The following is a 55,957-nucleotide window of genomic DNA, read 5'->3' on the forward strand; positions in this document are numbered from 1 at the left end:
TGCCGATCCGCGCACCGCCCCGAAGGCCAGGCGCAGACGACACCAGAAAAGCCAGACACGCCCCAGACGACAGCCCCAGCCGGACAGGCGCCGGGGCCGAAGAACATTGTGGGCGGGGTCGAGGGCCCGTCTCGTCACACGGGCGACGAAGGGCTGGATCCCCTTCCCGAGCGGCTGCGCCGGTCGCCGGGGATGACGGCGGGATGCTGCCGGGGCGCGTCAGAGATGGTGACGGCGGGCTGTCCGGAAGGGCCGAGGGGCGGCTGGGAGAGCTGACCGCCGAGGAACCGCTCCCCCGGACCGGACTTGCGGGCATCCTCCCCGCCGTGATCCCCGGCCGGAGCGCCGGAGGCGGGCTGGGGAAGGGGATCGGGAACGGGCCGGGACAGGATGCACGGGAACGACGAGGCGCATCGACGTCCGCGGACAGCGGCCCGCCTCGCCACGAACCGCAGACGGCTCCTCCCCCGTCAGTTCGCCCGCTTCAGGTCCGGGTGCGACACGCGCTGGATGAGCGTCGGGTCGCGGCCGAGCACGAGGGCGGAGGCGCCGACGATCAGCGGGTCGGGGCCCTTCACGACGTGCGTGTCCTTGTCCGGATAGGGCAGCGTCGAGAGGAAATGCTGCATGGCGTTGAGACGGGCGCGTTTCTTGTCGTTGGACTTGATGATCGTCCACGGCGCGTCGGCGGTGTCGGTGTAGAAGAACATCGCCTCCTTGGCCTCGGTGTACGCGTCCCACTTGTCGAGCGACGCGCGGTCGATGGGCGACAGCTTCCACTGCTTCAGCGGGTCCGTCTCGCGCGACTTGAACCGGCGCAGCTGCTCGTCGCGGGTCACCGAGAACCAGAACTTGAAGAGCCGGATGCCGGAGCGCACCAGCATCCGCTCCAGCTCGGGCGTCTGGCGCATGAACTCGAGATACTCCTGCGGCGAGCAGAAGCCCATGACGCGCTCGACGCCGGCGCGGTTGTACCAGGAGCGATCGAAGAACACGATCTCGCCGCCGGCCGGCAGCTGCTCGATGTAGCGCTGGAAATACCACTGCGTGCGCTCGCGCTCGCTCGGCTTCTCCAGCGCCACGACGCGGGCGCCGCGCGGGTTGAGGTGCTCCATGAACCGCTTGATCGTGCCGCCCTTGCCGGCGGCGTCGCGGCCCTCGAAGAGCACGACGATCTTCTCGCCCGTCTCCTTCACCCAGTTCTGCAGCTTCAGGAGCTCCACCTGCAGCGGCAGGACGTGCTCCATGTAGGCCTTCTCGGTGAGGCGCGTCGCGTAGGGGAACTCGCCCGTCTCGAAGGCGCGACGGATGGCGTCCGGGTCGTGGCGCAACTGCGCGGGCGAGCGATCACGCTTGGCCGGCGCGCCGAGTGCCCCCGCGGCCTCGACGATGGTGCGCCCGCCGTCCGCAGGTGCCGGGGCGGCCGCGGCTTCGGCCTCGGCGGTGGCCGGAGCCGGAACCACCGGCGGAGGAACGGCGGGAGCCGCGGCAGCCACGCCGTTCGCGGCAGCGAGGGCATCGGCGCCGGCGGCGCCCACGTTGGTGGCGGTGGTGGCGGGACGGGTCCTCGTCTTCACGGTACGGCTCATCATGGCTCCCCTGCGGTTGCCCGCAGGAAAGCATGACAGTCGGGTGACACGCCTTGACGAAGCGCAAGCCCGGCCGCAGCCGGCGCCGTCAGCGCGTCGTGACGGTGCGGTTGCGGGCCACCATGCCCCAGATGGCCAGCACGATGATGGCGCCGACCACGGCACCGACGAGCCCCGCCCCCTCCCCGGCGCGGTACCAGCCCACCGCCTGGCCGAGCCACGTCGCGACGAAGGCGCCGACGATGCCGAGGATCGTGGTGAGGATGAAGCCGGAGGGCTCGTTGTCGCCCGGCATGAGGAACTTGGCGATGATGCCGGCGACGAAACCGATGATGATGGTCCAGAGAATGCCCATGGCCTGACCTCGCTTGCGGAGCCCCCTCCGTTCTCGGGACGGACAACGCCCGGCCGGGCGCGGACGTTGCGTGGGCGGCGGCAAGGCCCAATCCGTCAGGGCGGCGGCACCGTCGCGGCGAAGGCCTCGGCAACGGCGCCGGGCGTGGTGAGCCAGAGATCGTCGCGGCGCCCGGCGACGTGGGCGAGCGCGCGGCGCAGGTGCCGCAGGCGGTAGGGCTGGCCGACGATGTAGGCGTGCAGCGCGATCCCCATCACCAGCGGCGGGCCTCCCCTCGCCTGGTCGATCATCTCGTCGAGGTTGTCGACGATCATGTCGGCGAAGGCGTCGGCGCCGTCCTTGCGGGCGACGATGGCGGGGATGTCGTTGAGTTCCTGCGGATAGGGCACGGCCAGCAGCGGACCGGCGCGCGTCGCCATCCAGACGGGCTGGTCGTCGCTGCACCAGTTCAGCGTGTAGCCGTAGCCCTCCTCCTTCAGGAGGTCGGGCGTGGCGTGGCTCTCGGCGATCCACGGGCTCAGCCAGCCCGCCGGCGACCTCCCCTCCTCGCGCAGCATCCGCTGCGTGCACTCCGCGATGAGGCGGCGCTCCTCCTCCTCCGGCAGCACGCTCTGGCGCTCGGCGTTGGTGCGCCCGTGCCCGACCATCTCGTCGCCGCGCCGGCGCATGGCGGCGACAAGCTGGGGGGCGTGGTCGTACATCGCGCTGTTGACCAGCGCCGCCGCCGGAAGCTGGAGGTCACCGAACAGGTCGAGCAGGCGCCACGCGCCCACCCGGTTGCCGTACTCGCGCCAGGCGTAGTTGAGTACGTCGGGCTGCGGGCCGCCCGGGGCGAGCTCGGCGCCCAGCCCTTCGCCGAAGGCGAAGTGCTCCAGGTTCAGCGCCACGTAGACGGCGAGGCGCCGCCCGTTCGGCCATGCGAAGTCCGGCCGCTCGACGATCGGCGAATAGGGAAAGCGCCCGTGGCTCTTGAGCAGCATGCGTCGGTGCTCCGGCTGGCCCGGGACGACGGCCGGGCGCGATTCGTCCGGAGAGTGTCGCACGGTCTCCCGTCTCCCCGCAGGCGGGGCCGGGAGACCGCTGCGCTAGCCCCAGATGAAGTCCTTCGCCGCCAGCTGCTTGTTGGCCTGGCCCGCGAGGACGATGGCATCGAGGGAGCCGGCGATCGAGACCACGAGGTCGGTGCCGACCGTCGCCCAAGACACCTGCGCGCTCGTGGCGGCGCCGCGCAGGTCGAGGCGGTCGAAGCCGAACTCGAAGTCCGCGACCGTGTCGCGGCCGAAGCCGGCGAAGTCGAAGGCATAGACATCATTGCCCGCGCTGCCGCGCAGCACGTCGTTGCCGGCGCCGCCGAGCAGCGTGTCGTTGCCGGTGCCGCCGACGAGGCTGTCGACGCCGCCGGCGCCCAGCAGCCGGTCGTTGCCGGCGCCGCCGTCCAGCAGGTTGTTGCCGCCGTCGCCGGTGATCACGTCGGCGAAGCCCGAGCCGGTGACGTTCTCGATGGAGACGAGCACGTCGCCCTGCGCATCGCCGCCCGTGTTCACCTTCGTCGTCAGGTTGACGGTCACTGCGGCGGCGGAGGCCGCGTAGCTCGCGGTGTCCGTGCCGACGCCGCCGTCGAGCGTGTCGGCGCCGCCGAGGCCCTGCAGCACGTCGTCGCCGCGCATGCCGAGGATGCGGTTGGCCACGCCGTTGCCGGTGATCACGTCGTTGCCGTCGCCGGTGACGATGTTCTCGAAGGTCGAGCCGCTGGCGATGGTGAAGAAGCTGCGCCCGCCGACGGTCGTCGCGACGCCCGTGTTCAGGTTGGCGACGACCGTCTCGGTCTGGCTCGCCATGTTGATCCAGTCGGTGCCGCCGTCGAGGTCCTTCAGCACGCGGCGCGAGGCGTCGAGCGCGGCCATCTTCTCGAACTCGTCGGTGATGTGCATGACGTCGTTGACCGACGGCGCGTCGCCGTAGACGTCGAGCTTCCAGCCGGTGAGCGTGCCCTGCAGGCCGTTGGCGCGCGTGTCGGTGACGTTCAGCGTCCACGTGCCGTTCGACAGTTCGCCGCGCAGCGCCTCGGAGGTGAAGGTCCACGTCCAGCCGGATACGGACTGCGTGCCCGACATCGGCGCCAGCAGCACGCTGCGGGTGCCCTCGGCCGACACGAGCTCGACGCGCAGGTCGTTGACGTTGCCATGGGTCAGCGTGAGCGTCAGCGCGACGCTCTCGAGCTCGATGGCACGGGTGACGGTGAACCGCGTGCTCGCCGTGACGCCGTCGCGCAGGGCCATGCTGGTCGCCGCGGCGACGCTCGCCGTCTGCTCGTTGGCGGTCGTCTGCGCGACGCCGAAGTTGCTCCACACCTCGGCGAAGCGCACGGCCTCGTGCACGTCGAGGAGGCCGAAGCCGACGTCGTTGGAGTAGTGCTGGCCGCCGCCGTTGACGTTGTCCGCCTTGTTGATCGTCCAGCCGTACTGCATGTTCCCGGCGAGGCCGCCGGTGAGCGCGGCCGGCGTGGTGTGGTTGGCGCTGACCGACAGGATGTCCTGCACGTCGCGCCAGCCGAGGCCGGCATTGGCCGACAGCATGCGGGCCACTGCCGCCGTCACCATGGGGCCGGCGGCCGAGGTGCCGCCGAAGCCGGACGTGTAGTCGCCCGCCGCGTAGCCGGCGGCGCCGGTCTGGTCCGTCGTCGTGATGCCGTACCAGCCGCCGTTCGACGAGCCAGAGACGAACACCGAGGAGCCTCGGGTCGAGTAGAAGGCGACGTCGCCCGTGTCGGCGATGGCGCCGACGGTGATGGTGTAGCGGCTGGCGTTGAAGTTCGAGGCGTTGGAGTTGGTGGCGCTGTCGTTGCCGGCGGAGTTCACCTCGATGGTGCCGAGCCCGCCGCGGCCGTACGTGCCGGCCCAGGTCAGCGCCGCGCCGAACTGAGCGCCCCACGACGTCGCCACCGCGGTGCCGTCGACGTAGCGGCCGACCCAGCCCCAGGAGTGGTTGGTGACGTCGTACGTCGTCTGCATGCGCATGGCGGTGATCATGTTGGCGCCGCCGGCGTTGCCGAAGACGTTCACCGTCGCGAACTGCGCGCCGTAGGCGATGCCAGAGACACCGATGCCGTTGTCGGCGGTGGCGGCGATGATGCCGGCCACGGCGGTGCCATGCGTTCCGCCGGAGGTCGACGGGTCGAGCTTCACGCCGTTGATGGTGAGCTCGAGCGCGGAATTGTAGTTGCCGCGCAGGTCGAGGTGGTTCTTGTCGATGCCGTCGTCATAGATGCCGACCTTGACGCCGCGGCCGGTGAACTCGCTGCCGAGCCGCAGCACGTCCATGCTCGACTTGTGCCACTGCGAGGAGGCGAGCGGGTCGTTGGTCGCGCCGACGGCGCGCACCGCGACGGCCATGCTCTCGATCGCCGCCAGGGGTGCGGCATCGGCGACGGGCGCGTCGACGGAGGCGGCAGCGACAGCCGCGGCCGGCGCGTCGGTTCCCGGCAGCGTGGCCTCGGACGGGTCGACGACGGCCGCAGCCGGAGCGGCGCGCGCCTCGTCCGCCGGCATGCGCCCGACGAGCGGAACGCCGCCCGGCGTCAGGAAGGCGTCGAAGCGCAGCGCCTCCGTCGACAGCAGCGATGGCGTCCACGGCGCCGCGCCCGCGGGGGCGTCGGCGGGACGGGAAGCCTGCGGGGCGAAGGGATCGAGGTCCTCGGGGAGCGAGACAAGATCGAGCGGGAGGCGGGCCGGCGACTGCTTCACGGTCGTGTATCCTGGGAAGGCTGTGGCGATCGTCCTGCATCATCGCAGGCAGCTGTGGCGTGGCCGTTGAGCGATTGTCTCGAAATTAAAAGACTCCTCCGAAAACTTGAGCCGAAGGCGACGCATACGGCGATCGCGGGCGGCCCGGGCTCGCCGGAAACGGCCACCTCGCCCCGGTCGTCATCCCATCACCTCCCGCGTCTTTGGTGTGCCGACGCGGGTGGTCGTTCCCCGCCTCAGTTCTCCCGCATGCCCCGGCGCAGGGCGTCGCTGAGGGGCTGGACGAGGTAGTCGAGGACGGTGCGCTCGCCCGTGGCGATGACGACGTCGGCGGGCATGCCCGGCACGAGGCGGGAGCGCATCCCCTCGGGGAACGAGGCGGCGCGCACCGAGACCTGCATGGCGTAGTAGGGCTGTCGCGTCGCCTCGTCGACGAGGGCGTCGGCCGAGATGGAACGCACCTCCCCGACGGCGATCGGCGTGGTGCGCGACTTGAACGCGGGCAGCCGCACCTCGGCCGGCAGGCTGGGGTGGACGTGGGTGATGTCGATGGGGCTCAGCCGGGCCGAGACGACGAGAACGTCGTCCTCCGGCACGATCTCCATCATCACCTCGCCCGGCCGCACGACGGCGCCCACCGTGCTGATGCGGCGGTTGACGATGCGGCCCGAGCGCGGGGCGCGGACCTCGGCGCGGCGCAGCTGGTCCTCCGCCACGCGGCGGCGCTCGCGGGCATCGGAGAGGTCGCGCCGCACGGCGACGAGCCGGGCCGAGGCCTCCTCGACGAAGCGGCGGTCGATGCCCTCGACCTGCAGCCGCGCCTCGGCGATGACGCGGCCGAGCCGCGCCACCTCCGCCTCGAAGGCGCCGATGCGGCCCTCCATCTCGGTGCGCTGGCGCTCGACGCCCTGGATGCGCGGGCGCTGGATCAGCCCCTGCAGCTCGAGCGGGCGCAGGCGCGCCATCTCGTCGGTGAAGGACTTCACCTGCGACCGGGCGCTGGCGAGCTGGGCGTTGAGCCCCTCGATCTGCCGCTCCGCCTGGGCGATGCGCTCGTTGATGCCGGCCGCCTCGTTGGCGCGGGCAGACCGGCGGTCGTCGAAGGCGCGGGATTGGTCCGCCAGCGCGCGGGCCACTTCGGGCTCGCCGGCGCGCGCCGTGAGCAGGGCCGGCGGCACGAACGTCGGCGACCGCTCGATCTCCGCGATGAGCCGCGCCTCCTCGGCCTCGGCGGAGGCGGCCTGGTTGCGCGCCATCTCGGCGGCGGCGCGGGAGGCCATCGGATCGATGCGCACCAACACCTCGCCGGCCTCCACGCGGCGGTCCTCGGTGACGAGGATCTCCGCCACGATTCCGCCCTCGAGGTGCTGCACGAGCTGGCGGTCCGTCTCCAGCGTGATGCGCCCGGGTGCGACCACCGCCGCGTCGAGCCGCGCCACGGCCGACCAGCCGCCGAACACGCCGAAGGTGAGGACGATGACGACGGCGCCGGCCCGCACGGCCGGCCGCCAGTCACCGCGCGGCGTCCGCGTCTCACGCGCCATGGGCCGCTGCCTTCTGCGCGGGTGCGGGGGACGATCCGACGTCAGGGGCCGGCTCGCGCGCCGCGCCGCGGCCCATGTCGCGAACGACCGCGGCGACGTTGGGGCCCAGGATCAGCGGCAGCATCTCGTCGCGCATACCCACCTTGCGGGCTTCGCCCTCGTGCATCACCAGCACCTTGTCCACGACGCCGAGCAGATTCGGCTTGTGGGTGATGATGACGACGGTGGCGCCTCGCGCCTTCAGGCCGGCGATGGCGGCGACGAGCGCGGCGTCGCCCTCCCCGTCAAGGTTGGAGTTGGGCTCGTCGAGCACGACGAGGCATGGGCTGCCATAGAGCGCGCGGGCGAGGCCGAGGCGCTGCTTCTGGCCGCCGGAGAGGCCGACGCCGTCCTCCCCGACCACGGTGTCGTAGCCCTCCGGCAGGCGCTGGATGACGGCGTGCGCCTGCGCCGCCTCGGCGGCGGCCACAACCGCCGCGTCGTCGCGCGGGCCGAAGCGGGAAATGTTTTCGGCGATGGTGCCGGCGAAGAGCTCGATGTCCTGCGGCAGGTAGCCGATGGCGGCGCCGAACTGGTCGACGTCGTAGTGGGCAATGTCGTTGCCGTCGATGCGGACGCTGCCGCCGGCCGCCGGCCAGGCGTTGACGAGGGCACGGGCGAGCGAGGACTTGCCGGAGCCGGTGGGGCCGACCACGGCCATCACCTCGCCCGGCTGGAGCGCGAACGTCACCCGCCGCACGACGGCGGACTGGGTGCCCGGCGCCAGCACGGTCAGGCCCTCCACGTCGACACGCCCCCGCGGCGGCGGCAGCCGCAGGCGAGGCTGGACGGCCGGGTGCTCGGCGAACAGGCGCACGAGGCGCTGGCGGGCGGCGCGGGCCGTGACGAAGGAGCGCCACTGGCCGACCGCCTGCTCCACCGGCGACAGCGCGCGGCCCATGATGAGCGAGGCGGCGAACATGACGCCGGGGCTGATCTCCTGCCGGATGGCGAGCCACGCGCCGGCGCCGAGGATGGCGACCTGCAGCACGAGGCGCAGGACCTTGGAGGCGGCGAGCAGCAGGCCGCCGCGCTCGCCGGCCAGCACCTGCTTCTCCAGCGCCTCCTGGTGGTGCGCCTGCCAGCGGCCGCGCACGGCCCGCGCCATGCCGAGGCCGCGGATCGCCTCGGCGTTGCGCAGCGAGGCGGAGAGCCGCTCGTGGCTTGCGATGGCGAGCAGCGACGCCTCGACCAGCGGGCGGCGGGTGAGCAGTTCGTTGAGCAGCGCGATGAGGAACAGCGCGGCCGCGCCCACGAACGCCACCGCGCCGATGAGCGGGTGGAAGAGGAAGCAGACGACGAGGAAGATCGGCACCCACGGCGCATCGAGCAGCGTGACGATGCCGGCGCCGCCGATGAAGTCGCGAACCGCGTCGACGTCGCGCAGCACCTGCGCGTGGTGGCTGCCGCGCTGCCTCAGAGCGGCCTGCAGCGCGGCGTCGAAGGCGGGCCCCGACAGCACGTCGTCGAAGCGCAGGCCCGCCTGCACGAGGATCTTCGACCGCAGGTGCTCCAGCGCCGCGTAGGCGAAGAGCAGGGCGACGACGATGGCCGAGATCATCAGCAGCGTCGTCTCGTTCCGCGAGGTCATGACGCGGTCGTAGACCTGCAGCATGTAGACCGACGGGATGAAGACCATCAGGTTGATGAACAGCGAGAACACGAACACGGCGGCCACTGCGGGCCGGATGGCCCGCAGTGCCTTCGAGAGGGGATCGCGTGTCCCGTGCGAGGGCTTCATGCCCGTCCGCTCCGTCCCGTCGCCGGTCGCCCGGCCTTCGGGACGACCCTAGCGCGGACCGGTTAACGGAGCGGCAGCGCGACGCCCGATTTTCGACAAGTACCTGTTCATCAAGCGCAAATGCCGATGCCGGGGAAGGTCGCTCAGGCCCGCTCGATGCGGCCGGAATAGCACCCGCGCCTGGCATTGTGGGCGTGGACATAGGCGACCGCCGGCTGGGCCAGCAGGCGGTGGATGAGGCCCTCGATCTTCTCGCCGTCGACGAGGTCGGCGTCGACGATCATGCCCGCCGCGTCGTAGGCGCGCAGCGAGAGGATGCGGGGGCGCATGACCTCGGGGACCTCGTTCACCCGGTCGTAGGTCTGCGTCGCTCCCTCCCGCACGTAGATGGCGTGGCGCGCCCGGTAGGGCGAGGCCGCGGGCTGGCACTCGTGGTTGAGCAGCAGCATCGTCTCGCCCGGGCGCCCTTCGCGCATCTCGACGCGGTCGGGGAAGCCGACGCCCGCCTCCACGGGGACGCGGAGGATGCCGAGGCGGGACAGGTCCTCCCCGGGCAGGCCGTAGAGGGGCAGGAAGGGCTCGGGCGACAAGCCGGTGATGCGGAAGTCCATGGTGAGGTCTCCTCGAAGGGAGCCCGCAGGAAAGCCGCCCGGCGCCACCTCCGCATCCCGCCGCTTGCGGTGGAATCCGTGTCTCAGCGCGCTCCCGCCGCGGTCAGGATGGCGACGACCGAGGACTGTCCCATCCGGCGGGCGTGAGTCAGGGGCGTGACGCCGTCGCGGTCCGGGAAGTCCACCTTCGCGCCGCCGGCGACCAGCAGGCGCACGATCTCGGTGTGGCGGGGGCCGCCGTCGCCGAGGATCACGGCCTCCAGCAGCGCCGTCCAGCCGAGGCGGTTCACGTGGTTCACGTCGACGGCGGTGGCGAGCAGCGTGCGGACCACCTCGACATGTCCATGATGCGCGGCGGGGATGAGCCCCGTGCCGCCGTAGCGGTTGACGCTGCGCAGGTCGGCGCCCGCCGCCAGCGTCATCTTCAGGATCTCGAGGCGTCCCTCGGCGGCGGCGTAGAGGTAGGGGCTGTCGTGGATGTCGTCCTTCGCGTTGACGTCGGCCCCCGCGGCGATGAGCCGCCGCGCGACCTCGACATGGTTGGCGTGCGTGGCGGCGAGCAGCGCCGTGCGGCCGCGGCCGTCGCGTTCGGTGACGGGGGCCCCGGAGGCGAGGAGTTTCTCCACGCCGGCGAGGTCGCCGCGGGAGGCGGCATCGATCAGGGACTGGCCGGGCGAGGTCACGGCGGCAGGGCTCCGGTGCGGCATGAGGACCCACGCCGCGACGAAGGCCGGCAGGCCCGCGGCGACGGCGCGGCGGGTGGGAGTGGCCGGCGTGGCAGACGCCGGCGTGGCGGGGGCCGGCGTGGGACGGTACGGCTTCATCGTGCCCTCGGCGCGCCGGCGTCGGTGAGGGAGGCGCCGTAGACCATGCGCGCCACGCCGGCGCGGGCGGCGTTGGCCTCGCACATCGGGCAGGGCCGCGAGGTCGACACGAGCGTCGCGCCGGCGGCGCCGGCCGGGCCGGCGCGTCGGACCGCGTCGCGGATCGCCTCGGTCTCGGCGTGGGCGGTGGGATCGGCCCTGGTCACCACGGCGCTGGGCCCCTCCCCGACGATCCGCCCTTCGCGAACCAGCACGGCCCCGTAGGACTGGTCGCCCGCAGCGACGGCCTGGTCGCGCAGCGCGGCGGCACGCGCCATGAACGGGGCCAGCGATGCCGTCTCAGCCGCGGCCGCCGGCCTCGAGGCGCCCAGCAGCACCCAGCCGGCGCAGCCGACGAGCCAGCGGCGGCGCGTCGTCGGGGGCAGGCGGAGCGGGGGCGGCGACGTCATGGACGGAGCCTAAGCAGGGTGCGGCCCGCCGGCAATGCACCCCCCGCAGTGCAGCCGCGCCCGCCCTCCCCCCTGCTTGCCGGGGTCCGGCAGGGCGCCTACGCTCGCCGCCGGGAAAACGCTCGACACGGACGACGGCCATGACCGGGGAAGCCTACAACCTGCATCACGTCTCGCTCTACGTGCGGGACGTCGACCGCAGCGCCGCGTTCTACGCGCGCGTCCTCGGCCTCACCGAGATTCCCAACCGCGTCGGACGCACCAACATCCGCTGGTTCGACCTCGACGGCGTGCGCAGCATCCATCTGATCGGGGGCGACGACGTGGACGGGCGCCCCCGGCCCTTCTCGACGCACTTCGCGCTGGCCTCGACGGACCTCGACGCCACCATGGCCCGCCTGACGCGGGAGGGCGTGACCTATGTGAGCCTCGCGCTGGAGCCCAACACCGTCCACGTGCGGCCTGACGCCATCCGCCAGATCTACTTCCAGGACCCCGACGGCCACTGGGTCGAGATCAACGACGCGACCGAAGGGCCGTAGCGGGGACGCGACGCCCACGCCCACGTCATCGGAAGCCCGCTGCCGCGCCGTCGCCGCCGGCTTCGGCCGCGTTACTGGCTCGCTTCCTCGAACTCGGCGTGAATGGAGGAGGCGTGCCGGCGGTGGTCGAACCCGTAGATGTGGATCGACACCGCGTCCTCGCTCGTCTCGTTCACCATCTGGTGGATGTTGGGCCCATCGGGCAGCATCGCCGCGACAAAGCCCGGCGTCCGCCTGGCCGTGGCCGAAACGGCGGCGCGGCCGGGGCCGACGACCCGGAACCAGCGCTCGGTCAGCACGCCGCTCACGACGCCGAAGCAGCAGGAGCAGTGGTGGTCGTGGATCGAGGTCCGCGCGCCGGCGGGCCAGAGGAGCGCGAAGACGCTCACCTGGTCGTCCCCGAACAGGAGCGTGCGGGTGTAGCTTCCCTCCTGACGCTGCAGCGTGATCCCGTCCAGAAGACAAGGGCTTGCGAGGGCCTCGCGCAGGGTGGCCCGGGCCTTGTCGAGGTAGGCCGCGGCGTGATGCGGCCCGAACAGTCCCAGATCGGCGAACGGAGCGAGGATCGGCGAGGCTGGGGCGGAGGCAGGCGGCATGGGATCGACCTCGGGGGAAAAAACAACCTCATTTTACCGCAGCGGCCCGAAATGAGATTGCAATTATCGCTCGCTACGGGCCGTAATGCGCAAAATTCAACCCACCCAAATCCAATTGAAGGGATGAAATTTTCATGCCCGAGGCCCTGGACGACATCGATTGCCGGATCCTCGCCATCCTCCAGTCCGACGCGTCGCTCACCATGGCGGAACTGGCCGAACGCGTCGGCCTGTCGCCGACCCCGTGCTGGCGCCGCGTCCAGCGGCTCGAGGAGCAGGGCTTCATCTCCCGGCGCGTGGCGCTGCTGGACCGACACCGGCTGAACGCGGGGGTGACCGTCTTCATCGCGGTCCGCACCAGCCGGCACAGCCTCGACTGGTTCGAGCAGTTCCACCGGGCGCTCAACGCCATTCCCGAGGTGCTGGAGTTCTACCGGCTCGCCGGCGACATCGACTACCTCATCAAGGCCGTCGTCCCGGACATCGGATCGTATGACGCCCTCTACAAGCGCATCATCGCGAAGGTCGAACTGACCGAGGTCACGTCCATGTTCGCCATGGAAGAACTCAAGTGCACGACGGAGATCCCGCTCACCTATGCACCGCGCCGCTGATCCGTCGCGGATCGGCGAGGGACTGCATCCAGCGAGGTCTGGCTGGGGCGGGAGGATTCGAACCTCCGCATGGCGGAATCAAAATCCGCTGCCTTACCGCTTGGCGACGCCCCACCGGCCGCGGATTCGGGTCCGGCGGCGGGCGGACGATAGTGGGACGCCGGGGCCGGCGCAACCGGGGGCCGGGACCTGACGAGGGCCTGGCGGGCGGCGCCAGGCCCTGCCGTGACGGCCACCATCCCGGGTTGCGCCGGGGGCGGAGGACCCCCTCTCCGGACGCCGGGCCGGAACCGCTTCAGCGGACTTGCGGGACGCGGACGTGGTCGCTATAAGGCGGCACCCACGGGGACGGCGGAGCGTAGCGCAGCCTGGTAGCGCACTTCGTTCGGGACGAAGGGGTCGTAGGTTCAAATCCTATCGCTCCGACCACCGTTTCCGCGATCGAGGACAGGGCTCCCTTCGGGGAGCCCTTCTTCGTTGGCGCAACGAACCTTGGCTGACGGCCAGCGGTGGATGCGAGGGAAACCCGTAAAGGTCCCACTATCCGCGAAGGCCAAGACGGCTATATGACATCGGGGTTGCGGAATGTCCGCATTGCCCCTTCGCCAGACGACCCCGCCCCGATGATCCACCCGGTCTCGCCCCTTCGTTTCGCTGGCAGCCTGCTGCCGGGCCAGCTTCCCGTGCGCGGGGACCGTCCGGAACGCACCGTGGGCGGCGCCTGCTTCGAACTCGTGTCGGTGCCGCAGAACCCGCGGCCGGAGGGGCTTTCGGTAGGCCAGTTCCAGACCCGCGACGGCCTCGCCTTGCGCACGGCGCGCCATCGCGGCCGCGGCGCCACCCGTGGCACCGTGGTTCTGCTGCAGGGGCGGGCCGACGTCATCGAGAAGTACTACGAGGTGGTGGCGGACCTCGTGGCGCGCGGGTTCGACGTCCTCACCTTCGACTGGCGCGGCCAGGGCGGCTCCCAGCGCCTGCACCGCGACCCCTCCCTGAACCACCTCGAGCGCTTCGGCGACTGCGTGCAGGACCTCATCGACATCGTCGACGACGAGGTGCGCGCCGCCCGGCGGGGACCGGTCATCGCGCTGGCCCACTCCATGGGCGCCGCCATCCTGCTCCACGCCCTGCGCCGGCGACCGGATCTCGTCGACCGCTCCATCGTCACGGCCCCGATGATCGAGATCGCTCCGCGCCTGCGCCCGCCGGGCGCGGAATGGCTGGTGCGGCTGTGCCACGGCGCCGGCTTCGCCGGCCGGCCGGTTCCGGCCCGGCGTCGGCGTCTGGCCGCGGCGGCGGACCACCAGCCCGGCAACGTGCTCACGTCGGACCCCGAGCGCTACGGTCGCACCCACCACATCCTCGCCGCCGCGCCGCATCTCGCCGTGGGCCGCCCGACCTTCGGCTGGCTGCACGAGGCCTTCGGCGCCATGGCGACGCTGCGCCGGCCCGAGGTGGCGGAGGCGATCACGTCGCCCCTGCTCGTCGTCGCCGGCGACCAGGACCGCGTGACCTCCACCCCCGCTGCCATGGCCTTCGCGCGCCGCACCGGCCGGGGCGCCGCGCTTGCCCTCCCCCACTGCGCGCACGACGTGCTGATGGAGCGCGACGTGGTGCGCGACGCGTTCTGGCTCGCCTTCGACGCGTTCGTGAACGACTGACGGCAGCGGGCGGGCCCGTCCCGGGCTTGTTGCCGACCGCCCGGCGTGGAACTGTCCCGCCATGGCCAAGCCGTTCCGCCTCCTCTGCACCGCCCTCCTCCTCGCCCTCGCCGCCCCGGCGGCAGCCGATGCTCCGCGGGTCGAGCCGCTGCGGGCGGCGGCGGCCGGCGGGTTCAGGCTGGCGGACACGGCCGGCCGCGAGGTGTCGCCGGCGACGCTCGCCGGGCGGCCCTACCTGCTGTTCCTGGGCTTCACGCACTGCCCAGACATCTGCCCGGACACGCTGCAGCGCCTGACGATGGCGATGGCCGAGGCGGGCGACGCGGCGGACCGGGTGACGGTGCTGTTCGCCTCGGTCGATCCCGAGCGGGACAGCGCCCCGGCGATGAAGGCCTATCTGGAAGCCTTCGACCCCCGCATCCGCGGGGTCACGGGCCGCCCTGCGGCGGTAAGGGAACTGGTGAACAGCCTCGGCGTGACGGTGCGGAAGGTCCCCTCGGCCGGCGGCTACACCGTCGACCATCCCCTGCAGGTCTTCATGACGGACGCAGCCGGGAGGCCGGCCGGCATCATCCGCTATACGGACACCCCGAAACAGGCGGCGGACAAGATCAAGGCCCTCGCGAGCCGCTGACCCGGCCGCTCACCGGACCGCGGGCAGCGTCTCCTGCGCGATCAGCGGCTCGGGCGCGAACAACGCCCGCGTCAGCTTCAGCGCTCCGGCCCCCAGCAGGCTCCCGGTCAGGGCGCCGGCGAGCACGACGACGAGCGCCACGCCGGCGCAGGCGAGCCCGATGCGGCGCCAGCGGCCGGTCGGCCAGCCGGACACCGGCAGCCGCGCGACGCCCGCGGACCACGCCCTGCGCCACGTCGCCGGCCGGTGGGTCTCTTCCGGCGGTGCCGATGGCTCGCTCATCACTCCCGTCCTCCGCGGATCGACAGACACAACGACTGGCTCGGGTGAAGGTGCCGGGCCGGCGCTCGCGCCCGCCCGGCTCCCGTCATTCGGCGGCGATGCGCACCGGCGGCGGGGATCCGTGCGCCGGCAGCGCGGGCTGCGGGGGCGTCTCCGGCTCCGGCTCGTCGGCCTTGCCGACGAAGCGGCCGAACGCCCAGGTGAAGAAGCGGCTGACGTCGTCCATCACGAGGAACACCGCCGGGACGAAGACGAGCGACAGCAGCGTCGACACGATCAGGCCGCCGATCACGGCGATGGCCATGGGCGAGCGGAACTCGCCGCCGTCGCCCAGCGCCATCGCGCTCGGCACCATGCCGGCGGCCATGGCGATGGTGGTCATCACGATCGGCCGGGCGCGCTTGCGGCCGGCGTCGACGATGGCCGTGACCCGATCCACGCCGCGCGCCATCTCCTCGATGGCGAAGTCGACGAGCATGATCGCGTTCTTGGTCACGATGCCCATCAGCATCAGCATGCCGATGACGACGGGCATGCTGATCGGCTTGCCGGTGACGAGCAGCGCCAGGACCACGCCGCCGAAGGAGAGCGGCAGCGAGAACAGGATGGTGATGGGCTGCAGGAAGCCGCCGAAGAGCAGCACCAGCACGCCATAGACCATCAGCACGCCCGAGCCCATGGCCAGCGCGAAGCCGCGGAACACCTCCTCCATGATCTCGGCGTCGCCCGAGGTCTGGATCTTGACGCCCGGCGGCAGCGACTTCGCCGTCGGCAGCGCCATGACCTGCTCGATCACCTGCCCGAGCGCGTCGGTGCCGTAGAGGTCGGCCTCCAGCGCGACGCGGCGCACGCGGTCATAGCGGTCGATGCCCGAGGGACCCTGGCCGAAGCCGATGTCGGCGACGACGGCGAGCGGGACCGAGCCGCCGCGGGCGGTCGGCACCTTCAGCGCCTCGAGCACGGCGGTCTCGGAGCGCCAGCGCTCGTCGATCTGCACGCGGATCGGGATCTGGCGGTCGCCGACGTTGAACTTGGCGAGGTTGGCGCCGACGTCGCCGATGGTGGCCACGCGCACCGTCTCGGCGATCGTGTCGGTCGAGACGCCGAGATCGGCGGCGAGGTCGTTGCGCGGCGTGATGCGAATCTCCGGCCGCTCAAGCGCGGCGGTGGAGACCACGCCCTGCAGCGTCGGCAGCGTGCGCATCTCGCTCTGCAGCCGGGCCGCGATGTCGACGACCTGCTGGGGATCCTCGCCGGTGACGAGGAGCGACAGGCCGCGCTGGCCGTTCTCGTTCAGCACCCAGGAGCGGATGTCCGGGATGGCGGCGAGGTCGGTCAGGATCGCGCGCTCGAGCGCCTTCTGGTTGATCTTGCGGTCGTGCTTGTTGACGTAGTTGACGATGAGGGTCGCCTTGCGCACCTCGGCGCCGCCGCCGAGGATGCGGCCGCCGTCGACGAAGACGTTGCGCACCTCGGGCCGCTCCTTGAGCTGCCGCGCGACGCGGTCGGTGAGCTGGCGCGTGTCCTCCAGCCGCGAGCCCGGGGCGAGCTCCACCGCAAAGAGCGAGCGCGCCGTGTCCTCGCCAGGCAGGAAGCCGGAGGGCAGCAGCGAGGTCGACCAGATCGAGGTCGCGAAGAAGCCGAGGCCGATGAGCACGGTGAGGAACCGGTGCCGCGCCGCGAAGCCGACCATGCGGGTGTAGCCGCGCATCACGAAGCCCTCGCGCTCGTGGTGCCCGGGCTTCGCCCGCATCAGGTAGGCGGCCATCATCGGGGTGATGAGGCGCGCGACGAGCAGCGAGAACAGCACCGCCACGGCGACGGTGAGGCCGAACTGCTTGAAGTACTGGCCGGCGATGCCGCCCATGAAGCTCACCGGCGCGAACACGGCGACGATGGTCATCGTGATCGCGATGACGGCGAGGCCGATCTCGTCGGCCGCCTCCAGCGCCGCGCGGTAGGGCGACTTGCCCATGCGCATGTGCCGGACGATGTTCTCGATCTCGACGATGGCGTCGTCGACGAGGATGCCGGTGACGAGCGTGATCGCCAGCAGGCTGACGAGGTTCAGCGAGAACCCCATCGCGTCCATGGCGAAGAAGGTCGGGATCACCGACAGCGGCAGCGCCACGGCGGAGATGATCGTGGCGCGCAGGTCGCGCAGGAAGATGAAGACCACGATGATGGCGAGAACGGCGCCCTCGATGAGGGTCATCATCGCCGACTCGTAGTTGCCGACCGTGTAGGTGACGTAGCTGTCGATCAGCTGCAGCTTCACGTCGGGGCGCTTCTCCTGCAGCGCGGCGACGCGCTTGGTCACCGCCTCGGCGACCGTGGCGTCGCTGGCGCCCTTGGCGCGGGAAATCGCGAAGGCGACCACGGGCTCGCCGTCGAGGCGGGCGAAGGTGCGCGCCTCGGCCGGGCCGTCCGTCACGGTGCCGAGCTCGTCGAGGCGGACGTTGCGGCCGCCCGGCAGCGCGATGCGCGTGTCGGCGAGCTGCTGCAGCGTCTGCGTTCCGGCGAGCGTGCGGATGGACTGCTCGCGGGCGCCCACTTCGCCGCGGCCGCCGGCCAGGTCGACATGCGTCGCGCGCAACTGGCGGTTGACGTCGGCGGCGGTGATGCCGAAGGCGGCGAGCCGGTCGGGATCGAGCGAGACGCGGATCTCGCGGTCTACACCGCCGATGCGCTCCACCTTGGAGACGCCGCGGATCGACTGGAGGTCGCGCACGACGACGTCGTCGACGTACCAGGACAGGTCCTCTGCCGACAGGGCGGGCGCCGACGCGGCGTAGGTGACGATGGGCAGGCCGGCGATGTCGATGCGCTGGACGATGGGCTCGTCGATGGTGCGCGGCAGGTCGGCGCGGATGCGCGCGATGGCGTCCTTCACGTCGTTGAGCGCGCGGTCGCTGTTCACCTCGAGCCGGAACTCGATGGTGGTCACCGAGCTGCCGTCGGTGATGTTGGAGATGACGTGCTTGACCCCCGAGATGCCGGAGACGGCGTTCTCGACCTTCTTGGTGACCTGCGTCTCCAGCTCGGACGGCGCCGCGCCGGACTGGGTGACGCTGACGGACACCAGCGGCAGGTCGATGTTGGGGAAGCGCGTGATCGGCAGGCTGGAGAAGCTCACCCAGCCGAGCACGCACAGCACGAGGAACAGGACGATCGAGGGGATCGGCCGGCGGATGGACCAGGCGGAGACGTTGAGTTGCATCACTTCGCTCCCGTCTGGTCGGCGACCCGCACGGCGTCCCCGTCGCGCAGGAAGGCGCCGGCCTTGGCGATGACCTGTTCGCCGGCGGCGAGGCCGTCGAGGATCTCGGTGTAGCCGCCGGCGGTGATGCCGGCCTTCACCTTGCGCTCGGCGATGCGGCCGTCGCGCACCACCTGCACGCGCTCCCCGGCGGCGCCGAAGAGGACGGCAGGCGTCGGCACGGCGATGCCCTCGCGACGCTCGACGACGATGGCGGCGCGGGCGAAGCTGCCCACCCGGAGAGCGTCGGACTGCGGCAGCGACACGCGCACCTTGCCGAGGCGGGTCATGGGGTCGATCTCGGCCGGCAGCAGGCGGATGCGGCCCTCGACCGGCTGGCCGCCGGCGGGGGTGACCGTGACAGGCGCGCCGGTGCGCAGGCGGGCGACCTGCGTCTCCAGCACCTCGGCCTCGAACTCCACCTCGCCGTTGGCGATGATGCGGAACATGGGCTCGGTGGCGGCGACGGCGGCGATGGCGCCGAGCCGGACGTTGCGGCGGCTGACGACGCCGGAGACCGGCGAGCGGATCTCGGTGCGGGCCAGACGCAGCTTCAGCTCGGCGCGCTGCGCCTCGGCCGAGGCCTTCTCGGCCTTGGCGACCTGCAGGCCGCTGCGGGCGGCGGAGAGGCGCGCCTCGGTGGTGCGGGCGGCGGCTGTGCGCTGGTCGATGAGTTCCTGAGTCGTGTTGCCGCTCTCCTTGAGGGTCATCGTGCGGTTGAGAGCCGCGCGCGCCTCGGTGAAGGCGGCCTCCGCCTGCGGGATGGCCCACTCGGCCTGCGCCACGGCGGCATCGGCGCGCGCGATGGCGGCGTCGTTCTGGGCGAGCAGCGTGTCCAGCGTCTCCTTGTTGAGACGCGCCAGCACCTGGCCTGCCTGCACCCGGTCGCCCTCGTCGGCGAGGAGCTCGATGACCTTGAGGCCGTCGACCTCGGCATTCACCAGCGCCTCCTGACGGGCGATCAGGTTGCCGCTGACGAGGAGACTGTCGACCATCTCGCGGCGCTGGGCCACGGCGGCGGTGACCGCCGGGACGGCGATGGAGGCCGCGGGCGCGCCCACGGCCTCGGCGGCGCGCGGCGCGGCGGCCACGACCGCAATGCCGGCGGCGGCGAGAACGAGAACGGCTGCGGTGCGCAGAAGCATCGGACGGACGATCACGGACGGACCTCGGACACGGACACGGGGGATGATGCGGGCTTCGCGGCAGGCGCCGCGACGGCGCCGGCGAAGATCGAACGGAAGAGGGCAAGCGTGACGGCGAGCTCGCGCTCCCCGTCGAAATGCGGATCAAGGGCGCGCCGCTTGAACAGGCCGTCGGCCATCGTCATCGTCACGCGGATCGCCATGTCGATGTCGACGGACGGGGCGATGGCGCCCTGGGCCTGCGCCTTGGTGAACACGGCGAACATGTGCTGCATGGCGGCCGACTCGAAGCCACCGCACTGCAGCGCGATCTGCGGGTTGCGGGTGGCCTCCGACCAGATCTCCATGACCAGGATCGCCTTCTCGCGCGGCTCCTCGATGAGGTGTTTGCGACCCATGGCCTCGAAGGCGGCGAGGAAGTCGTCCGCCGTGGCGATGGTGGCGAAGTCACCGGCGAGTTCCTCGCGGTCCCGCTCGGAGAGGCCGGAGACGATGGCCTCCTTCGAGGGGAAGTAGCGGTAGAGGTTGCCCGCGCTCATCCCCGCCTCCGCCGCCACGTCCTGCATGGTCGTGCGGTGGAAGCCCGCGCGCACGAAGCAGCGCTCCGCGGCATCGAGAATGAGGTTGCGTCGCTCGGCGGCCGAGGCCGACTGGCGGGTGGTGACGAGGCTCATGGCTCGGGCAATCCCTGAATGAACGTTCATTCCCGAATGAACGTTCATTCTCATATGGGAGGGCCCTGAGGCCCGTCAAGTGATGTTTTCCAGTATTCGTCAGCCACGTGGCATCGGATCAGCGGCCCGCCCATCCGGTAGGGCCGGCGGCAGCCGAGGAGACGCGCTTCAGGGGCTCGTGGTTCCCGGCCCGGCGGTGCCGGCGACCGTGCGCAGCGCGGCGCGGGTCCTGTCCGAGAACTTCGGTTCGACGGGACCGGCGAGCGCCTTGCGCTGGCGCAGGAGCTCCTGGATCTCCTTGCGGAACTCCTGCGACCACGCGTCGCTGCCGTCCGAGACCTGCGCCAGCGAGGCAGCGTTGCCCTTCTCGATCGCGCCGATGACGAGGCGGGCGGCCTCCTTCGGGTTGCGCGCGACGCCGCGACCGCCGTCGTAGAGCCAGCCGAGGTTGTGCATGGCCTGCGTGTCGCCCTTCCCGGCCGCGGCCTTGTAGAGCTGCTCCGCCTGCTTCGGGTCGGCGGCGACGCCGTCGCCCTCGGCATAGGCGTAGGCCAGCGCGGACCCGGCGGCGGGATAGTCCTTGCTCCACGCGTCCTGGTAGAACCGGACGGCCTGATCGGGCTGCTTCAGGCGATGCAGGGAGCGGCCGAGCTGGAACATGAAGCGCGGCTCGTCCGGATCCTGGGCCAGTGCACGGGTGCAGGCGGCCATGGCGGCGGCGCCATCCATCTCGAGCATGCCGACGCCCGGCGCCACGGCCTTCGGGTCGTAGGGCCTCGCGGCCAGCCTGTCGCAGTCGTTTGGCCCCGGCGCCGTTGCGGCGGCGGGCGCCTGCGGCGCGGGCGCGACCGCGGCCGGCGCGACGCTGGCGGAGCGGCGGCGCAGTTCGTCGATCTTCGCCCGGGCGAAGCCGGCGAAGGCGCAGGAGCCGAAGAGGCGCACGTGCTCCTCGTAGAAGTCGATGCGGTCGAAGGTGCGCGCCTCGGTCCAGTGCGAGGCGGCCGGGCCGCAGATGTCGGCCGCGGGAGCGGACGCGGACGCGGACGGGGCCGGCGCCGCGGAGGCCGGTGCGGGCGAAGGCGCGTCGGCCTTGCGGACGGAGAGCAGCGCCCCGCCGAGCGAGCCGTAGACGAACGGCTCCTGACGGTTGCGGGTGGCCGCCATCACGTCGTCGCGCACGAGGCCGAAGGCCAGCCGGACGTCGAGGCCGGGCGTCGCGAGGTGGCGCAGCAGCGCGCTCGTGAAGGGGCTGTTGCGGCCGTCGCCGTCCTCCGCCACCGTGCCGGCCTTGGCGGCATAGGCGATGAGCGTGTCCGGGCCCTGCGGCTCGATGCGGGCGAGGCCGCGGCCGACCGAGCGCGAGGCGCCGGTGCGGGCCATCGACTGGAGGAACGGGTTGTCGCGGCAGGCGTCGAGGATGACGAGCTTCAGCCGCTTCACGTTGTCCATCGACCGCAGCACGCGGTCGAGCGGGATCGCCTCGTCGTCGACGACGCGGTCGCTCATCAGGCGGGCGTCGACGGGCACGAGGTAGTTCTGGCCGTTCAGCTCGATGCCGTGGCCGGAGTAGAAGATGAGGCCGACGTCGGCGCCCTGGGACGCGTCCTCGAAGTTGAGGAGCGCCCGGCGCACGCCGCGCTCGTCGAGGTCGACGGCGGTCATGACCGTGTCGAAGCCGGCCTCCTTCAGCAGCCTTTCCATCGCCGCGACGTCATTGGACGGGTTCACCAGCTTCGGCACGCTGCTGTAGCTGGAGTTGCCGATGAGCAGCGCCACGCGCTTCTGCGCCCACGCCGACGAGACCGGCGCGAAGCCCAGCATGACCAGCCCGGCGAGCACACAGGGCAGGACGAGGACGCGGGCGGCAAGGACTCGGACGAGACAGCGGATCATGGCGGCGGTCACTGTGGCGGGGTCCGGCGGCGGGCCGGGACGACAGGAGACTAGCGGATGCGGCCCCGCCCGGGACGGACGGATGCCGGCATCGTCAACAGATGATGCAACTTCTGATTGCGCACTGTGCGATTTCGCACATCCAGGGGGCTGCGACGCTGTCATGGTGAGCTACGTTCTCGTGTCGTCCCATCGGGGTGCTTCACCATGATCCGCTCGTTGCTCTCGCCCGCAGGCGCCGTGATCGCCGTCCTCCTGGCGGCCGCCGGCCTGACCGCGACGCCGCGCCCGGCTGCCGCCGCCTGCGTCAGCTGCGGGTTCGACGTCGGGTCTGCTCTCGGCGGCCTCGCCATCGGCGCCATCGCGGCCGGCGCGGCGAACCGCGCGAACCAGCCGCCGGACGGCTATGTGCTCGACGAGCCGCAGCAGCCGCGCGGCAAGACGCGGCGGGCGCCGCCTCCCCCCGCGCAGGCCATGGGCGAGGACGGCGCGCCCGTCGAGCCGAAGAAGAAGAGCGTCGCCGCGAAGCCGGCCGCGAAGACCGCGACGGCGCCCGCGGCCGCCAAGTCGCGCACCGTCGCGACGGCGCAGGGCGGCGCCCTGCTGCCCTGACCCGCAAGATCATTGCCTGACCGGCGCGCCGGCCCCGTTGGGCCGGCGCGCCCTCTTCACGTCCGGCACCCGGGCGTGCCACCCTGACCCCAAGGCCGGCGTGACAGGCCGCGGAGGACGGGGGGTATGGGTCCGCTTGCCGGCGTCAGGATCGTGGAGATGGCGGGAATCGGCCCGGCGCCCTTCTGCGCCATGCTGCTCGCCGAAATGGGCGCCGAGGTCATCCGCGTCGACCGCCCGGGTCCCGCCGACCTCGGCCTCGGCCTCGATCCGCGCCACGAACTCCTCAACCGCAGCAAGCGCGCCGCCGCCATCGATCTCAAGACGCAGGCCGGCGTCGCCGCCGTGCTGCGGCTCATCGCGCAGGCCGACATCCTGATCGAGGGGTTCAGGCCCGGCGTGATGGAACGGCTCGGCCTCGGGCCGGACGCCTGCAAGGCGGTGAACCGGCGGCTCGTCTACGGGCGCATGACGGGCTGGGGCCAGGACGGTCCCCTCGCCCAGCGGGCCGGGCACGACATCAACTACATCGCCATGACCGGAGCGCTCGCGGCCATCGGCACGGCGGACGCTCCCGTCCCGCCCCTCAACCTCGTCGGGGACTTCGGCGGCGGGGCGCTCTACCTCGCCATGGGCGTGCTGGCGGCCCTGGTCGAGGCAAGACGTTCAGGCGAGGGACAGGTCGTCGACGCCGCGATGGTCGACGGGGCGGCAAGCCTCATGACCATGTTCCACGGCCTCGCGGCGGCCGGGCAGTGGTCGAACCGTCGGGCCGGCAACGTCCTCGACGGGGCGGCGCCCTTCTACACCGTCTACGCCACCGCGGACGGACGGCACGTGGCGGTGGGTGCCATCGAGAAACGATTCTACCTGGAGTTGCTGCGCGGGCTCGGGCTCGACCCGAATTCCATTGAGAACCGCGAGGACCGGGCGGCGTGGCCGGCGCTGCGCGCCCGCTTCGCGGCGATCTTCGCATCGCGGACGCGGGACGACTGGGAGGCGGTCTTCGCGAACCGGGACGCCTGCGTGTCGCCTGTCCTCGACATGGAGGAGAGCGCACGCCACCCCCTCGCGCTCGCGCGCGCCGCCTATGTGATGGCGGACGGGCCGGCAGGTCCGGCGCCGGCGCCGGCACCCCGCTTCGGCCGGACGCCTGGCGCGGTGCGCAACCCGCCGCTCGATCCCCGGGCCGACACGCGCGGCGCCCTCTCCGCGTGGGGCTTCACCGGCGCCGAGCTCGACACTCTCGCAGCGGCGGGGGTCATCGTCGGAGACTGACCTTCCTGCAACCCGCCGCGTCCGAGCCGGGAACCGCAGGCCCGTCTCAACCGCGGTCCACCATGTGGATCCATTCGCCGAAGGCGCTCCGTCCAGGGGACAGCGGTCCTCTTTCGCCTCTCCGAGCCGGTTGGCGGGAGCGCGGCATGCGCGTGTTCGGGTGCGTCATCCCCGATTGACACCCCTCGTCCACATGCTGAATATGCTATCCAGATAATGAAACGGGGAGGCAGCGTGAAGCGCCTGAGCGTGGTCCACGTCCCGCGCGACGAGGAGGTCGCCCGCGAGGTGCCGGGCGCCCAGGCGCTGCGCCGGGGGCTTTCCCTGCTCGACATCGTCGCCGCCCAGGGCGGCCTGCGTTTCAGCGAGATCGCCGACCGCGCCGGCCTGACGCGCGGCACCACGCACCGGATGCTCTCCACGCTCGTCGAGGCGGGGCTGCTGCGGGTCGACGACCGCGACCAGAGCTACCACCTCGGCTTCCGCCTCTTCGAGATGGCCCATCGCGTGTGGGACCAGTTCGACCTGCGCACCGCCGCCGAGCCGGAGCTGGAACGGCTGCGCGACCTGACGGGCGAGACCGTCCGGCTGGCGATCCTCGACAACGACGAGATCCTCTATGTCGACCAGCGGGAGGCGGCGCAGGCGGTGCGGCTGGGCAACGGCGTCGGCGCCCGCGTCGCGGCCCATGCGAGTGGCGCCGGCAAGGCGATCCTCGCCCACCTCGACCCGCCGCTGCGCGAGCAACTGCTCAACCGGCTGCCGCTGAAGCGCTTCACGCCGAACACGATCACCGACCGCGACGTGCTCGCCCAGCAGTTCGACCTCACCAAGGCGCGCGGGTACGCGGTGTCGGTGGAGGAGCAGCACGTCGGGGTCAGCTCGCTCGCCGCCGCCGTGCTCGACCACCGGGCGCGCGCCATCGGCGCCATCGCCGTCCTCGCGCCCTCCTATCGCCTCGACCTCGACCGGCTGCACTCGCTGGGCCGCGACGTGATCGAGGCGGCGCGTCGCATCTCCGGAAACGCGGGTCAGGTGGCCATGTCGATCAGGATCAACGCGCGCCCGCTGGGCATCGACCGCTCCGACGTGACCTGCGTCGTGCCGACGACGGCGTTCCTCGGCGAAGGACCGACGTGGCTGCCGGCCGAGAAAAAGCTCGCCTTCGTCGACATCCTCGCGCCGGCGGTCATCATCGCCGACCCGCAGGACGGCTCCTTCCGCAGCCATCCGATGCCCGAACTCGTGAGCGCGGTGGTGCGGCGCGAGCGCGGCGGCTACCTCGCCGCGATGCAGACCGGCCTCAAGGCGGTCGACCTAGAAAGCGGCCGCAGCACCACGCTGGCGGCGCCGGAGGCGGCAAAGCCCGGCAACCGCTTCAACGACGGCAAGTGCGACCGGCGCGGCCGCTTCTGGGTCGGCACGCTCGCCATCGACACGACGCCCGGCCACGGCAGCCTCTACCGGCTCGACCCGGACGGACGGTGTCACCGGATGGAGACCGGCCTGCACGTCTCCAACGGGCTCGGCTGGAGCCCCGACGACCGGACCTTCTACTTCACCGACTCCGGGTCGCGGACCATCTTCGCCTACGACTTCGACATCGAGAGCGGCACGCTGGCGAACCGCCGCGTGTTCGTGCGCCTGACGGAGGATGCCGGCACGCCGGACGGCCTCGCGGTGGATGCGGAGGGCTTCGTGTGGTCCGCCCACTGGGACGGCTGGTGCGTGACGCGCTACGACCCCGCCGGCAAGGTCGACCGCGTGATCAACCTGCCCGTGCCGCGACCGACGAGTTGCGCCTTCGGCGGGCCGGACCTGTCGACGCTCTACGTCACCAGTGCGCGCATCCGCCTCTCGGCGAAGCAGCTCGCGGAGGCGCCGCTGTCGGGCAGCGTCTTCGCCATCGCCGCCGGCGTCGCCGGCAAGGCCGACACCCCCTATCGCGGCTGAGAGGGCGCATGGCGAGCATCACCCTGCGCAACGTCTGCAAGTCCTTCGGCACCACGCCGATCCTGCGCGGCATCGACCTGTCGATCGCCGACGGCGAGTTCACGGCCTTCGTCGGCCCCTCCGGCTGCGGCAAGTCCACGCTGCTGCGGCTGATCTGCGGGCTCGAGGAGGTCACCGACGGCACGATCGCCATCGACGGCGAGGTGGTGAACGACGTGCCGCCGGCCAAGCGCGGCATCGCCATGGTGTTCCAGAGCTACGCGCTCTATCCGCACATGAGCGTGGCCGAGAACATGGGCTACGCCCTGCGCCTCGCGGGCACGGACAAGGCGGAAATCCGCCGCCGCATCGAGGCGGCCGCCGCCGTGCTGCGTCTCTCGCCGCTGCTCGACCGCAAGCCGCGCCAGCTCTCCGGGGGGCAGCGCCAGCGCGTCGCCATCGGCCGCGCCATCGTGCGCGACCCTCGCCTCTTCCTCTTCGACGAACCGCTGTCGAACCTCGACGCGGCGTTGCGCGTCGACATGCGCGCGGAGATCGCGGCGCTGAAGGCGCGGCTCGGCACCACCATGGTCTACGTCACGCACGACCAGGTGGAGGCGATGACGCTGGCCGACACCATCGTGGTGATGAACGCCGGGCGCATCGAGCAGGCCGGCTCCCCGCTGGAGCTCTACCGGGCGCCGGCGAACCGCTTCGTCGCCGGATTCATCGGCTCGCCGCGCATGAACATCATGCCCGCGACGCTGGGTCCGGACCGGCGGCCGGTGCTGGGCGGCGGCGTCGTGCTGGCCGTCGAGGCCGACGCCCCGGGAGGGACCGCCGTCGAGGTCGGCGTGCGGGCCGAGCACCTCGGCCTGTCGCCGGCCGAGGGGGCGACGCTGCGCGGCCGGGCGACGGTGGTGGAGCACCTCGGCTCCGACGTCTTCGTGCACGCCGCGGTCGAGGGCGCTCCGGACCCGGTCATCATCCGCGCGGCCGGCGACCGGGCGGTACGGCCCGGCGACGTGCTGGGCATCTCCATCGATCCCGCCGCGGTGCACCTGTTCGACGCCGGCGGCCAGCGGCTGAAGGCGGCCCTGCCCGCCCGGAGCGCGGCATGACCGGCGCGCGCTACCCCGACCTCGCCGGCCGCGCCGTCATCGTCACGGGCGGGGCCTCCGGCATCGGCGAGAGCATCACGCTGCACTTCGCACGGCAGGGTGCGCGCGTCGCGCTCGTCGACATCGACGAGCGGGCCATCGCCGCCGTGCGCGCCGCCGCGCGGGACGAGGCCGGTGCAGAGATCGCGGCCGAGCGGGTCGACCTGCGCGACATCGCGGCGCTGCGCGCCGCGGTCGCACGCATGGCGGCCGTGACGGGACCGTTCCGTGTGCTCGTCAACAATGCCGGCAACGACGACCGCCTGCCATGGTCGGAGGTGACGCCCGAGTACTGGGACGACCGCTTCGCGGTGAACGTCCGCCACCAGTTCTTCGCGGCCCAGGCGCTCGCCCCGGCGATGGCCGAGGCCGGCGGCGGCGCCATCGTCAACCTCGGCTCGATCTCGTGGATGATGGGCGCCGCCGGCCTCATCGCCTACACGACCGCGAAATCCGCCATCATGGGGCTCACGAAGTCGCTCGCCCGCGAGCTCGGGCCGCTGGGCATCCGCGTGAACTCCATCGCGCCCGGGATGATCTGGACGCAGAAGCAGATCGACCGCGCGAAGGCCGACGACCCCGCCAAGCTCGCCCGCTACATCGAGCGCCAGTGCGTCAAGGAACCGCTGGAGCCCGACGACGTGGCGCGCATGGCGCTGTGGCTGGCCTCTGACGAGGCGCGACGCTGTTCCGGACAGACCTTCATCCTCGACGGAGGTGTCGTCTGAAGAGGCTGGCCGCGGGGCCGACGCCGCGGCGACACGCAAGGGGGCCGGACGGCCCGGTCAAGAACGGACGGGCCCGAGGGCCCGCAGACGGAGGAAACGATGGTTGAACTGACCCGCCGCGCCTTCGGGGGCCTGATGGCCGCCGGCGCCGCCACCCTCGCCGCCCGCCCGGCGTTCGCGCAGGGCGCCGATCTCAGCTTCATGAGCTTCACTTTCGCCGAGGAGCCCAACAAGCCGCACGTCCAGAAGCTGCTGGACGGGTACAAGGCGGCCAGCGGAACCGGCATCGAGCCCATCGGCTCGGCCTGGGGCGACATGCAGAAGAACATCCTGCTGAGGCAGCGCTCCAGGACGCTGCCCACGACCGTGCAGGTGCAGGAGCGGTGGCTGCCCTCGCTGGCCACGCTCCCCGAGATGGTCAACCTCGACGAGGCGATCGGCCGGGCCAAGCTCGAGGCGGCCATCGACCCCAAGGTCCTGGCGATGGGACAGGCGGGCGGCAAGACCTTCGGCCTGCCGCTGATCACCGGCTCGATCGGCATGGTCGCCAACAAGGAGGTGCTCGAGAAGGCCGGCGTGGGCGTGCCGCAGACGATCGCGGAGTTCCGGGCCGCGCTCGTCGCCATCCGCGACAAGGTCCCCAACTCGGTGCCCTTCGCGGCCGCGACGAAGAACGTCAACTCCATCCCGCTCGACTTCATGATCATGGTGTGGGTGCACGGCGGACGAATCATCGACGAGAACGGCAAGGTCCTGATCAACAGCGACGGCGGCCGCGCCGCCATGGCGTTCATGGCCGGCCTGATGAAGGACCGCCTCATCGCGCCGGAGATCGACCGGCCGGATTCGCGCAGGCTCTTCGGCCAGGGCGCGTGCGGCTTCTACTTCGATCCGCCGCAGGCGCGCGGCTTTGCCCGCAGCTTCTCGGGCCGGGGCGAGGCGGCAGACCAGTTCGTCCTGCCGATCAAGACCCCCGTGCTCAAGGCGGGCGACACGCCGCGGTCGATCCAGTGGGGGCACCTCGTCTGCGCCTTCAAGGGGCCGAACACGGCCAGTGCCGACGCTCCCGGCATCAAGTGGCTCAACTACCTGATCTCGGACGCGGCCCAGGGTACCTTCCCGCCGGCCCTGTCGGCCCTTCCGGTCACCAAGAGCGCGCAGGCCCTGCCGGTGGTTCAGAACGATCCGTTCTTCAAGGCCTGGAACGAGGCGACCGGCGTGCCGCTGATCAACGAGATCGGCATCTGGTCGAACGCGCCTGAGCTCTCCACCATCCTCTCGGAGGAGGTGCAGGCGGCGATCCTCGGCCAGAAGACGCCCGACGCCGCCATCGCCTCCATGCAGACCCGCATGGAAGCCTCGATGGCCAAGCGCGGCTGACGCGATGAGCGCGGCGAGCCTCGACTCGGGCACGGCCCCCCTGCGTCCGTCGCCGGACGCCCGCCGCGGCGGGCTGATGGCGCACGAGCGGCGCGTGGGGCGGCTGTTCCTGCTGCCGGCGCTCGCCGCCTTCGCGCTCGTCATCGTCGTCCCCTTCGTCCGGGCGCTGGGCGTCGCCTTCACGCGCTCGGACCTGCAGACCCCGGTGCCCGTGTTCATCGGGCTGCGGAACTTCCAGACCATCCTGACGACGCCCGAGATCCTCGGCGCCTTCGTCACCACCGCGATCTACGTGACGCTGGCGACGGCGGGCTCGGTGGTGCTCGGGCTCGCCTGGGCGCTGATCCTCAACCAGCCGTTCCGCGGGCGGGCGGCGCTGCGGGCGGTGACGCTCATCCCGTGGGTGCTGCCGAGCACGGTCACCGCATTCGTGTGGGGCTGGATCTTCAACAGCCGCTACGGCGTGATCAACGCCGCGCTCGTCTCGGTGGGGGCGATCCCGGCGCCGACGGCGTGGCTCTCCACCACCGGCGGAGCGATGACGGCCGTCGTCATCACCAAGGTGTGGTTCTCGATCCCGCTGTTCATGTCGTTCTTCCTCGCCGGCCTGCAGAGCCTCGACCGCGAGCAGATCGACGCGGCGCGGGTGGACGGGGCCAACAACCGGGCTCTGCTGCGCGACCACATCCTGCCGCACCTGCGGCCGGTGCTGCTCGTCGTCATCGTGCTGGGCGTCATCGGCAACCTGCAGCATTTCGACACGATCTTCGCGCTCACCGGCGGCGGCCCCGTGCGGGCGACGTCGGTGCTGTCGATCGAGGTGTACCGCCGCGCCTTCGACCAGTGGGACCTCGGCATGGCCTCGGCGCTCGGCCTGCTGTGGGTCGCGACGATCCTGCCGGCGGCGTACTTCTACCTGCGGCACCTGCTGAAGGGGGTGTGAGGATGCTCGACCTGTCCTCCCGCCTGTCGCGCCTCGTCTTTGGCGGCGTCGCCGTGGCGCTGGAGTTCTTCCTCTTCTTCCCGATCTACTGGCTGGTGATCTCGGCCTTCAAGCCGAACGCGGAGCTCTACCGGATCATCCCGACGCTGTTCCCGCACGATCCGACGCTGACGCACTTCGCCACGGCGCTCGGCCGGGGCAACCTGCCCCAGCAGCTGCGCAACAGCCTCGTGGTGTCGGGCTCGGCGGCGGCGCTGAACACGCTGCTCGCGGTCTATGCCGGCTACTCGTTCGCGAAGTTCCGCTACGCGGGGCGGCGCGCGGTGATGGTGCTCCTGCTGTCGGCGCAGGTGTTCCCGTTCGGGCTGCTGCTGATCAGCCTGTACCCGATCGTCACCGACCTCGGACTGATCGACACGCGGCTGGGGCTGACGCTGTCCTACATCGTCTTCGCGCTGCCGGTGTCGACCTACATGTTCTACAGCTACTTCACGCAGGTGCCGTCGGAGATCATCGAGGCGGCGCGCGCCGACGGCGCGGGCGAGCTCCGGATCTTCCACACCATCGTGCTGCCGGTCTCGATTCCCGCGGTCGTGACGGTGTTCCTCTACGGCTTCATGTGGTCGTGGAACGACCTCCTCTACGCGATGACGCTCATCGTGTCGGAGGACAAGCGCACCATCGGGCCGGGCATGCTGCTCGCCTATCTCAACGAGGTGAACGCCGACTGGGGCGGCGCCATGGCGGCGTCGATCGTCGCCTCCGCCCCCATCGTCCTCGCCTTCGCCTTCCTCCAGCGCTGGTTCATCCAGGGCGTCACCGCGGGGTCCGTGAAATGACCGCACTCTCGGGGGTGTTCCCCGTCCTTCCCACGCCCTTCACCGAGGCCGGCGCGGTCGATCCCGACGCGCTGCGGCCGCTGGTCGAGTTCGTCGTGTCCTCCGGCGCGGACGGCCTCGTCTATCCCGGCATGGCGAGCGAGGTGGAGACGCTCTCGCCCGAGGAGCGGCTCACGATGGTGAAGTCGGTCGGCGCGGCGCTTGCCGGCAGGCTTCCGATGATCGTCGGGGCCAGCGACGCCGATCCGGCGCGCGCGGCGGCACGGGCCGAGGAGGGCCGCGTCGTCGGGGCGCGCGCGGCGATGATCATGGCGCCGAACCGCTGCGGCGCCGACATCGACGCGCATGTCGCCTTCTACGCCGCGGTGGCGGCAGGGACGTCGCTGCCGATCATGCTGCAGAACGCACCCGCCCCGATGGGGGCTGGCCTCTCGCCGGAGCAGGTGGCCGAGATCGTCCGCCGGGTGCCGGCCATCCGCTTCGTCAAGGAGGAGACGCTGCCGTGCGGCCAGCACGTCACGGCGCTGCTGGCGAGCGTCGGCGACCGGCTCGACGGCGTCTTCGGCGGCGCGGGGGCGCGCTACCTCATGGACGAGCTGGCCCGCGGCGCCGCCGGCACGATGCCCGCCACCGAACTCACCGACGTGCACGTCGCCATCGTCAGGGCGCACCGCGCCGGGGACGCCGCGACGGCGCGGCGGCTCTACTCGCGCACGCTGCCGCTGCTGATGTTCCAGGCGGTGTTCCGCGTGCGGCTGACCAAGGCGGTGCTCGCCGCGCGCGGGCTGATGGCGTCGCGCTTCGCCCGGGCCGCAGGCCCACGCTTCGACGATGGCGACGAGGCCGAGTGTGCCGCGCTGATCGCCGAGGCGGCCGACCTCTTCACCCGCCATCCCGTCCGGACCTGATCCATGCCGCCCGTCGACGTCATCACCAAGGTCGAGACCTTCATCGTCTCCATCCCGCGCGACGTGCCCTATCTCGGCCCGCTGCGCGAGGGCGAGCGGATCAACGAGAAGGGCTACGTCATCCGCAAGGGCAACCGCTCGATCTACCCGACGTCGGACATGTCCGTGCTGGTGAAGATCACCGGCGAGAGCGGCCGCGTCGGCTGGGGCGAGACCTACGGCATCGTCGCACCGCAGGCGGTGAAGGCGATCATAGACGAGGTGCTCGGCCCGGCGATGATCGGCCGGGACCCCGGCGAACCGGTCGTGATCCACGAGGACCTCTACGACCTGATGCGCGTGCGCGGCTTCTTCGGCGGCTACTACGTCGACAGCCTCGCCGGCGTCGACATCGCCGTGTGGGACCTCTTCGCGCGTGGCGTGAACCGCCCCCTCTCCGGCGTGCTCGGCGGCGGGCGCAACGCGCGGCTGCCGGCCTATGTCTCCGGACTGCCGAAGGCGACGCTGCAGGAGCGCTGCGACCTCGCCGTCGAGTGGGTCGGCAAGGGGTTCAGGGGGATCAAGTTCGCCGCCGCCATGTCCGACGACGGCATCGTGCGCGAGATGGCGGCGCTGCGGGAGGCCGTGGGACCGGACGTCGACCTGATGGTCGACCTGCACTGGAAGTTCACGGCGGGCGAGGCGATCCGCCTCATCCGCCGGCTTGAGGCGCACAACCTGTACTTCGCCGAGGCGCCCTGCGAGCCGGAGGACATCGAGGGGCAGGAGCTCGTGGCGCGCGGCATCGGCTGCCCGCTGGCGCTGGGCGAGGAATGGCGGACGGTCTTCGAGTACCGCCCGCGCTTCGGGCGGCGCTGCATGAGCATCATCCAGCCGGAGATGGGGCACACGGGCGTCACCGAGTTCCTGCACATCGGGCGGATGGCGCACGCCTTCCACGTCGACACGATCCCGCACGCCTCCATCGGCATCGGCATCTTCATGGCGGCGAGCCTGCAGGCGACGGCGGCGCTGAAGCGGGTGCCCTACCACGAGTACCAGCACTCGATCTTCGACAAGAACCTGCGCTACGTGACCGGCGACATGGGCTGCACGGCCGGGTTCTACACCGTGCCGACGGGACCCGGGCTCGGCGTCGAGCCGCATCCCGACGTGTTCTCCCACGTCATCGGCTGAAGGGGGACCGCCATGGCGCAGCGCCGCTTCCGGGGCGTGTACCCGATCCTCTACGCCTTCTTCACGCCGGAGGGGCGGCTCGACCACGCCGCCATGCGCCTGCAGGTGGAGCACTGCATCGCCGCCGGCGCCCACGGGATCGCCGTGCTGGGGCTCGTCACCGAAGTGCACCGCCTGACGACGGCGGAGCGCCGCGAGGTGGTGGAGGTGGTGGGCGCCGCGATCGGCGGCCGCGTGCCCTTCGCCGTCACGGTGGCGGAGCAGGACCCCGAGGCGCAGATCGCCTTCGCCAGGATGGCGCGCGGCCACGGCGCGGACTGGGTGATCCTGCAGCCGCCGCCCGGCAAGGGGCACGACGAGGCGACGCTGCACCGCCACTTCGGCGCCATCGCCGACGGCCTGGACATGCCCGTCGCGATCCAGAACAACCCCGTCAACCTCGACAGTTCCCTGTCGCCCGACGGGCTCGCGACGCTGGTGCGGCGCCACGCCAACATCACCCTGCTGAAGGCCGAGGGCTGGTCGGTCGACATCGCGCGGGTGCTGGAGACGCTGGAGGGCACGGTCGACGCCTTCGGCGGCCATGGCGGGCTCGAGTTCATCTCCCTCCTGCGCAGCGGCGGCGCGGGCCTGATCCCGGCCCCGGACTGCCTTGCCGCGCAGGTCGCGGTCTTCGAGGGCCTCACGTCCGGCAATCCAGAGGCGGTCGCGCTGGCCGGGGAGTTGCACCGCGAGCTGCTGCCGCTGATCGTCTTCATGACGCGCGGCGTGCCGGGCATCCTGTGCTACGGCAAGCGCGTGATGGCCCGGCGGCTGGGGCTCGAGGCCGTGCACGACCGGCCCGGCTCGCTGGCGCCGACCGCCTTCGGCCTCGCCGAGAGCGCACGCCTGATGGACGACGTGCGGCGCGCCGAGGACACCCTGCTGCCGCGGCTGAGGGCCGTCCTCGCCGCGCGGCATGCGGGACAGTGACGGTTCCGGTGGATCGCCGGGCCGATGCTTGGCAAGGTGCGGCGACCGGATTCGTCAGGAAGCACCCTTGGCACACGCCCACGCCACTCCCCTGAAAGGCATCCTGTTCGACAAGGACGGGACGCTGATCGACTTCGACCTCACCTGGGGTCCCGCCGCCTACGAGGTGATGCGGGAAATGGCGGAGGGGAACGAGGCCGTGTTCCGGCGCCTCGCCGAGCTCAACCACCTCGTCATCGAGGAGAAGCGCTTCCTGCGCACGTCGCCGCTCGTGGCCGGCACCTCGTCGAGCTACGGGCACCTGTGGGCGGAAGCGCTGGGCCGGGAGAACCACCCGGACCTGCACGCCGAGATGGACCGGCGCCTGCGCGACTGGGGGCTGCGCACCATGGCGCCCATCGGCGAGCCGCGGGCCGTGCTGGAGCAGCTGGTCGCGGCGGGCTACCGGCTCGGCATCGCCACCAACGACGCCGAGGCCTCGGCCATCGCGCAGGCGGAGGTGATGGGGCTCGGCCCGCACCTCGACTTCATCGCCGGCTACGACTCCGGCCACGGCGAAAAGCCCGAGCCCGGCATGGTGCTGGCCTTCGCCCGCGCCATCGGCGCGGCGCCCTCCGAGGTGGCGCTGGTGGGCGACAGCACGCACGACCTGCACGCCGCGCGCAAGGCCGGCGCGGTGGCGATCGCCGTGCTTTCCGGCCCCGCACCCCGCGAGGAGCTGGAGCCGCACGCCGATCTCGTGGTCGACAGCATCGCCGCGCTGCCGGAGGCACTCGCCCGGCTCGCGGACTGAGACCGGCTCAGAGGCTGCGGGCGAAGGCCGTGCCGTCCTCGTCGCCGAGGCGATGGGCAGCGGCGATCCCCTCCCCGTCCGTGATCGAGAACTTGTTGACGGCGATGCGGCGCGACGGCTGAACGTAGGTCCGACCCGGCACCGCCGGCAGGTTCGCGTAGAGCCTCGTCAGCAGCACGAGCGTGCGCTCGCCCGCTGCCTCGATCGGCTCCAGGGGGCCGACGGGCACGTTGTCGACGAGCCCGCCGTCCAGCGCCGGCCGGCCCGCCACGGTGCCCACCGGCATGAAGGGCGGAACCGAGGAGCTCGCCGTGAGGGCCGCGACGAGCTCGGCCTTGTCGCGCAGCGCGTGGGTGGACACGAACTCGGGCGAGAAGCCGAGGCCGCGGCCGACGCGGGGATGCAGCCGGTTCGTCGCCAACTTCTCCAGCTGGTAGCCGGCGAGGCCGGCGACGACCGACAGCCCGACAGGCAGGCGCGGCGGCGGCCGGGAGATCTTGATGAGGACCTCCGGCCCTGCCCGGAGCCGGTCCAGTTCCGCCTCGCCGAAGGTCTCGTCGAGGAGCTCCGGATAGAGGCTGCCGACCGGGAACAGGCGGCGTCCGGCCAGCGGGCCCGTCCAGTCGATGTTGCGCGTGAGACCGGCGCAGACCTCGCGGACACGAGCGCGGACGCGGTCGCCCACGCCGGCCACGGTGAAGCAGGCCTGGAAAGCGCCGCCGCTGACCGCCACGATCAGGCGGGGCCGCGCGGTCGTGTGGCGCCACAGCGCGTCGAGGAACCCGCCCTGCCAGTAGCAGCGGTTGCCGCCGCCGGCGAGCGCCAGAGCGGCGAAGCCGGGCGCGGAGCCGGGTTCGCGGGTCACGCTCCCGGCTCGGGCAGCGCGCGCACCGCGTCGCGCCAGCTCACGAGGATCCGGTCGAGGTCGGCGAGGTCGCCGGGAGGCAGCGTGCCAAGGGTCGCCTCCACGAGGCGCTTCTGCAGGGCGAGGCCCTCCTGCGTGATGGCGCGGCCCTGCGGCGTGAGGTGCAGGGCGTAGGAGCGCCGGTCGTGCGGCAGCGCGCGGCGCTCGACGAAGCCGAGGGCCGCGAGCCGGTCGATGAGGCCGGAGACGTTTCCCTTGGTGACGTAGAGGCGCTCGGCGATCTCCTGCTGGCTCACGCCCTCCCTCTCGGAGAGCGTCGAGAGCAGGTCGAACTGCGGGATCGACAGGCCGATCCGGCGATACTCCTGCGCGGCGCGCACGGTGATGCGCTGGTGCAGGCGCAGGAAGCGGAACCAGGTCCGCAGCACCTCCGGCGCATCGGCGGCGGGCGGCGAAGCGGCGACGGAGCGGGCCGGAGGGGAGGTAGGCACGGCGGAGGCGTCTCGCGATCTTCGGGGCGCCGATCAAACGACGCGCCGCCGCTCTCCGCAAGCCGGGACGGCGATGACAGGCGCCGGCAAGGGCGGCATCATGGCGCGATGCGCCGACTCGTCGTCGAACTTCCCCCATCGCTCGCGGCCCGCTGGAGCCGGCGGGTCGCCGGCTTCGCTCTGCTGGTCACGGCGATGACGGTCCTGCTGTCGCGCCTCGACCGGCTCGACGTCACGGCGTCGATGGCCGTGCTGGCAGGGGGCATGGTGCTCGCCGCAGTCGCCATCGCGCTCGCCGTGGTGGCGTTCGGGGTGGTGTGGGACGACGGGCGCCCCGGCTTCGGGGCCGCCATGGCCGGCCTGCTCGTGGCCATCGGGCTGCTGGCCTATCCCTCGTTTCTCGCGGTGCAGGCGCTGCGGCTGCCGCGGCTCAACGACATCACGACCGACGTGACCGACCCGCCGGCCTTCTCCCGGTCGCGCCGGGCACTGGACCTGCGCGCCGGGCGGATTCCGCCCGATCCGGGGCCGGCGAGCCGGGCCCTCCAGGCCATCGCCTATCCCGAACTGGCGCCGCTGACGCTCGAGCTCGCGCCGCAGGAGGTCTACCAGCTTGTGCTGAAGGCGGCGCAGCAGCGCGGCTGGCAGGTGGTCGAGACCGCGGCGCCCGGCGGCCGCACCGGCACGGGGCGGATCGAGGCCATCGACCGCTCGCTGCTGATGCGCTTTCCCGACGACGTGACGGTGCGCATCCGGCCCGTCGCCGTGGGGGCACGGGTCGACGTGCGCTCGGCCTCGCGCTTCGGCGCGCACGACCTCGGCGCCAACGCCCGGAGGATCGAGGCCTTCCTCGCCACGCTGCAGGAGCTCGCCGACGAGCGCAGCTGACCCTCAGGCGGGCCGATAGTGGCCGGAGAGCGAGGGCTCTCCCTCGTCGCACGCGACGAGCCCGCGGGCGACGAGATCCTCGACATGGGCGAGCACGGAGAGGGCGGCGGCCCCGTGCAGGGCCGGCGCAAGCCCGTCGTAGAGCCGCGGCACGATGGCGCCGATGGTGCGGTCGCCCGCCCGGAACCGCTCGAGAATGGACGTCTCGCGCTGCCGGCGGTGGGCCAGGAGATGGCGGACGAATCGCGCCGGCTGGGTGACCGGGCCACCGTGCCCCGGCCAGAAGACGCGCTCCTCGCGCTCGGCGAGCCGGGCGAGCGACGCCATGTAGTCGGCCATCGACCCGTCCGGCGGGGCAACGATGGTGGTCGACCACGCCATCACGTGGTCGCCGGAAAAGAGCGCCGATTCGGCGTCGAGCGCGAAGGCGAGGTGGTTGGCCGTGTGCCCCGGCGTGGCGACCGCCGTCAGCGTGAAGCCGTCGCCTTCGACCGTGTCGCCCTCCCCGAGGAGGCGGTCCGGCACGTGGTCGGGATCGCCGCCGGCCTCGAGCCGCCCGCCCTCGTGGGCGAAGAGTGGCCGCGCCGCGACGTGCGGGCCGCAGCCCACGATCGGCGCGCCGGTCATGTCCTTCAGCAGCCGGGCGCCGGGGGAATGGTCGCGGTGGGTGTGGGTGACGAGGATCGTGCCGACCGTCTCGCCCGCCAGCGCCGCCGCGAGACCGGCGACATCCTCCGGTCGGCCGGGGCCGGGGTCGAGCACCACGACCCGGCCCCGGCCGATCACGTAGCAGCAGGTGCCGGTGAAGGTGAAAGGGCCCGGGTTGGGCATCACCATGCGCCGGACCAGCGGGCTCACCTCGACCAGGGTGCCGGGCGGGGCGCTGAAATCGCGGTCGAAGGGGATGTCATCGGTCATCGTGCCGTCCGGGTGGGCCTGTGGGCTGCGGGGGGCCGCCCGTCCTCGTCCGGAAGACGGCCTTGTCGCCCCAGCGCGGAAACCCTATAGAGCGAGGCCATGGTCCGAAAGGGCACAACGCCCGCGTCAGTTCGTTACCCGACCCTGGAGAGGATGCCCATGGCCGCCCAGCCGATGCCGAACACGCTCGCTTCCGTCTTCTGGCCTGCGCGCGGCGAGCAGGCGGCCACGTGGCTTCGCCTCGCCATCCTCGCCGTCCTCGGCACGCTGCTCCTGACGATCTCGGCCAAGGTGAAGGTGCCGTTCTACCCGGTGCCGATGACCATGCAGACGCTCGTCGTGCTGGTGCTGGGCGCCGCCTACGGCTGGCGGCTCGCTGTCGCCACCGTGGCCCTCTACCTCCTCCAGGGCGCGATGGGCCTTCCGGTCTTCGCCGACACGCCCGAGCGCGGCATCGGCCTGCCCTACATGATGGGGCCGACCGGCGGCTACCTGATCGGCTTCCTCGCCGGCGCCTACGTGGTGGGCGTGCTGGCCGAGCGCGGCTTCGGGCGCTCCATCCTCGGCATGTTCGCGGCAATGGCCATCGGCCACGCTGCGATCTTCGTGTTCGGCTATGCGTGGCTTGCGACCCTGGTCGGCGCAAAGGCGGCGTGGGTCGGCGGCGTGGTCCCGTTCTTCGCGGCCACGGCGCTGAAGACGGCTCTCGGCACGGCGCTGGTGCCGGCGCTCTGGTCGCTGGCCGACCGCCGGAAGGGCTGAAGCCGGCCGGACGTCCCGGCCATCGTTTTCGTGATCGACGCGGGGCGCCAGTGGCGCCCCGTCGTGCTAGGAGGGTGCGCCTTCCGCCGGACCTCCCGATGACCCCCGCACGCACGCTCCAGCGCGAGCCCGTCACCTTCGTCGCCTACGCGACGGCGGGCTACTTCACGCTGGTCCTCAACTTCATCGGCCCGTCCCTGCCGCACCTGCGCGCCGAACTGGGCCTGCGCTATGCCGAGGCGGCGCTGCACACGAGCGCCTTCGCGGTCGGCATGATGCTGTGCGGGCTCTTCGGCGAGCGGATCGTCGCGCGCATGGGACGGCGGGCGGCGGTCTGGACGGGGACGGCGGGGATGGCGGTGGGAATGACCCTGTTCGCCGTCGCACCCGGCGCCTCCGTCAGCGTCGCGGGCTGCTTCGTGATGGGGCTCGTCGGCACCCTGCAACTCGTCGTGATGCCGGCCGTGATCTCTGAGCGGCACGGCGCGAGCCGCGGCATCGCCTTCGCCGAGCAGAACGTGCTGGCCTATCTTGGCGCCCTCGTCGCGCCGCTCGCCGTGGCTGCAGCGGTGGGAGCCGGCTCGTGGCGGCTGGCGGCGCTGGCGGGCTGGGGCGCCGCCATCGCCATGCTGCTCATGTTCAGAGGCGTCGTCTTCCCGGCGGCTCCGCCGGCCCCCGCTGCAGGCACGGCCCCGCTGCCGCGTCGCTACTGGGCCTTCTGGACGTTGCTGCTGCTCACGGTGGCCACCGAGTTCTGCATGACGGTCTGGGGCCCGTCCTACCTCGAGACCGAAGTCGGCCTGCCGCGCCACCTCGCCGTGCTGGCGGGGGCCGTCTTCCCCCTCGGCATGGTGGCCGGCCGGATCACGGGCACGCTGCTGATGCGCCGCATCCCGGAGGATCGGTTCGTCGTGCCCTCCATCGCGCTCGCCTTCGTCGGCTTCATGCTGTTCTGGAAGGCGCCTGTCCCGCCGCTGGCCCTTGCCGGCCTGCTGGTAGCAGGGCTCGGGGTGGCGAACCTCTACCCCAGCGGCATCGCGCAGGCGCTGGCGGCCGCCGGTCCGGCCACGGCGACGGCGGCGGCGCGCGCGTCGTTCGGCTCGGGCTTCGCGATTCTCGTGGCACCCCTGGCACTGGGTGCGCTGGCCGATCATTTCGGGCTGGCGCTGGCCTACGCCGTCGTGCCGCTGCTGCTGGCCGGCGGCATCGTCGCCTTCGCGGCGGCGCGAGAGCCGGTGGGCCGTGACTCCGAGGCGGACCTGGAGCCGCGCCGGAGCCCCTGAGCCCGACGCGACAGGACAAGCAGCCGAATCAGGCCGCTGCCATCGCGTCGCGCAGGGCGCGGCGGAAGACGTCGATCGGCACGAGGCCGCCGGACTGCTCGGCGTGCCAGAACGTCCAGCCGTTGCAGGCCGGCAGGCCCTGCACCAGCGCCCCGACCTTGTGGATCGAACCGACCACGCCGTCATGGGCCAGCGTGCCGTCCGCGCGCACCACGACGGACCAGCGCCGGCGCTCGTCCATCAGCGTCGCGCCGGGTGAGAGAAGACCCGCCTCGACGACCGACAGGAAGGGGATGCGCGGCTCGCTGCGCTTCGCAGGCGCGGGCTCGAGAGCGGCGCCGTCGAGGGGGACGACCCCGGCGATCCGGGCCATGGCGGCGTCGGCATAGGCGGTCTCGCGCTCGATGCCGACGAATCGGCGTCCGAGCCGGCGGGCGACCGCGCCGGTGGTGCCGGTGCCGAAGAAGGGATCTAGCACCACGTCGCCGGGCTGCGACGAGGACAGGAGCACGCGGGCGAGCAGCGCCTCGGGCTTCTGGGTGGGGTGCAGCTTCTGCCCCTCCCCGTCCTTCAGCCTTTCGGCGCCGGTGCACAGAGGGATGAACCAGTCCGAGCGCACCTGCAGGTCTTCGTTGCCGGCCTTCAGCGCCTCGTAGTTGAAGGTGTAGCCCTTGGCGGCAGGGCCCTTGGAGGCCCAGATCATCGTCTCGTGGGCGTTGGTGAAGCGTCGGCCGCGGAAGTTCGGCATCGGGTTGGCCTTGCGCCAGACGATGTCGTTGAGCAGCCAGAAGCCGAGATCCTGCAGGATCGTGCCGACGCGGAAGATGTTGTGGTAGGAGCCGATGACCCACAGCGTGGCGTTCGGCTTCATCACCCGGCGCGCGGCGAGAAGCCAGGCGCGCGTGAAGGCGTCGTAGTCGGCGAAGCTGGCGAACTTGTCCCAATCGTCGTCGACGGCGTCGACCAGCGACTGGTCCGGCCGCGTGAGCGAGCCTTCCAACTGCAGATTGTATGGCGGATCGGCGAAGACCAGGTCGACGCTGGCCTCGGGAAGGCGCGACATCTCGGCGACGCAGTCGCCGACGAGCACGCGGTCGAGCGGGAGCGCTGGCGGCTCCATCCGACCAGCCGGCGAGGAACGCCCGGTACGCAAAACCTGAAGCCGGGGTTCGTCGCCGGCTGCGCCGGTACGCGGGGTACCCATGGTGCAGCACCGGTTACGCAACTGAACGAGGCGAAGATGGACCCGTTAAGGTAAAGACCGCGTTGAGCACTCGAAAAAAGTTCGTCCTGAAACAGTACAACCCCGGCAAGAATTGCCGTGAGTCCGAATTTACTTTTCGTTCATCATTGGGCACTGGCGCCGCGCCACTTCCGCCCCCTCAACACAGGACGCCGGGGCCGGCGTTGCCATCCACAAAGGGTGTTGGCGATCCGGCCTGCGTGGAGCGCCCCCTCTTCGCCACAACCCTTAACGGTGCTATGCAGAGGCGAACGAGGGGTGGTCGTGCGATGGCGAAGGTGTCGAAGATCCTGCCGATGCTGGCGCTGGCCGCATGCGCCACGGGTTTCGCCGCGACGGGCGCGCAGGCGCAGCAGCCCGGGTACCCCGTGAACTACCGCTACCAGTGGACGCTGGACGAGAAGGACACGTTCGACGACCCTGCCTACTACGTGTTCTATCGCCCCTACAGCCCCTACCGGCCCGGTTCGGTGGCGGTGAACGGCGGGCCGTCGCGCAAGGCCCATGCGCGATCCTCGGTCCGCAAGGCGTCGACGGCGGCGACGGGCCACCCGCCGCGCAAGTCGGCCTACCGGATGAAGTCGCCGAAGAACCCGACCTGGGCCGAGGCGCGGGTCGAGCCGGTCACGATCTGCCGGACCCACTACACCTACTGGGGCCCGCAGCGGGTCTGCCAGCGGATGTACTGACCCTCAAGCCCACGGAAGGGCCGCTTCGCCGCGGTGCAGGGCTTCCGCCTGCGGCGTGAAGCCACCCGTGTCGTCGTGCAGGACCAGCGGCGGCAACAGCGCGAACGGGGCCCGGCTGCCCTTTTCCGCCCTCACCAGCACGCGGCTCGCCGCCTCTCCGGCCTTCGCCGCGACGGGCCGCACGCAGACCCCTCCGAATCGCCGGTCCAGCGAGGCCAGCAGCGCCGGGAGCGCAGTGGCGCGATGGATGACGACGAGGGTGCCGCCAGGGCGAAGCACGTCGAGGGTCGTGCGAATCCATCCGTCGAGGCCGCCGTCCCCCATGACGTGCGCCGCCCGCCGGGCCGGATCGGGCGACGGCCGGACACGCCCGGGCGCGTCGAACGGCGGGTTGGTGAGCACGAGATCCGCCGACCGCGGGCCCAGCCCGGCCTCTTCGCGGACCGCGGAAGAGGCGAATACGTCGACCTCCACGACCTCGACGCGCGCCTCCAGCCCGTTCGCGCTGGCGTTATAGCGCGCCAGTGCGGCAGCGGCGGGGTCCCGCTCGACCAGACGGACGTGGCTCCCGGGATGTCTCACCGCGACCGCGAGGCCGACCGTCCCGACCCCGGCGCCGAGATCGACAACGTCGCCGGGGCCCGCCTGCGCGGCGGCGGCCAGCAGGACAGCATCGGTGCCGGCGCGATGGCCGCGGACGGGCTGGCGCAGCAACAGGCGACCGTCGAGCAGGCGGTCGTCGCGGGTCGCGGCCGCTCCGCCCGTCGTTCCCGGGTGCGCCGTCACGGGCGGGGCGCCAATTCGTGCGCGAGGCCGGCGTCGGTCAGCAGGCGGCGAGCCTGCGCCTCCCGGTCGGCGGGCACCATGATGCGGCGCGGGAAGGCGCCGATCCCGCCCTCCAGCGCGCTGATGTGCTGGTCGGCCACGAAGCAGCCTATCCCGGCCTCGTCGAGCAGGGACTCGACGACCGAGATGAGGACGATGTCGTTGGTGCGAAGAAGGACGACCACGCCCCATTCATCGCAGAGCGCGCCGTCCCGCTCAACGTCCAGGGGGCAGCGGCGAAATGGTCGGTTGCGACCGAAGGCCCCGCCGTGGCAGTTTGCGGGCAGGTCGGGACCCGATTTCCGGCCCGAAAAGGGAAGAATGAACGTGGGTGTCGTGGTGTCCATGGACGGCAAGCCGTCCGCCGGTCCGTCCATCGATCCGCTGGTGCGCCTCACGGCGGACGGCATGGAGCGGGTGAACCAGCTGATCCTGGGCCGGGTCGGCTCTGACGTCATGCTGATCCCCGAGATCGCCCGTCATCTCATCAATTCCGGCGGCAAGCGCCTGCGGCCGATGCTGACGCTCGCGACGGCGCAGCTCAGCGGCTACGAGGGCGAGGGCGACGTGAAGCTCGCCGCCTCCGTCGAGTTCATGCACACCGCCACCCTCCTGCACGACGACGTGGTCGACGCCAGCGAGATGCGGCGCGGCAAGCTCGCGGCCCGGATGCTGTGGGGCAACGAGGCGAGCGTGCTCGTCGGCGACTTCCTGCTCGGGCAGGCCTTCAAGATGATGGTCGAGGTGGGCTCGCTGCACGCGCTCGACGTGCTCTCCACCGCCGCGGCGGTGATCGCCGAGGGCGAGGTGATGCAGCTCGCCGCGGCCAAGAACACCGAGACGACCGAGGACGAGTACCTCGCGGTGATCCGCGGCAAGACCGCCGCTCTCTTCGCCGCCGCCTGCGAGGTCGGACCGATCATCGCCGGGCTCGGCAAGGCCGAGCAGGCCGCCTGCCGCAGCTACGGGGCCAATCTCGGCATCGCCTTCCAGCTCGTCGACGACGCGCTCGACTACGGCGGGGCCAGCGCCAAGCTCGGCAAGAAGGTCGGCGACGACTTCCGGGAAGGCAAGATCACGCTGCCGGTGGTGCTGTCCTTCCGCCGAGGCAGCGAGAGCGAGCGTGCCTTCTGGAAGGAGGCCATGGAGAACGGCCGCACCGGCGACGCCGAGCTCGAGCAGGCCATGGCGATCATGCGCCGGCACCGGGCGATCGACGACACGATCGAGCGGGCCCGCCACTACGGCGCGATGGCCGTCGACGCGCTGGCGCTGTTCCCCGACGGGCCGATGAAGGCCGCGCTGCTCGAAGCCGTCGACTTCTGCATCGCCCGGACGCACTGACGGCAGGCATCCTGCCCCGGGCGGCCGTCCCGGACGCAACGAGCCCTTCAAGGATCGGACACGGACGCCGAACCCGCCCGCTGCGGCGGCGTTTCCCTGCGAAGGGAGACACGTCATGTCCGGCGACCACCCCGATTCCGCCTCCCCCTTCACCATGCCGAAGCCCGACGCCCCGGCGACCGACCCGCCGCGCCCCGGCGACGAGGCCCCTCCCGGCACGCCGGGCACGGGCGAGGTTCTCTGCCCCCGTTGCGGCGGCACCGGTCGTCTGCAGGGCGGCCCGGCCCTCTGCCCCGACTGCGACGGCACCGGCATGGTGACGGGAGCCGTCGGCGGGGCGTGAGGGGCCGATCGCGGTGCTCGCGCGGCGCGGGAGCCCCTTCCACTCCACGGCTTCGCCGCTCCGGCCGGGGATGACGGCGGATAGGAAGCCTTCCCACACCCGGATCACCGACGGCAGTCGCCGAGCATTCTTCCGTCATCCCCGGCGCGCCGCAGGCGCGGGAAGGGGATCCAGCCTTTCTCTGCGGCCTCCGGGCTCGGTGGCTCATGTCCCGCCCACCCGTCAATCCCGGCCGCCCGCATCTCGACAGCGGCTCCGCACCCTCCTAAAAGCCGGACGTCGCCGGCTTGGCGGCGCTGGCGTCGACGGATCCCATGCCTGACCTTCTCCTGGAACTGTTCTGCGAGGAAATCCCGGCGCGCATGCAGCGGCGGGCGGCCGAGGACCTGAAGACGCTGGTCACCAACGCGCTGGTCGAGCGCGGCTGTCTCTACGAGGGCGCCAAGGCCTATTCCACGCCCCGCCGCCTCGCCTTGCACGTCGCCGGGCTGCCGGCGAGCCGGCCTGACCAGACCGAGGAGCGCAAGGGCCCGCGCGTCGGGGCCCCCGACGCTGCCATCCAGGGCTTCCTGAAGAGCGCCGGCCTCACCGACATCGCTCAGGCCCGCGTGCAGGACGACGGCAAGAAGGGCCAGTTCTACGTCGCCGTGATCGAGAAGAAGGGCGGCCCGACCCAGGACGTGATCGCCGAGATCGTCCCGCAGATCGTGCGCAGCTTCCCCTGGCCGAAGTCCATGCGCTGGGGCGCGGCCTCGGCCCGGTCGGGCTCGCTGCGCTGGGTGCGGCCGCTGCAGTCGATCCTGTGCACCTTCGGCCCCGAGACGGAGACGCCCGAGGTGGTGGCGTTCGACGTCGACGGCATCCGGGCGGGCGACGTCACCGCCGGCCACCGCTTCATGGCGCCGGACCCGATCCGCGTGCGGCGCTTCGAGGACTACGAGGCAGCCCTGCAGCGCGCGAAGGTGGTGCTCGACGCCGACCGCCGCAAGGAAATCATCCTCGCCGACGCGAAGACGCTGGCCTTCGCCCGCGGGCTCGAGCTCGTCGAGGACGAGGGGCTGCTGGAGGAGGTCGCCGGCCTCGTGGAGTGGCCCGTCGTGCTGATGGGGTCCTTCGACGCGGCGTTCCTCGCCATCCCGCCCGAGGTGGTACGCGCCACGATCCGAGCCAACCAGAAGTGCTTCGTGCTGCGCGACCCGGCGACGGGCGGGCTCGCCAACCGCTTCATCCTCGTGGCCAACATCGAGGCGAGCGACGGCGGCGCCAAGATCGTCGCCGGCAACGAGCGTGTCGTGCGCGCGCGCCTCTCCGACGCCCGGCACTTCTGGGAGACGGACCTGCGTCCGCTCGCCGACTACGCCATGGTGGCGGACAAGCCGCTCGACCAGCGGCTCGCCAAGCTCGAGAACCTGAACATCGTCTTCCACGAAAAGCTCGGCACGCAGGGCGAGCGCATCGAGCGCCTCGTCGAGCTGGCGCGCGAGATCGCCCCGATGGTGGGCGCCGACCCGGACCTCGCGGGCCGGGCCGCCCGCCTCGCCAAGGCCGACCTCGTGACCGAGATGGTCGGCGAGTTCCCCGAGGTGCAGGGCCTGATGGGCCGGCGCTACGCGGAGCTGCAGGGCGAGGACCCGGCCGTCGCCGCCGCGATCGAGGAGCACTACAAGCCGCAGGGGCCGGGCGACCGGGTGCCGACGAACCCGGTCAGCGTCGCCGTCGCGCTCGCCGACAAGCTCGACACGCTGGTGGGCTTCTGGGCCATCGACGAGAAGCCGACCGGCTCGAAGGACCCCTACGCGCTGCGCCGCGCGGCGCTGGGCGTGATCCGGATCGTGCTGGAGAACGACATCCGCCTGCCGCTCGGGCAGGTGTTCGCGTCCGTGGTGCGCGCCTGGATGGAACAGAAGGCGCCGGCCGTGCTCGAAGGCCTGCGCACGTGGTCCGGCGGCCGGACCATCGAGGATCTTGCGGCCTTCGCCGGGGCGATGGCCGCCGCCTACCGGGCCGCGAAACTCGGCGACTTCTTCGCCGACCGCCTCAAGGTCCACCTGCGCGAGCAGGGGGCGCGGCATGACCTGATCGACGCGGTCCTGTCGGTCCCGGCGACCCCCTCCCCGGGAGCGGAGAGCGACGCGGGCGGGGCCGAGGGCGCCGACGACCTGCTGATGATCGTGCGCCGGGTGGAGGCGCTGGGCCGGTTCCTGGACACCGAGGACGGAGCCAACCTGCTGGCCGGCTACCGCCGCGCCGCCAACATCCTGCGCGCGGAAGAGAAGAAGGACGGCGCCGGCGCCTTCGACGGCGCGGTCGACGGCGCGCTCCTGCACGCGCAGGGCCTGCCCGAGGAAAAGGTGCTCGCGGAGGTCATGGGCGTCGCCGAGCGCCACGCCCGCGAGCATGTGGCCCGCGAGGACTTCGAGGGCGCGATGCGGGCACTGGCGCAGCTGCGCCCGGCGGTGGACGCGTTCTTCGACAAGGTGACGGTGAACGCCGACGACCCCGCCCTGCGCATGAACCGCCTTCGCATCCTCTCGCAGCTGCGCCGCGCCACCCGCTCGGTGGCGGACTTCTCGCGCATCGGGGGTTAGGCGGGGCGCCTCTCATCCGGCGCGGGTGCGGGCTCGGCCCGCTCCCCCATCCTTCGCAGCACGGCCCGCCCCTCATCCACCCGCTGCGCGGGCACCTTCTCCCCGCGGGCGGGGAGAAGGGACGAGCCCCATCACTCCGGCCATCGTCCCTGCCGTTGCCCGCAACGGTTCCGCGTCCTTCACCCCGCTTGCGGGGCGAAGGTGCCTCCGCGCGAGCGGAGGCGGATGAGGGGCAGCCTCGGTGCGAGGCGGCCCCCTCTACCCCAGCGCGTGGGCGAGGACCTTGCGGAAAACGTTGGGGAAAGCCTCGCCGGGGATCTCGCGCGCCGGCAGCCAGCGGCAGCCGTCCGGCGCCGCGGCGCCTGTCTCGGCGCGGAAGACCACGAGTTCCAGCGGGAAATGGGTGAAGACGTGGCCGACCGAGCCGGGAATCCGCGTCCATGGCACGTCGAGGGGGGCGTGGGCGAGCGCTGTGTCCGCCTCGAAATCGGCGGACCACGGCGTGCCGGGCACTTCCGTCATGCCGCCGAGGAGGCCCTTCGGCGGCCGGGTGCGCACGAGGATGGCGCCGTCCGGGCGCCGCGCGACGAAGGCCGCGCCGCGGCGCAGTCGCCCCTCCGCTTTCTTCAACTTGCGCGGGAAGGTCTCGGCCGTCCCCTCGGCGCGGGCCCGGCAGGGGGCGCGGAAGGGACAGAGGCCGCAGGCGGGGCTGCGCGGGGTGCAGATGGTGGCGCCGAGGTCCATCATCGCCTGCGCGAAGTCGCCCGGGCGCCGGTCCGGCGTCAAAGTGTCGGCGAGTGCGCGGATCACGGGCTTGGAGGCGGGCAGCGGCTCCTCGACGGCGTGCAGCCGGGTGATGACGCGCTCGACGTTGCCGTCCACCACGACCGCCCGCCGGTCGAAGGCGATGGCCGCCACGGCGGCGGCGGTATAGGCGCCGATGCCAGGCAGGTCGCGCAGCGCCGCCTCGTCGGCGGGGAACACGCCGCCGTGCCGGGCCACCACCGCCTGCGCGCAGGCATGGAGGTTGCGCGCGCGAGAGTAGTAGCCGAGGCCGGCCCAGGCCTTCATCACGGCGTCCGTCGGGGCCCCCGCCAGCGCCTCGACGGTGGGGAAGAGCCGCAGGAACCGCTCGAAATAGGGCACGACGGCCCGCACCGTCGTCTGCTGGAGCATGATCTCGGACAGCCAGACGCGGTAGGGATCGGCCGTCTCGCCTGGACGGGCACGCCACGGCAGCGTCCGGGCGTGCCGGTCGTACCAGGCGAGCAGGGCAAGAGGATCGGGAGAGGTCCCGGCTTGTGCGGTGGGGGCGGTCGCGGCCATCATGGCACCCTAGACATGGCGTCGGCGGCGCGTGAAGCGCCCGCCTGTGGAAAAGGCCCCCGGTGAAGCCCCCTGCCCTGCGCCCCCTCGCCGACCTGATCGACTCCGCGCTCGGCCCGGTGATGGCCGCCCACGGCTTCGCCGCCTCCGACGTGGTGGTCGGCTGGCCGGAGATCGTCGGCGAGCGGCTGGCGAAGCACTGCGAGCCGGTGAAGCTGCAGTGGCCGCGCCGGCCGGCCGGCACCCTCGACGACGGCCCCGGCGAACCCGCGACGCTGGTGGTGCGGGTGGAGGGCGCCTTCGCGCTGGAGGTGCAGCACCTCGCCCCGGTGATCGTGGAGCGCGTCAACACCCGCTATGGCTGGCGCTGCGTCGGCCGGCTGGTGCTGAAGCAGGGACCCGTCGGCCGCGACCGCGTGCCGCGGCCCGGTCTTCGGGAGCCCGATCCGGCCAGCGTCGCGGAGGCGCGCGCGATGGTCGGCGAGGTCGAGGACGAGGGACTGCGCGAGGCGCTCGTGCGGCTGGGCGCGGGGATCAAGGCCCGGTCGAAGGGCTGAAGGGCCTCTTCAAGCCGATGTGAACGCGTTTCGCACGGGTTTGCCGCCCGCCCGGCGCGGAAGACTTTCGAACGTCCGCGTCTTGCCACATTGTTCGGGCCGGTGAAGAGTCGTCGGCCGAACGAGATCACGGCCGAATGCCGAGGAGAGTGTCCATGTCCACCCGCCGTTCCGTCATCCTGAGCCTGGCCGGGGCCGGCCTCATGGGCCTCGCCCTCTCCGCCGGACCGGCGGCGGCACAAACGGTCTCCACCTCGGAACTCGCCGTGGCGAGCCCGCTGGGAGACGTCGTCCTCGGCAAGGACGATGCCAAGGTCACGATCTACGAGTACGCGTCGATGACCTGCAGCCACTGCGCCACGTTCCATGCCAAGACGTGGCCGGAGCTGAAGAAGAAGTACATCGACACCGGCAAGGTCCGCTTCGTGCTGCGCGAGTTCCCGCTGGACCCGCTCGCCACCGCCGGCTTCATGCTGGCGCGTTGCGCCGGCAACGAGCGGTACTACCCGATCGTCGACCTGCTGTTCGCGCAGCAGAAGAACTGGGCCTTCGTCGACAAGCCCGTCGATGCGCTGCTCGGACTGGTGAAACAGGCCGGTTTCACACAGGAATCCTTCGAGGCCTGCTTGAAAAACCAGCAGATCTATGACGCCGTGAACGCGACGAGGGATCGGGGCGCCAAGCTCGGCGTGAATTCCACCCCCACCTTCTTCATCAACGGGCAGATCCAGCGCGGGGCGCTCACGATTGAGGAACTGGACAAGATCCTCGGCCCGCTCGTCGGCTCCTGACGCCCGGCGAGTCTCCACCCCGGCCGCGGGCGGCCGGGGCACGGGAGCGTTCGTCCCGTGAAACTGACCCGCCTGCGCATCGCCGGCTTCAAGTCCTTCGTGGAGCCGGCGGAATTCCTCATCGAACCCGGCCTCACCGGCGTCGTCGGGCCGAATGGCTGCGGCAAGTCGAACCTCGTCGAGGCGCTGCGCTGGGTGATGGGCGAGAGCTCGTACAAGAGCCTGCGCGCCTCCGGCATGGAGGACGTCATCTTCGCCGGCTCCGGCAACCGCCCCGCCCGCAACATGGCGGAGGTGGCGCTGCTCATCGACAACCGCGAGCGCAGCGCGCCGGCCGCCTTCAACGACGCCGACCAGCTGGAGGTGACCCGGCGGATCGAGCGCGACGAGGGCTCGACCTACCGGATCAACGGCAAGGAAGTGCGCGCCAAGGACGTGCAGCTCCTGTTCGCCGACGCCGCCACCGGCGCCCGGTCGCACGCCATGGTGCGGCAGGGCCAGATCGGCGAGATCATCGCCGCCAAGCCGCAGGCGCGACGCCGCATCCTCGAGGATGCAGCCGGCATCGCCGGCCTGCATACCCGCCGCCACGAGGCCGAGCTCCGCCTGCAGGCCGCCGAGGACAACCTCGTGCGGCTGGAGGACGTGCTGCAGCAGATCGAGGCGCAGGTCGAGAGCCTGAAGCGGCAGGCCCGGCAGGCAGCGCGGTACAAGTCGCTCGCGGCCGAGATCCGCAAGGCCGACGCGCTGATCCTCTACATCGCCTGGCGCGACGCCAGCGAGGCCGTGCTCGCCGCCGAGAGGACGGCAGAGGAGGACTTGCGGCTCGTCGCCGAGCGCACCCGTGCGCAGGCCGAGGCGGCGACGCGGCAGGCGGTCGCGGCGCACGAGCTGCCGGCGCTGCGCGACGCCGAGGCCGCCGCCGCGGCGGCGCTGCAGCGGCTGGTGATGGCCCGCGAGAGCCTCGACGCCGAGGAGAAGCGGGCCGCCGAGCGTGCCGTGGAACTGGAGCGGCGCGCCGAGGAGCTGGTGCGCGACCTCGCCCGCGAGCGGGCGCTGATCGAGGACGCCGCGGGGGCGCTGCAGCGGCTCGACGCGGAGGCCGAGGGCCTGACGGCCGATTCCGATGGCGCCGAGGAGGCTGCCGCCGAGGCCCGGGAACGGCTCGCCGGCCTCGAGGACGTGTTGTTCGACTCCGAGGCGGCGCTGTCCGCGGCGCAGTCGGCGCTCTCCGACCGCAACGCCCGCCGGGCGGCGGCGGAGCGGACGATCCGGGAAGCCGACGAGCGGATCGCGCGGCTCAACCGCGACATCGCCCGCGTGGCGCAGGACCTCGCCGCCCTCGACGCCTCCGACGGCGGTGCCGTGCGTCTCGCCGAGTTGCGGGCCGAGATGGAGGGCGTCGCCGACTCTGCCCAGGAGGCCGAGTTGAAGGCCGAGGCGGCCCGCGAGGCGCATGCCGCTGCGCGCGAGCGCGAGATGGCGCTGCGCCAGCCGGCGCAGGAGGCCGACCGGCGCGCGCAGCGGCTGGAGACCGAGGTCCGGACGCTCGCCAAGCTGCTGGCGCCGGCGCTCGACCGCCGGTTCACGCCGGTGCTCGACGAACTGACGGTGGCCAAGGGCTACGAGGCGGCGCTGGGTGCAGCACTGGGCGAGGACCTCGACGCGTCGTCGGACCCTTCAGCCCCTGTGCACTGGACCGATACCGGCCCCGGCGACGCCGACTCGCCGCTGCCGGCGGGAGCGGAGCCGTTGTCCGACCGGGTCGACGGTGCCCCGGCCCTGCGGCGCCGTCTGCGGCAGGTGGGCGTGGTGACCCGGGAGCAGGGCCACGCCCTGTGCAACCGCTTGCAGGCCGGCCAGATGCTGGTGTCGCGCGAGGGCGACGTCTGGCGCTGGGACGGCTTTACCGCCGCCGCCGACGCGCCGAGCGCGGCCGCGCGGCGCCTCGCCGAACGCAACCGGCTGGGCGACCTGCAGCGCGAGGCGGCAGAGGCGCGCGCCGCGGCGGAATCGCTGCGCTCGGAGGCGGAGGCGGCGCAGCAGGCGGTTCGGCTCGCTTCGCAGGACGAGGTGCAGGAGTACGAGGCGGCGCAGATGATGCGCCGGGGCCTCGACGCGGTGCGCCAGAGGCTGGCCGAGGCCGAGCGCCGGCAGGGCGAAGTCGCCGCCAGGCGCTCGGCGCTCGTCGAGGCGCAAAGCCGCCTGGAGGCGGAACGGCAGGACGTCGCGGAGCGTCGCGACGGGCTCGCCCAGCAGGTCGCCGGCATGGCCGACGCGGCCGCGCTGGAGGCCGCGCTCGACCGGGCCCGCCAGAAGGCGCAGGCGGACCGGCAGGCCGCCAACGAGGCGCGCGTGGTGGTGCAGAGCCTGCAGCGCGAGGCCGAGATGCGCGGCCGCCGGCTCGCCGCCATCGCGGCGGACAAGGCGGCGTGGGACGAACGCCGGCACCGCTCAATCGGGCAGATCGAGGAGATCGAGCGCCGCCGCACGGAGGTGGAGGAGGAGCGCGAGGCCCTGCGCGAAGCACCCGACACCTTCGCGGCGCGCCGTCGCGGCATCCTGACCCAGATCAGCGAGGCGGAGACCGGGCGCAGGGAGGCGGCCGACCGGCTCGCCGCCGCGGAAGGCGGCCTCGCCGAGGCCGACCGGATCGCCCGCGAGGCGCTGTCGGCGCTGTCGGCGGCGCGCGAGGCCCGCGCGGGCTCCGAGGCGCGGCTGGACGCGTGCCGCACGCGGCTCGGCGAGAGCGTCCGCACCATCCGCGAGCGGCTGGAGGTCGGGCCCGAGGCTCTGCCGCAGATCGCCGGGCTCGCCCCGGGCGCGCCGCTGCCTGACGCCGAGGAGGTGGACCGGCGGGTCGAGGCTCTGCGGCAGGACCGCGAGCGGCTGGGTGCCGTCAACCTGCGCGCCGACGAGGAACTGACGGCCGTCGAGGAGCAGCGCAACGGGCTCGTGGCCGAGCGCGAGGACCTGACGGAGGCGATCAAGCGTCTGCGCGGCGCCATCGGCAACCTCAACCGCGAGGGCCGCGAGCGTCTTCTCGCCGCTTTCAAGGAGGTGCAGGGCCACTTCGAGCGGCTGTTCACCAGCCTCTTCGGCGGCGGCACGGCGCAGCTCGAGCTGATCGAATCGGACGACCCGCTGGAGGCGGGGCTGGAGATCATCGCCCGCCCGCCCGGCAAGAAGCCGCAGGTGATGACGCTGCTGTCGGGCGGCGAGCAGGCGCTCACCGCCATCGCGCTGATCTTCGCCGTGTTCCTGACGAACCCATCTCCGATCTGCGTCCTCGACGAGGTCGACGCGCCGCTCGACGACGCCAACGTCGAGCGCTACTGCGACCTGCTGATCGACATGGCCAAGTCGACGCAGACGCGCTTCGTCGTCATCACCCACAATCCCATCACCATGGCCCGCATGGACCGCCTGTTCGGCGTGACCATGGCCGAGCGCGGCGTCAGCACGCTCGTCTCCGTCGACCTCGATACCGCCGAGCGGTTCCTCGAGGCGTCGTAGGACGGGCCACGCCGCGCCGACACGAGGCGGCGCGACTTGGCATTGTCCCGTTTCCCGGCTCAACGGCTCTTCAGGATCGCCTCCAGCAGACGTCGCTGCGCCCGCATTTCGCGCAGCAGTCTTTCGCAGCAGTCGCCGTCGCCACCCCGGACGGGAGCACCCTGGCCGATGCCGCCGGGGTCGCGCCCGTAGCCGGTGACCGGGCCGTGGACGTACTTGGCGACGGCGACCTCCCGTCGCGCGGGTTCGCCCGCCCGCGTCTGCCCCACGGCCCGGAAGGTGAAGACGTAGGACCCCGCCTCCAGCGTGTGGCGGAAGGGGAGCGCATGCTCCCCGTCCGACGCTGCGCCGTCGTCGTGGGTGCCGTCGTCCTTCAGCGAAAGGGTCCAGCGCTGCCCGGACGGAGAAACCGCCTCGACGTCGACCGCCCCGCCGACAACCGGAAGGCCCGCCTCGCTCAGGACCCCCGTGAGCAGGATGGGCTCGCCCACCGCCACCGGCCCCGGCGTCACGAAGGCCTGCAATCGGAAGTTTGATCCGACCGCGATCGCGTAACCGTAGTTTACAGGCCTCTTGCTCTCCCGGCACTTCAGGCCGCGGAAATCGTCCGGCAGCTTCGCCTCCTTGTCGCGCTCCTTGCGCGATGGGCGCGGCAGGCCGAGGCAAAGGCTGCCGTCGTGCCAGACGACGAGCTTCCACTCGCCTGCGTAGCGTTCGGGTTCGCCCACCGGCGTGCCGATCTCGAGGAATCGGCCGGCATCCGTCCAGCCCGGCCGCATCTCGTAGCCCGGCGGCAACCGGTTCGGGTCGATGATCTCCCCGGCGGGCGTCTCGAGGTGGAACGGCAGGCGGATGCCGCCGTCGATGTCGTAGACGACGATGCTCAGCGAAACGTCGCCGGCCAGCACGCGGAAGAGGATCTCGTGTCGATCGCCCGCCGCGATGGTGGCGCGCGGATCGATGATCGTCGCGCGGTCCACGAGGTCCATGAAGACCTGCGTGAACGCCTTCATGAGCTGGAAGCGCACGTCCGCGCCCAGCGTGTCGACGACCGCCAGCCGCCCCCCCGTGCTGCTCGCCAGCGCGTCGAGCTGGGCGATGCTGACGTCCTGCCCGGTCCCGAGCCCGACGGCGTAGACCTTGACGCCCGGCGGCATGGCGAAGCCCTGCGTGGTCACCGTCGCTCCGGAGTTGTCGGGATCCCGGTAGGTGCCGGGGATGATGGAGAAGTACTGCCCGCCCGGGCTCCTGTAGGCCGTGTTCTCGATGCCGTCGGTGAGAGCGACGACGGCGCGGACGAGGTCGCCGGGGGGAGCCGAGGGGCGCGGCACGGCGAACTGCTCCGACCCGACCATGACGCCCGCGGCCAGGGCCGTCGCCGTCTGCGTGGCGAGGTTGGCGGTGCTGATGCTCGCGACCATGCCGGGCTGGCTCATCGCGGTGACCTCGGTCATGGGGACGAAGGTGTCCGCCTGCACGGAGAACCGGGTGGCCGCGGCGCGATGGCCCCGGTCTGGCGGCAGGAGCTGGAACAGCAGCCGACCGGCATCGACGGCGGCATCGAGCTTGCGCGGCCCGTTGGGGACCGGCTGGTTCATGCTGTCGGAGCGATCCAGCACCGCGACGAGATCGACCACGTTGCCCGCGATGATCTCGGCCGTGAGCGGGTAGGCGAACGACGGCTGGACCCCGGCCACGGGGTCGTTGTGGCCGTCGATGACGAGTTGCGCGGCGCAGGAGCGCGGCGGGGCGCCGTCGGCGAAGAAGACCACCGCCACCTCCTCGACGGCATCGCCCGTGGCGCCGGGCCCGCAGCTGCGAGTGGGCGCGACCTCGTAGGCGCGCGTGGCGGCGGGGGAGACGATGCTGCCGTCCGCCGGCACCAGCCCGAACAGGGCGGCGTCCGGTCCCTCGATCCGGGCCGAGAACGTCAGCGTCGCGTTGCCCGTGTTGCGGACCCGGGCGAAGCGCACCATGCGATAGCCCTGGCGGACCTGTCCGAAGGTGGGGAAGGAGGGCGGCGCGTCGATGCGCGGGCGCGCCACGCAGCCCTCGCCGCTGAGCGGCACGGTGCGGATGCCGGCGGCCCCCGCATCGACCGTCACCATGGCGCTGGCCGCCCCTTCGGCCGACGGCGCGAAGCTGACCGGAAGGTCGCGGGACTGGCCGCACGTCAGCACCTGCGGCGGAGCGTCCGGCCACGTGAACGGGCCACCCGTGCTGGCCGCAACGGACACGGTGAGCGGCATCTGCCCCGTGTTGGTGATGCGCAGCGTGCGCGGGCCGACCGTCGTTCCGACCGGGACGTAGCCGAACGATCCGCCACCCACCATCGCAGCCGAGCACCCGGCCTGCGGGACTTCGCCGCTGCCCGAGCACGACAGGCGGTCGTCGCCCACGGCCGGGGAGCGGGTGACGGCGAGGTGCCGCGAGGCCGGCCCCGTCGCCGTCGGCTCGAAGGCCACGGTGACGGTCATCGATTCGCCAGGCCGGATTCCTTCACCCGGGGGCCGGCTCCTCGCCACCACCCGGAAGGGCGGCGCGTCGGCGATGGCCCCGACGTCAAGGCAGTCGTTGCCGATGTTCGAGAGGGTGAAGGTGCGCTGCGGGGC

The 55,957-nt window shown here is 72.2% G+C and carries 49 protein-coding genes and 2 tRNA genes (1 of these 51 cut by a window edge); 27 read left to right on the forward strand and 24 right to left on the reverse strand.

Going from position 1 to position 55,957, the window contains the following annotated elements:
• Nucleotides 1-470 precede the first annotated feature (470 nt).
• From ppk2 to ACX9GQ_RS08045, 9 genes are all read right to left on the reverse strand, one after another.
• The gene (gene ppk2 / locus ACX9GQ_RS08005) at nucleotides 471-1,589 is read right to left on the reverse strand and encodes a polyphosphate kinase 2 (protein ID WP_459628994.1); all 1,119 of its coding nucleotides are present in this window, start codon (nucleotides 1,587-1,589) and stop codon (nucleotides 471-473) included.
• 88 nt (nucleotides 1,590-1,677) lie between these two features.
• Nucleotides 1,678-1,944 carry a GlsB/YeaQ/YmgE family stress response membrane protein gene (locus ACX9GQ_RS08010; protein ID WP_459628995.1) on the reverse strand — a complete coding sequence of 89 codons (267 nt, stop codon included), beginning with the start codon at nucleotides 1,942-1,944 and terminating at the stop codon, nucleotides 1,678-1,680.
• A 95-nt stretch (nucleotides 1,945-2,039) separates the two neighbouring features.
• Entirely contained in the window at nucleotides 2,040-2,924 is an 885-nt protein-coding gene (locus tag ACX9GQ_RS08015) for a polysaccharide deacetylase family protein (protein WP_459628996.1), read from the reverse strand.
• Nucleotides 2,925-3,029: 105 nt separating this feature from the next.
• Entirely contained in the window at nucleotides 3,030-5,687 is a 2,658-nt protein-coding gene (locus ACX9GQ_RS08020; protein WP_459628997.1) for a S8 family serine peptidase, read from the reverse strand.
• 236 nt (nucleotides 5,688-5,923) lie between these two features.
• A complete protein-coding gene (locus ACX9GQ_RS08025; RefSeq protein ID WP_459628998.1) occupies nucleotides 5,924-7,231 on the reverse strand; it encodes an HlyD family type I secretion periplasmic adaptor subunit in 1,308 nt (435 codons plus the stop codon).
• Nucleotides 7,221-9,011 (reverse strand): type I secretion system permease/ATPase, encoded by a 1,791-nt coding sequence (locus ACX9GQ_RS08030; RefSeq protein ID WP_459628999.1) that lies wholly within the window; start codon nucleotides 9,009-9,011, stop codon nucleotides 7,221-7,223. Before ACX9GQ_RS08030 ends, ACX9GQ_RS08025 begins: the two co-directional genes overlap by 11 nt.
• A gap of 143 nt (nucleotides 9,012-9,154) precedes the next feature.
• Complete coding sequence (locus ACX9GQ_RS08035; protein ID WP_459629000.1) at nucleotides 9,155-9,622, reverse strand: DUF1203 domain-containing protein; 468 nt, start codon at nucleotides 9,620-9,622, stop codon at nucleotides 9,155-9,157.
• An 83-nt stretch (nucleotides 9,623-9,705) separates the two neighbouring features.
• Entirely contained in the window at nucleotides 9,706-10,329 is a 624-nt protein-coding gene (locus ACX9GQ_RS08040) for an ankyrin repeat domain-containing protein (protein ID WP_459629309.1), read from the reverse strand.
• 113 nt (nucleotides 10,330-10,442) lie between these two features.
• Nucleotides 10,443-10,895 (reverse strand): nucleoside deaminase, encoded by a 453-nt coding sequence (locus ACX9GQ_RS08045; protein WP_459629001.1) that lies wholly within the window; start codon nucleotides 10,893-10,895, stop codon nucleotides 10,443-10,445.
• 140 nt (nucleotides 10,896-11,035) lie between these two features.
• Here ACX9GQ_RS08045 and ACX9GQ_RS08050 point away from each other — a divergent pair, with 140 nt between their 5' ends.
• Entirely contained in the window at nucleotides 11,036-11,437 is a 402-nt protein-coding gene (locus tag ACX9GQ_RS08050) for a VOC family protein (RefSeq protein ID WP_459629002.1), read from the forward strand.
• A gap of 71 nt (nucleotides 11,438-11,508) precedes the next feature.
• On the opposite strand, the gene ACX9GQ_RS08055 is transcribed toward ACX9GQ_RS08050, so the two are convergent.
• Entirely contained in the window at nucleotides 11,509-12,033 is a 525-nt protein-coding gene (locus tag ACX9GQ_RS08055) for a cysteine dioxygenase (RefSeq protein WP_459629003.1), read from the reverse strand.
• A gap of 146 nt (nucleotides 12,034-12,179) precedes the next feature.
• On the opposite strand from ACX9GQ_RS08055, the gene ACX9GQ_RS08060 reads away from it, so the two are divergent.
• On the forward strand, nucleotides 12,180-12,647 hold the full coding sequence (locus ACX9GQ_RS08060; RefSeq protein ID WP_459629310.1) for an Lrp/AsnC family transcriptional regulator: 468 nt from the start codon (nucleotides 12,180-12,182) through the stop codon (nucleotides 12,645-12,647).
• Nucleotides 12,648-12,686: 39 nt separating this feature from the next.
• Here ACX9GQ_RS08060 and ACX9GQ_RS08065 read toward each other — a convergent pair.
• Nucleotides 12,687-12,761, reverse strand: a tRNA-Gln gene (locus ACX9GQ_RS08065).
• A gap of 238 nt (nucleotides 12,762-12,999) precedes the next feature.
• Between ACX9GQ_RS08065 and ACX9GQ_RS08070 the strand changes: the two genes are divergently transcribed.
• From ACX9GQ_RS08070 to ACX9GQ_RS08080, 3 genes are all read left to right on the forward strand, one after another.
• A tRNA-Pro gene (locus ACX9GQ_RS08070) sits at nucleotides 13,000-13,076 on the forward strand.
• 194 nt (nucleotides 13,077-13,270) lie between these two features.
• Nucleotides 13,271-14,308 (forward strand): alpha/beta fold hydrolase, encoded by a 1,038-nt coding sequence (locus tag ACX9GQ_RS08075; protein ID WP_459629004.1) that lies wholly within the window; start codon nucleotides 13,271-13,273, stop codon nucleotides 14,306-14,308.
• Nucleotides 14,309-14,369: 61 nt separating this feature from the next.
• On the forward strand, nucleotides 14,370-14,942 hold the full coding sequence (locus tag ACX9GQ_RS08080) for an SCO family protein (RefSeq protein WP_459629005.1): 573 nt from the start codon (nucleotides 14,370-14,372) through the stop codon (nucleotides 14,940-14,942).
• A gap of 9 nt (nucleotides 14,943-14,951) precedes the next feature.
• On the opposite strand, the gene ACX9GQ_RS08085 is transcribed toward ACX9GQ_RS08080, so the two are convergent.
• The 5 genes from ACX9GQ_RS08085 to ACX9GQ_RS08105 form a co-directional block, all read right to left on the reverse strand.
• Entirely contained in the window at nucleotides 14,952-15,224 is a 273-nt protein-coding gene (locus ACX9GQ_RS08085) for a hypothetical protein (RefSeq protein WP_459629006.1), read from the reverse strand.
• A gap of 85 nt (nucleotides 15,225-15,309) precedes the next feature.
• The gene (locus tag ACX9GQ_RS08090) at nucleotides 15,310-18,444 is read right to left on the reverse strand and encodes an efflux RND transporter permease subunit (RefSeq protein ID WP_459629007.1); all 3,135 of its coding nucleotides are present in this window, start codon (nucleotides 18,442-18,444) and stop codon (nucleotides 15,310-15,312) included.
• Entirely contained in the window at nucleotides 18,444-19,643 is a 1,200-nt protein-coding gene (locus ACX9GQ_RS08095; protein WP_459629008.1) for an efflux RND transporter periplasmic adaptor subunit, read from the reverse strand. Before ACX9GQ_RS08095 ends, ACX9GQ_RS08090 begins: the two co-directional genes overlap by 1 nt.
• Nucleotides 19,640-20,302 (reverse strand): TetR/AcrR family transcriptional regulator, encoded by a 663-nt coding sequence (locus tag ACX9GQ_RS08100; RefSeq protein WP_459629009.1) that lies wholly within the window; start codon nucleotides 20,300-20,302, stop codon nucleotides 19,640-19,642. Before ACX9GQ_RS08100 ends, ACX9GQ_RS08095 begins: the two co-directional genes overlap by 4 nt.
• Nucleotides 20,303-20,470: 168 nt before the next feature.
• Nucleotides 20,471-22,195 carry a caspase family protein gene (locus tag ACX9GQ_RS08105; RefSeq protein ID WP_459629010.1) on the reverse strand — a complete coding sequence of 575 codons (1,725 nt, stop codon included), beginning with the start codon at nucleotides 22,193-22,195 and terminating at the stop codon, nucleotides 20,471-20,473.
• A 207-nt stretch (nucleotides 22,196-22,402) separates the two neighbouring features.
• Here ACX9GQ_RS08105 and ACX9GQ_RS08110 point away from each other — a divergent pair, with 207 nt between their 5' ends.
• The 12 genes from ACX9GQ_RS08110 to ACX9GQ_RS08165 all read left to right on the forward strand — a co-directional run bounded on the left by ACX9GQ_RS08110 (nucleotide 22,403) and on the right by ACX9GQ_RS08165 (nucleotide 34,916).
• Nucleotides 22,403-22,807: a hypothetical protein gene (locus tag ACX9GQ_RS08110; RefSeq protein ID WP_459629011.1), complete on the forward strand. Its 405-nt coding sequence runs from the start codon at nucleotides 22,403-22,405 to the stop codon at nucleotides 22,805-22,807.
• A gap of 126 nt (nucleotides 22,808-22,933) precedes the next feature.
• Complete coding sequence (locus ACX9GQ_RS08115; protein WP_459629012.1) at nucleotides 22,934-24,085, forward strand: CaiB/BaiF CoA transferase family protein; 1,152 nt, start codon at nucleotides 22,934-22,936, stop codon at nucleotides 24,083-24,085.
• A gap of 234 nt (nucleotides 24,086-24,319) precedes the next feature.
• Complete coding sequence (locus ACX9GQ_RS08120; protein WP_459629013.1) at nucleotides 24,320-26,038, forward strand: SMP-30/gluconolactonase/LRE family protein; 1,719 nt, start codon at nucleotides 24,320-24,322, stop codon at nucleotides 26,036-26,038.
• A gap of 8 nt (nucleotides 26,039-26,046) precedes the next feature.
• A complete protein-coding gene (locus tag ACX9GQ_RS08125) occupies nucleotides 26,047-27,138 on the forward strand; it encodes an ABC transporter ATP-binding protein (protein WP_459629014.1) in 1,092 nt (363 codons plus the stop codon).
• A complete protein-coding gene (locus ACX9GQ_RS08130; protein WP_459629015.1) occupies nucleotides 27,135-27,905 on the forward strand; it encodes an SDR family NAD(P)-dependent oxidoreductase in 771 nt (256 codons plus the stop codon). The genes ACX9GQ_RS08125 and ACX9GQ_RS08130 overlap by 4 nt, the downstream gene beginning before the upstream one ends.
• 99 nt (nucleotides 27,906-28,004) lie before the next feature.
• Nucleotides 28,005-29,285 carry an ABC transporter substrate-binding protein gene (locus tag ACX9GQ_RS08135; RefSeq protein ID WP_459629016.1) on the forward strand — a complete coding sequence of 427 codons (1,281 nt, stop codon included), beginning with the start codon at nucleotides 28,005-28,007 and terminating at the stop codon, nucleotides 29,283-29,285.
• 4 nt (nucleotides 29,286-29,289) lie between these two features.
• On the forward strand, nucleotides 29,290-30,228 hold the full coding sequence (locus tag ACX9GQ_RS08140; RefSeq protein ID WP_459629017.1) for a carbohydrate ABC transporter permease: 939 nt from the start codon (nucleotides 29,290-29,292) through the stop codon (nucleotides 30,226-30,228).
• Nucleotides 30,229-30,230: 2 nt separating this feature from the next.
• Nucleotides 30,231-31,067, forward strand: a complete 837-nt coding sequence (locus ACX9GQ_RS08145) for a carbohydrate ABC transporter permease (RefSeq protein ID WP_459629018.1) — start codon at nucleotides 30,231-30,233, stop codon at nucleotides 31,065-31,067.
• Nucleotides 31,064-31,975 carry a dihydrodipicolinate synthase family protein gene (locus ACX9GQ_RS08150; protein ID WP_459629019.1) on the forward strand — a complete coding sequence of 304 codons (912 nt, stop codon included), beginning with the start codon at nucleotides 31,064-31,066 and terminating at the stop codon, nucleotides 31,973-31,975. Before ACX9GQ_RS08145 ends, ACX9GQ_RS08150 begins: the two co-directional genes overlap by 4 nt.
• Nucleotides 31,976-31,978: 3 nt before the next feature.
• A complete protein-coding gene (locus tag ACX9GQ_RS08155; RefSeq protein WP_459629020.1) occupies nucleotides 31,979-33,151 on the forward strand; it encodes a mandelate racemase/muconate lactonizing enzyme family protein in 1,173 nt (390 codons plus the stop codon).
• A 12-nt stretch (nucleotides 33,152-33,163) separates the two neighbouring features.
• Nucleotides 33,164-34,123: a dihydrodipicolinate synthase family protein gene (locus ACX9GQ_RS08160; protein WP_459629021.1), complete on the forward strand. Its 960-nt coding sequence runs from the start codon at nucleotides 33,164-33,166 to the stop codon at nucleotides 34,121-34,123.
• Nucleotides 34,124-34,190: 67 nt separating this feature from the next.
• Complete coding sequence (locus ACX9GQ_RS08165; RefSeq protein WP_459629022.1) at nucleotides 34,191-34,916, forward strand: HAD family hydrolase; 726 nt, start codon at nucleotides 34,191-34,193, stop codon at nucleotides 34,914-34,916.
• A gap of 7 nt (nucleotides 34,917-34,923) precedes the next feature.
• Here the strand turns inward: ACX9GQ_RS08165 and ACX9GQ_RS08170 are convergent, their stop codons facing one another.
• Together ACX9GQ_RS08170 and ACX9GQ_RS08175 are read right to left on the reverse strand one after the other, a co-directional pair.
• The gene (locus ACX9GQ_RS08170; protein ID WP_459629023.1) at nucleotides 34,924-35,781 is read right to left on the reverse strand and encodes a patatin-like phospholipase family protein; all 858 of its coding nucleotides are present in this window, start codon (nucleotides 35,779-35,781) and stop codon (nucleotides 34,924-34,926) included.
• Nucleotides 35,778-36,272: a MarR family winged helix-turn-helix transcriptional regulator gene (locus ACX9GQ_RS08175; protein WP_459629024.1), complete on the reverse strand. Its 495-nt coding sequence runs from the start codon at nucleotides 36,270-36,272 to the stop codon at nucleotides 35,778-35,780. The genes ACX9GQ_RS08170 and ACX9GQ_RS08175 overlap by 4 nt, the downstream gene beginning before the upstream one ends.
• Nucleotides 36,273-36,380: 108 nt before the next feature.
• Here ACX9GQ_RS08175 and ACX9GQ_RS08180 point away from each other — a divergent pair, with 108 nt between their 5' ends.
• Complete coding sequence (locus tag ACX9GQ_RS08180) at nucleotides 36,381-37,160, forward strand: DUF1499 domain-containing protein (RefSeq protein WP_459629025.1); 780 nt, start codon at nucleotides 36,381-36,383, stop codon at nucleotides 37,158-37,160.
• A 3-nt stretch (nucleotides 37,161-37,163) separates the two neighbouring features.
• On the opposite strand, the gene ACX9GQ_RS08185 is transcribed toward ACX9GQ_RS08180, so the two are convergent.
• The gene (locus ACX9GQ_RS08185; RefSeq protein WP_459629026.1) at nucleotides 37,164-38,078 is read right to left on the reverse strand and encodes an MBL fold metallo-hydrolase; all 915 of its coding nucleotides are present in this window, start codon (nucleotides 38,076-38,078) and stop codon (nucleotides 37,164-37,166) included.
• 159 nt (nucleotides 38,079-38,237) lie between these two features.
• On the opposite strand from ACX9GQ_RS08185, the gene ACX9GQ_RS08190 reads away from it, so the two are divergent.
• The gene (locus ACX9GQ_RS08190; protein WP_459629027.1) at nucleotides 38,238-38,840 is read left to right on the forward strand and encodes a biotin transporter BioY; all 603 of its coding nucleotides are present in this window, start codon (nucleotides 38,238-38,240) and stop codon (nucleotides 38,838-38,840) included.
• A 98-nt stretch (nucleotides 38,841-38,938) separates the two neighbouring features.
• Nucleotides 38,939-40,123: an MFS transporter gene (locus tag ACX9GQ_RS08195; protein ID WP_459629028.1), complete on the forward strand. Its 1,185-nt coding sequence runs from the start codon at nucleotides 38,939-38,941 to the stop codon at nucleotides 40,121-40,123.
• A 28-nt stretch (nucleotides 40,124-40,151) separates the two neighbouring features.
• Here ACX9GQ_RS08195 and ACX9GQ_RS08200 read toward each other — a convergent pair whose 3' ends face one another.
• On the reverse strand, nucleotides 40,152-41,327 hold the full coding sequence (locus ACX9GQ_RS08200) for a DNA methyltransferase (protein WP_459629029.1): 1,176 nt from the start codon (nucleotides 41,325-41,327) through the stop codon (nucleotides 40,152-40,154).
• 308 nt (nucleotides 41,328-41,635) lie between these two features.
• On the opposite strand from ACX9GQ_RS08200, the gene ACX9GQ_RS08205 reads away from it, so the two are divergent.
• A complete protein-coding gene (locus ACX9GQ_RS08205; protein WP_459629030.1) occupies nucleotides 41,636-42,055 on the forward strand; it encodes a hypothetical protein in 420 nt (139 codons plus the stop codon).
• 3 nt (nucleotides 42,056-42,058) lie between these two features.
• Here ACX9GQ_RS08205 and ACX9GQ_RS08210 read toward each other — a convergent pair whose 3' ends face one another.
• Nucleotides 42,059-42,841: a tRNA1(Val) (adenine(37)-N6)-methyltransferase gene (locus tag ACX9GQ_RS08210; protein WP_459629031.1), complete on the reverse strand. Its 783-nt coding sequence runs from the start codon at nucleotides 42,839-42,841 to the stop codon at nucleotides 42,059-42,061.
• Complete coding sequence (locus ACX9GQ_RS08215; protein WP_459629032.1) at nucleotides 42,838-43,065, reverse strand: putative signal transducing protein; 228 nt, start codon at nucleotides 43,063-43,065, stop codon at nucleotides 42,838-42,840. Before ACX9GQ_RS08215 ends, ACX9GQ_RS08210 begins: the two co-directional genes overlap by 4 nt.
• A gap of 136 nt (nucleotides 43,066-43,201) precedes the next feature.
• Between ACX9GQ_RS08215 and ACX9GQ_RS08220 the strand changes: the two genes are divergently transcribed.
• The 3 genes from ACX9GQ_RS08220 to glyS all read left to right on the forward strand — a co-directional run bounded on the left by ACX9GQ_RS08220 (nucleotide 43,202) and on the right by glyS (nucleotide 47,155).
• On the forward strand, nucleotides 43,202-44,224 hold the full coding sequence (locus tag ACX9GQ_RS08220) for a polyprenyl synthetase family protein (RefSeq protein WP_459629033.1): 1,023 nt from the start codon (nucleotides 43,202-43,204) through the stop codon (nucleotides 44,222-44,224).
• Nucleotides 44,225-44,378: 154 nt separating this feature from the next.
• On the forward strand, nucleotides 44,379-44,567 hold the full coding sequence (locus tag ACX9GQ_RS08225; RefSeq protein ID WP_459629311.1) for a hypothetical protein: 189 nt from the start codon (nucleotides 44,379-44,381) through the stop codon (nucleotides 44,565-44,567).
• Between the two features lie 314 nt (nucleotides 44,568-44,881).
• Nucleotides 44,882-47,155, forward strand: coding sequence for a glycine--tRNA ligase subunit beta (gene glyS / locus ACX9GQ_RS08230; protein ID WP_459629034.1), 2,274 nt, complete (start codon nucleotides 44,882-44,884; stop codon nucleotides 47,153-47,155).
• Between the two features lie 258 nt (nucleotides 47,156-47,413).
• On the opposite strand, the gene mutY is transcribed toward glyS, so the two are convergent.
• Nucleotides 47,414-48,481 (reverse strand): A/G-specific adenine glycosylase, encoded by a 1,068-nt coding sequence (gene mutY, locus ACX9GQ_RS08235; protein WP_459629035.1) that lies wholly within the window; start codon nucleotides 48,479-48,481, stop codon nucleotides 47,414-47,416.
• A gap of 62 nt (nucleotides 48,482-48,543) precedes the next feature.
• Between mutY and ACX9GQ_RS08240 the strand changes: the two genes are divergently transcribed.
• From ACX9GQ_RS08240 to ACX9GQ_RS08250, 3 genes are all read left to right on the forward strand, one after another.
• A complete protein-coding gene (locus tag ACX9GQ_RS08240) occupies nucleotides 48,544-49,038 on the forward strand; it encodes a DUF721 domain-containing protein (protein ID WP_459629036.1) in 495 nt (164 codons plus the stop codon).
• A 155-nt stretch (nucleotides 49,039-49,193) separates the two neighbouring features.
• Nucleotides 49,194-49,829: a DsbA family protein gene (locus ACX9GQ_RS08245; RefSeq protein WP_459629037.1), complete on the forward strand. Its 636-nt coding sequence runs from the start codon at nucleotides 49,194-49,196 to the stop codon at nucleotides 49,827-49,829.
• A gap of 57 nt (nucleotides 49,830-49,886) precedes the next feature.
• Entirely contained in the window at nucleotides 49,887-53,345 is a 3,459-nt protein-coding gene (locus ACX9GQ_RS08250) for a chromosome segregation SMC family protein (RefSeq protein WP_459629038.1), read from the forward strand.
• Nucleotides 53,346-53,404: 59 nt separating this feature from the next.
• On the opposite strand, the gene ACX9GQ_RS08255 is transcribed toward ACX9GQ_RS08250, so the two are convergent.
• Nucleotides 53,405-55,957, reverse strand: partial view of a choice-of-anchor D domain-containing protein gene (locus ACX9GQ_RS08255; protein WP_459629039.1) — the 3' portion only. It continues 600 nt past the right edge of the window; the window shows 2,553 of its 3,153 coding nt (coding positions 601-3,153); the start codon falls outside the window, past its right edge; the stop codon is at nucleotides 53,405-53,407.

Source organism: Alsobacter sp. R-9 (assembly GCF_054612375.1).

Bases quoted from the DNA above. Each gene is read 5' to 3' on its own strand.
- ppk2 (WP_459628994.1), bottom strand. From the start codon at position 1,589: ATGAGCCGTACCGTGAAGACGAGGACCCGTCCCGCCACCACCGCCACC.
- ACX9GQ_RS08010 (WP_459628995.1), bottom strand. From the start codon at position 1,944: ATGGGCATTCTCTGGACCATCATCATCGGTTTCGTCGCCGGCATCATC.
- ACX9GQ_RS08015 (WP_459628996.1), bottom strand. From the start codon at position 2,924: ATGCTGCTCAAGAGCCACGGGCGCTTTCCCTATTCGCCGATCGTCGAG.
- ACX9GQ_RS08025 (WP_459628998.1), bottom strand. From the start codon at position 7,231: ATGGCGCGTGAGACGCGGACGCCGCGCGGTGACTGGCGGCCGGCCGTG.
- ACX9GQ_RS08030 (WP_459628999.1), bottom strand. From the start codon at position 9,011: ATGAAGCCCTCGCACGGGACACGCGATCCCCTCTCGAAGGCACTGCGG.
- ACX9GQ_RS08035 (WP_459629000.1), bottom strand. From the start codon at position 9,622: ATGGACTTCCGCATCACCGGCTTGTCGCCCGAGCCCTTCCTGCCCCTC.
- ACX9GQ_RS08040 (WP_459629309.1), bottom strand. From the start codon at position 10,329: ATGCCGCACCGGAGCCCTGCCGCCGTGACCTCGCCCGGCCAGTCCCTG.
- ACX9GQ_RS08045 (WP_459629001.1), bottom strand. From the start codon at position 10,895: ATGACGTCGCCGCCCCCGCTCCGCCTGCCCCCGACGACGCGCCGCCGC.
- ACX9GQ_RS08050 (WP_459629002.1), top strand. From the start codon at position 11,036: ATGACCGGGGAAGCCTACAACCTGCATCACGTCTCGCTCTACGTGCGG.
- ACX9GQ_RS08055 (WP_459629003.1), bottom strand. From the start codon at position 12,033: ATGCCGCCTGCCTCCGCCCCAGCCTCGCCGATCCTCGCTCCGTTCGCC.
- ACX9GQ_RS08075 (WP_459629004.1), top strand. From the start codon at position 13,271: ATGATCCACCCGGTCTCGCCCCTTCGTTTCGCTGGCAGCCTGCTGCCG.
- ACX9GQ_RS08080 (WP_459629005.1), top strand. From the start codon at position 14,370: ATGGCCAAGCCGTTCCGCCTCCTCTGCACCGCCCTCCTCCTCGCCCTC.
- ACX9GQ_RS08085 (WP_459629006.1), bottom strand. From the start codon at position 15,224: ATGAGCGAGCCATCGGCACCGCCGGAAGAGACCCACCGGCCGGCGACG.
- ACX9GQ_RS08090 (WP_459629007.1), bottom strand. From the start codon at position 18,444: ATGCAACTCAACGTCTCCGCCTGGTCCATCCGCCGGCCGATCCCCTCG.
- ACX9GQ_RS08100 (WP_459629009.1), bottom strand. From the start codon at position 20,302: ATGAGCCTCGTCACCACCCGCCAGTCGGCCTCGGCCGCCGAGCGACGC.
- ACX9GQ_RS08105 (WP_459629010.1), bottom strand. From the start codon at position 22,195: ATGATCCGCTGTCTCGTCCGAGTCCTTGCCGCCCGCGTCCTCGTCCTG.
- ACX9GQ_RS08110 (WP_459629011.1), top strand. From the start codon at position 22,403: ATGATCCGCTCGTTGCTCTCGCCCGCAGGCGCCGTGATCGCCGTCCTC.
- ACX9GQ_RS08115 (WP_459629012.1), top strand. From the start codon at position 22,934: ATGGGTCCGCTTGCCGGCGTCAGGATCGTGGAGATGGCGGGAATCGGC.
- ACX9GQ_RS08125 (WP_459629014.1), top strand. From the start codon at position 26,047: ATGGCGAGCATCACCCTGCGCAACGTCTGCAAGTCCTTCGGCACCACG.
- ACX9GQ_RS08130 (WP_459629015.1), top strand. From the start codon at position 27,135: ATGACCGGCGCGCGCTACCCCGACCTCGCCGGCCGCGCCGTCATCGTC.
- ACX9GQ_RS08135 (WP_459629016.1), top strand. From the start codon at position 28,005: ATGGTTGAACTGACCCGCCGCGCCTTCGGGGGCCTGATGGCCGCCGGC.
- ACX9GQ_RS08140 (WP_459629017.1), top strand. From the start codon at position 29,290: ATGAGCGCGGCGAGCCTCGACTCGGGCACGGCCCCCCTGCGTCCGTCG.
- ACX9GQ_RS08145 (WP_459629018.1), top strand. From the start codon at position 30,231: ATGCTCGACCTGTCCTCCCGCCTGTCGCGCCTCGTCTTTGGCGGCGTC.
- ACX9GQ_RS08150 (WP_459629019.1), top strand. From the start codon at position 31,064: ATGACCGCACTCTCGGGGGTGTTCCCCGTCCTTCCCACGCCCTTCACC.
- ACX9GQ_RS08155 (WP_459629020.1), top strand. From the start codon at position 31,979: ATGCCGCCCGTCGACGTCATCACCAAGGTCGAGACCTTCATCGTCTCC.
- ACX9GQ_RS08160 (WP_459629021.1), top strand. From the start codon at position 33,164: ATGGCGCAGCGCCGCTTCCGGGGCGTGTACCCGATCCTCTACGCCTTC.
- ACX9GQ_RS08180 (WP_459629025.1), top strand. From the start codon at position 36,381: ATGCGCCGACTCGTCGTCGAACTTCCCCCATCGCTCGCGGCCCGCTGG.
- ACX9GQ_RS08185 (WP_459629026.1), bottom strand. From the start codon at position 38,078: ATGACCGATGACATCCCCTTCGACCGCGATTTCAGCGCCCCGCCCGGC.
- ACX9GQ_RS08190 (WP_459629027.1), top strand. From the start codon at position 38,238: ATGGCCGCCCAGCCGATGCCGAACACGCTCGCTTCCGTCTTCTGGCCT.
- ACX9GQ_RS08195 (WP_459629028.1), top strand. From the start codon at position 38,939: ATGACCCCCGCACGCACGCTCCAGCGCGAGCCCGTCACCTTCGTCGCC.
- ACX9GQ_RS08200 (WP_459629029.1), bottom strand. From the start codon at position 41,327: ATGGGTACCCCGCGTACCGGCGCAGCCGGCGACGAACCCCGGCTTCAG.
- ACX9GQ_RS08205 (WP_459629030.1), top strand. From the start codon at position 41,636: ATGGCGAAGGTGTCGAAGATCCTGCCGATGCTGGCGCTGGCCGCATGC.
- ACX9GQ_RS08220 (WP_459629033.1), top strand. From the start codon at position 43,202: ATGAACGTGGGTGTCGTGGTGTCCATGGACGGCAAGCCGTCCGCCGGT.
- ACX9GQ_RS08225 (WP_459629311.1), top strand. From the start codon at position 44,379: ATGCCGAAGCCCGACGCCCCGGCGACCGACCCGCCGCGCCCCGGCGAC.
- glyS (WP_459629034.1), top strand. From the start codon at position 44,882: ATGCCTGACCTTCTCCTGGAACTGTTCTGCGAGGAAATCCCGGCGCGC.
- mutY (WP_459629035.1), bottom strand. From the start codon at position 48,481: ATGGCCGCGACCGCCCCCACCGCACAAGCCGGGACCTCTCCCGATCCT.
- ACX9GQ_RS08245 (WP_459629037.1), top strand. From the start codon at position 49,194: ATGTCCACCCGCCGTTCCGTCATCCTGAGCCTGGCCGGGGCCGGCCTC.